General features: G+C 61.4%; 45 protein-coding genes and 1 pseudogene (2 of these 46 running past the window's edge). 20 read left to right on the top strand and 26 right to left on the bottom strand.

The genetic code is table 11. The features are described 5' to 3' along the window. Together AB6N07_RS23850 and AB6N07_RS23845 are read right to left on the bottom strand one after the other, a co-directional pair. Positions 1-432, bottom strand: the 5' portion of a protein-coding gene (locus AB6N07_RS23850) for a hypothetical protein (protein ID WP_370675524.1). It extends 147 nt beyond the left edge of the window; the window shows 432 of its 579 coding nt (coding positions 1-432); its start codon is at positions 430-432; its stop codon lies off the left edge, out of view. A gap of 91 nt (positions 433-523) precedes the next feature. Beyond that, positions 524-901, bottom strand: a complete 378-nt coding sequence (locus tag AB6N07_RS23845; RefSeq protein WP_370675523.1) for a PepSY domain-containing protein — start codon at positions 899-901, stop codon at positions 524-526. Between the two features lie 403 nt (positions 902-1,304). On the opposite strand from AB6N07_RS23845, the gene AB6N07_RS23840 reads away from it, so the two are divergent. The 3 genes from AB6N07_RS23840 to AB6N07_RS23830 all read left to right on the top strand — a co-directional run bounded on the left by AB6N07_RS23840 (position 1,305) and on the right by AB6N07_RS23830 (position 2,771). Next, complete coding sequence (locus tag AB6N07_RS23840) at positions 1,305-1,781, top strand: sigma-70 family RNA polymerase sigma factor (RefSeq protein WP_370675522.1); 477 nt, start codon at positions 1,305-1,307, stop codon at positions 1,779-1,781. A gap of 217 nt (positions 1,782-1,998) precedes the next feature. Further along, entirely contained in the window at positions 1,999-2,505 is a 507-nt protein-coding gene (locus AB6N07_RS23835; RefSeq protein WP_370675521.1) for a ferritin-like domain-containing protein, read from the top strand. 11 nt (positions 2,506-2,516) lie between these two features. Further along, positions 2,517-2,771: a hypothetical protein gene (locus AB6N07_RS23830; protein WP_370675520.1), complete on the top strand. Its 255-nt coding sequence runs from the start codon at positions 2,517-2,519 to the stop codon at positions 2,769-2,771. A gap of 618 nt (positions 2,772-3,389) precedes the next feature. Here the strand turns inward: AB6N07_RS23830 and AB6N07_RS23825 are convergent. Beyond that, positions 3,390-4,277: an SDR family oxidoreductase gene (locus AB6N07_RS23825; protein ID WP_370675519.1), complete on the bottom strand. Its 888-nt coding sequence runs from the start codon at positions 4,275-4,277 to the stop codon at positions 3,390-3,392. 334 nt (positions 4,278-4,611) lie between these two features. Between AB6N07_RS23825 and AB6N07_RS23820 the strand changes: the two genes are divergently transcribed. The 5 genes and pseudogenes from AB6N07_RS23820 (at position 4,612) to AB6N07_RS23800 (ending at position 10,472) form a co-directional block, all read left to right on the top strand. Beyond that, complete coding sequence (locus tag AB6N07_RS23820) at positions 4,612-5,109, top strand: ferritin-like domain-containing protein (RefSeq protein WP_370675518.1); 498 nt, start codon at positions 4,612-4,614, stop codon at positions 5,107-5,109. A 231-nt stretch (positions 5,110-5,340) separates the two neighbouring features. Next, the gene (locus AB6N07_RS23815) at positions 5,341-6,888 is read left to right on the top strand and encodes a putative bifunctional diguanylate cyclase/phosphodiesterase (RefSeq protein ID WP_370675517.1); all 1,548 of its coding nucleotides are present in this window, start codon (positions 5,341-5,343) and stop codon (positions 6,886-6,888) included. A gap of 191 nt (positions 6,889-7,079) precedes the next feature. Next, on the top strand, positions 7,080-7,691 hold the full coding sequence (locus tag AB6N07_RS23810) for a glutathione S-transferase (RefSeq protein WP_370675516.1): 612 nt from the start codon (positions 7,080-7,082) through the stop codon (positions 7,689-7,691). Positions 7,692-7,808: 117 nt separating this feature from the next. Further along, complete coding sequence (locus tag AB6N07_RS23805) at positions 7,809-8,678, top strand: SMP-30/gluconolactonase/LRE family protein (protein ID WP_370675515.1); 870 nt, start codon at positions 7,809-7,811, stop codon at positions 8,676-8,678. Further along, positions 8,632-10,472, top strand: a pseudogene (locus AB6N07_RS23800) (IlvD/Edd family dehydratase). Before AB6N07_RS23805 ends, AB6N07_RS23800 begins: the two are co-directional and overlap by 47 nt. A gap of 24 nt (positions 10,473-10,496) precedes the next feature. On the opposite strand, the gene AB6N07_RS23795 reads toward AB6N07_RS23800, so the two are convergent. Next, on the bottom strand, positions 10,497-11,201 hold the full coding sequence (locus tag AB6N07_RS23795; RefSeq protein ID WP_370675514.1) for a FadR/GntR family transcriptional regulator: 705 nt from the start codon (positions 11,199-11,201) through the stop codon (positions 10,497-10,499). Positions 11,202-11,417: 216 nt separating this feature from the next. Between AB6N07_RS23795 and AB6N07_RS23790 the strand changes: the two genes are divergently transcribed. Then, positions 11,418-12,380, top strand: a complete 963-nt coding sequence (locus AB6N07_RS23790) for an aldose epimerase family protein (protein ID WP_370675513.1) — start codon at positions 11,418-11,420, stop codon at positions 12,378-12,380. A gap of 87 nt (positions 12,381-12,467) precedes the next feature. Here the strand turns inward: AB6N07_RS23790 and AB6N07_RS23785 are convergent, their stop codons facing one another. The 8 genes from AB6N07_RS23785 to glmU all read right to left on the bottom strand — a co-directional run bounded on the left by AB6N07_RS23785 (position 12,468) and on the right by glmU (position 21,452). Beyond that, a complete protein-coding gene (locus AB6N07_RS23785; RefSeq protein WP_370675512.1) occupies positions 12,468-13,040 on the bottom strand; it encodes a YceI family protein in 573 nt (190 codons plus the stop codon). A gap of 27 nt (positions 13,041-13,067) precedes the next feature. Further along, entirely contained in the window at positions 13,068-14,267 is a 1,200-nt protein-coding gene (locus AB6N07_RS23780; protein ID WP_370675511.1) for an IS256 family transposase, read from the bottom strand. Between the two features lie 78 nt (positions 14,268-14,345). Further along, positions 14,346-14,468: a hypothetical protein gene (locus tag AB6N07_RS23775; RefSeq protein WP_370675510.1), complete on the bottom strand. Its 123-nt coding sequence runs from the start codon at positions 14,466-14,468 to the stop codon at positions 14,346-14,348. A gap of 190 nt (positions 14,469-14,658) precedes the next feature. After that, entirely contained in the window at positions 14,659-15,870 is a 1,212-nt protein-coding gene (gene mmsB / locus AB6N07_RS23770) for a multiple monosaccharide ABC transporter permease (protein WP_370675509.1), read from the bottom strand. Then, positions 15,870-17,384 (bottom strand): multiple monosaccharide ABC transporter ATP-binding protein, encoded by a 1,515-nt coding sequence (mmsA, locus tag AB6N07_RS23765; RefSeq protein ID WP_370678312.1) that lies wholly within the window; start codon positions 17,382-17,384, stop codon positions 15,870-15,872. The genes mmsB and mmsA overlap by 1 nt, the downstream gene beginning before the upstream one ends. 188 nt (positions 17,385-17,572) lie before the next feature. Further along, positions 17,573-18,586, bottom strand: coding sequence for a multiple monosaccharide ABC transporter substrate-binding protein (gene chvE, locus AB6N07_RS23760; RefSeq protein WP_370678311.1), 1,014 nt, complete (start codon positions 18,584-18,586; stop codon positions 17,573-17,575). 159 nt (positions 18,587-18,745) lie between these two features. Then, the gene (locus AB6N07_RS23755; protein ID WP_370675508.1) at positions 18,746-19,318 is read right to left on the bottom strand and encodes a hypothetical protein; all 573 of its coding nucleotides are present in this window, start codon (positions 19,316-19,318) and stop codon (positions 18,746-18,748) included. A 766-nt stretch (positions 19,319-20,084) separates the two neighbouring features. Then, positions 20,085-21,452, bottom strand: coding sequence for a bifunctional UDP-N-acetylglucosamine diphosphorylase/glucosamine-1-phosphate N-acetyltransferase GlmU (gene glmU, locus AB6N07_RS23750; RefSeq protein WP_370675507.1), 1,368 nt, complete (start codon positions 21,450-21,452; stop codon positions 20,085-20,087). Between the two features lie 225 nt (positions 21,453-21,677). On the opposite strand from glmU, the gene AB6N07_RS23745 reads away from it, so the two are divergent. Further along, complete coding sequence (locus AB6N07_RS23745) at positions 21,678-22,286, top strand: NUDIX domain-containing protein (RefSeq protein ID WP_370675506.1); 609 nt, start codon at positions 21,678-21,680, stop codon at positions 22,284-22,286. 14 nt (positions 22,287-22,300) lie between these two features. Here AB6N07_RS23745 and AB6N07_RS23740 read toward each other — a convergent pair whose 3' ends face one another. Continuing rightward, a complete protein-coding gene (locus AB6N07_RS23740; RefSeq protein ID WP_370675505.1) occupies positions 22,301-23,320 on the bottom strand; it encodes a substrate-binding domain-containing protein in 1,020 nt (339 codons plus the stop codon). A 454-nt stretch (positions 23,321-23,774) separates the two neighbouring features. Between AB6N07_RS23740 and AB6N07_RS23735 the strand changes: the two genes are divergently transcribed. Next, positions 23,775-25,064: an ROK family protein gene (locus AB6N07_RS23735; RefSeq protein WP_370675504.1), complete on the top strand. Its 1,290-nt coding sequence runs from the start codon at positions 23,775-23,777 to the stop codon at positions 25,062-25,064. 5 nt (positions 25,065-25,069) lie between these two features. On the opposite strand, the gene AB6N07_RS23730 is transcribed toward AB6N07_RS23735, so the two are convergent. Continuing rightward, on the bottom strand, positions 25,070-28,222 hold the full coding sequence (locus tag AB6N07_RS23730) for an efflux RND transporter permease subunit (protein WP_370675503.1): 3,153 nt from the start codon (positions 28,220-28,222) through the stop codon (positions 25,070-25,072). After that, entirely contained in the window at positions 28,219-29,436 is a 1,218-nt protein-coding gene (locus AB6N07_RS23725) for an efflux RND transporter periplasmic adaptor subunit (protein ID WP_370675502.1), read from the bottom strand. Before AB6N07_RS23725 ends, AB6N07_RS23730 begins: the two co-directional genes overlap by 4 nt. Before the next feature lie 1,093 nt (positions 29,437-30,529). On the opposite strand from AB6N07_RS23725, the gene AB6N07_RS23720 reads away from it, so the two are divergent. Beyond that, positions 30,530-31,786 (top strand): carbohydrate porin, encoded by a 1,257-nt coding sequence (locus AB6N07_RS23720; RefSeq protein ID WP_370675501.1) that lies wholly within the window; start codon positions 30,530-30,532, stop codon positions 31,784-31,786. A 243-nt stretch (positions 31,787-32,029) separates the two neighbouring features. Further along, complete coding sequence (locus AB6N07_RS23715) at positions 32,030-33,724, top strand: methyl-accepting chemotaxis protein (RefSeq protein WP_370675500.1); 1,695 nt, start codon at positions 32,030-32,032, stop codon at positions 33,722-33,724. A 37-nt stretch (positions 33,725-33,761) separates the two neighbouring features. Here the strand turns inward: AB6N07_RS23715 and AB6N07_RS23710 are convergent, their stop codons facing one another. The 7 genes from AB6N07_RS23710 to AB6N07_RS23680 all read right to left on the bottom strand — a co-directional run bounded on the left by AB6N07_RS23710 (position 33,762) and on the right by AB6N07_RS23680 (position 41,617). Next, on the bottom strand, positions 33,762-34,307 hold the full coding sequence (locus AB6N07_RS23710; protein WP_370675499.1) for a DUF934 domain-containing protein: 546 nt from the start codon (positions 34,305-34,307) through the stop codon (positions 33,762-33,764). 3 nt (positions 34,308-34,310) lie between these two features. After that, positions 34,311-35,063 (bottom strand): phosphoadenylyl-sulfate reductase, encoded by a 753-nt coding sequence (locus AB6N07_RS23705; protein ID WP_370675498.1) that lies wholly within the window; start codon positions 35,061-35,063, stop codon positions 34,311-34,313. Further along, positions 35,053-36,708, bottom strand: a complete 1,656-nt coding sequence (locus AB6N07_RS23700) for a nitrite/sulfite reductase (RefSeq protein ID WP_370675497.1) — start codon at positions 36,706-36,708, stop codon at positions 35,053-35,055. Before AB6N07_RS23700 ends, AB6N07_RS23705 begins: the two co-directional genes overlap by 11 nt. A gap of 14 nt (positions 36,709-36,722) precedes the next feature. Further along, complete coding sequence (locus AB6N07_RS23695; protein ID WP_370675496.1) at positions 36,723-37,088, bottom strand: DUF2849 domain-containing protein; 366 nt, start codon at positions 37,086-37,088, stop codon at positions 36,723-36,725. 110 nt (positions 37,089-37,198) lie between these two features. Continuing rightward, positions 37,199-38,494: an NAD(P)/FAD-dependent oxidoreductase gene (locus tag AB6N07_RS23690; RefSeq protein ID WP_370675495.1), complete on the bottom strand. Its 1,296-nt coding sequence runs from the start codon at positions 38,492-38,494 to the stop codon at positions 37,199-37,201. A gap of 201 nt (positions 38,495-38,695) precedes the next feature. After that, positions 38,696-40,081 (bottom strand): aspartate aminotransferase family protein, encoded by a 1,386-nt coding sequence (locus AB6N07_RS23685; RefSeq protein ID WP_370675494.1) that lies wholly within the window; start codon positions 40,079-40,081, stop codon positions 38,696-38,698. A gap of 120 nt (positions 40,082-40,201) precedes the next feature. Next, positions 40,202-41,617, bottom strand: coding sequence for a glutamine synthetase family protein (locus AB6N07_RS23680; RefSeq protein WP_370675493.1), 1,416 nt, complete (start codon positions 41,615-41,617; stop codon positions 40,202-40,204). 370 nt (positions 41,618-41,987) lie between these two features. On the opposite strand from AB6N07_RS23680, the gene AB6N07_RS23675 reads away from it, so the two are divergent. The 5 genes from AB6N07_RS23675 to bfr all read left to right on the top strand — a co-directional run bounded on the left by AB6N07_RS23675 (position 41,988) and on the right by bfr (position 46,801). Next, on the top strand, positions 41,988-43,079 hold the full coding sequence (locus AB6N07_RS23675) for a polyamine ABC transporter substrate-binding protein (RefSeq protein ID WP_370675492.1): 1,092 nt from the start codon (positions 41,988-41,990) through the stop codon (positions 43,077-43,079). A 109-nt stretch (positions 43,080-43,188) separates the two neighbouring features. Continuing rightward, positions 43,189-44,340, top strand: coding sequence for an ABC transporter ATP-binding protein (locus AB6N07_RS23670; protein WP_370675491.1), 1,152 nt, complete (start codon positions 43,189-43,191; stop codon positions 44,338-44,340). Between the two features lie 35 nt (positions 44,341-44,375). After that, complete coding sequence (locus AB6N07_RS23665) at positions 44,376-45,260, top strand: ABC transporter permease subunit (RefSeq protein ID WP_370675490.1); 885 nt, start codon at positions 44,376-44,378, stop codon at positions 45,258-45,260. A gap of 4 nt (positions 45,261-45,264) precedes the next feature. Continuing rightward, positions 45,265-46,086, top strand: coding sequence for an ABC transporter permease (locus tag AB6N07_RS23660; RefSeq protein ID WP_370675489.1), 822 nt, complete (start codon positions 45,265-45,267; stop codon positions 46,084-46,086). 229 nt (positions 46,087-46,315) lie between these two features. Beyond that, on the top strand, positions 46,316-46,801 hold the full coding sequence (gene bfr / locus AB6N07_RS23655; RefSeq protein WP_370675488.1) for a bacterioferritin: 486 nt from the start codon (positions 46,316-46,318) through the stop codon (positions 46,799-46,801). Positions 46,802-46,956: 155 nt separating this feature from the next. Here bfr and AB6N07_RS23650 read toward each other — a convergent pair whose 3' ends face one another. Both AB6N07_RS23650 and AB6N07_RS23645 read right to left on the bottom strand, forming a co-directional pair. Further along, the gene (locus AB6N07_RS23650) at positions 46,957-47,250 is read right to left on the bottom strand and encodes a bacterioferritin-associated ferredoxin (protein WP_370675487.1); all 294 of its coding nucleotides are present in this window, start codon (positions 47,248-47,250) and stop codon (positions 46,957-46,959) included. A 355-nt stretch (positions 47,251-47,605) separates the two neighbouring features. Beyond that, a complete protein-coding gene (locus AB6N07_RS23645) occupies positions 47,606-51,502 on the bottom strand; it encodes an ATP-binding protein (RefSeq protein WP_370675486.1) in 3,897 nt (1,298 codons plus the stop codon). 498 nt (positions 51,503-52,000) lie between these two features. Here AB6N07_RS23645 and AB6N07_RS23640 point away from each other — a divergent pair, with 498 nt between their 5' ends. Together AB6N07_RS23640 and deoC are read left to right on the top strand one after the other, a co-directional pair. Then, entirely contained in the window at positions 52,001-54,292 is a 2,292-nt protein-coding gene (locus AB6N07_RS23640) for a PTS sugar transporter subunit IIC/EAL domain-containing protein (RefSeq protein ID WP_370675485.1), read from the top strand. 379 nt (positions 54,293-54,671) lie between these two features. Continuing rightward, a complete protein-coding gene (deoC, locus tag AB6N07_RS23635) occupies positions 54,672-55,349 on the top strand; it encodes a deoxyribose-phosphate aldolase (RefSeq protein WP_370675484.1) in 678 nt (225 codons plus the stop codon). Between the two features lie 65 nt (positions 55,350-55,414). Here deoC and AB6N07_RS23630 read toward each other — a convergent pair whose 3' ends face one another. Together AB6N07_RS23630 and AB6N07_RS23625 are read right to left on the bottom strand one after the other, a co-directional pair. Continuing rightward, a complete protein-coding gene (locus tag AB6N07_RS23630; protein WP_370675483.1) occupies positions 55,415-56,365 on the bottom strand; it encodes an aldo/keto reductase in 951 nt (316 codons plus the stop codon). Positions 56,366-56,490: 125 nt separating this feature from the next. Then, a protein-coding gene (locus AB6N07_RS23625) for a hypothetical protein (protein WP_370675482.1) crosses the window boundary here: on the bottom strand, positions 56,491-57,671 show its 3' portion. Its footprint extends 508 nt past the window's final position; the window shows 1,181 of its 1,689 coding nt (coding positions 509-1,689); its start codon lies beyond the right edge, outside the window; its stop codon occupies positions 56,491-56,493.

The raw sequence follows: 57,671 nt of genomic DNA, 5'->3' as shown, positions 1-57,671 counted from the left end.
GTCCTGGCTGTCTTCGGCGCGGACGGTGATCATCGTGCCGCCGCGACGGATGGCTTCGGCATAGACCTCTGCCTCTTCCGACGACAGGCCTGAGCTGGTGAGCGCATCGACGATGCCGCCCGCCACGCCACCGGCAACCGCGCCAGCGGCGAGCCCGGCCAGCGTCGAAACGAACCAGCCGGTGGCCACGATGGGACCAAGGCCCGGTATGGCCAGTAGGCCGACACCGGCGAGCGCGCCGGCACCACCGCCCAGCACCGCGCCGATGCCGGAACCGGCAGCCGTGGCTTCAGCGCCGTCGCTGACGCGGTTATCTTCGCTCTCCGGCGAAATCACGGAGATATCGTCGTTGGAAATCTGGGCTGCGCGCAGTCGTTCCACCACGACCATGGCTTCGGACCAGTTATCGTAAAGTCGAGTGTGAGTGCTCATGATGCTATCTTCCCAGTTGGTTGGCTAGTTGGTTGGCCAGTTGGTTGGATTGAATACAGGATGAGGTTCCGTCCGGTCTGGAGGCGCTGCCTCAATCCGTGCTGATGGTGCCCTTGTAGTCGACGCCAACGCTGACCGTTGTGCCGTTACGGCGGCCATGGCCGCGCCAGATGCCATCCTCGGCCTGGACAAGTCCGGTCACATCAGTGTAGCCGGCGTCTTCGAGCCAGGAGCGAGCCTGCGCTTCAGTGAAGCTGTTGGCGCCCGGCTTCAGGTCACCGCTGTTGGGGGTGGTCTGTGCCGGTGACGTGTTCGGCGCCGTGGGAGCAGCCGGATCGGGAGCGGGCGTTGCTGGTTCGCTGGGCGTCATCGGAGCGGCCGGATCGGAAGGGGCCGGCGTGGACGTCTGGGCGAAAGCGCTGCCGCTGAAAGCGAGAACCGTGGCCATACAAAGTGTGGCGAGCTTCATGGGAATCTCCTCGGACGTTGGGGTCACTGCCGGTAAAACGGAGCCGGGAGACGGCAACCGGCCGGCGACTTTGGAGAATGCGGAGACTGTGTTTTCCACGTCTCGGCACCGCCTATTCAACGTCTCCAGGCGGCAATAGTTCCATCATCGGTCTTGCCGCTGCGGCAGGTCCATTGCCGGTCTCGGGGCGCCTCGCGCGCGTAGGGAGATCAACTTTATGCGGGCCGATGGGCTACCCGATCTGCGTCGCCACCGATGAGGAAAATTGGCCCAAACGACGCGGGAGACGGAACCGTTTCGTATCTGCGGCATTCAGTCGGGGGTGTTTCGTCCAATCAAGCTGGGCGGCCGACCTCTGAACCGCTCGCCTGGTTCCATATAGGCTCGAAACTCAAAGCGCATCATGATGTCCGATGATATTCTTACCTATTTGCCCGCCATGCGTGCTTTTGCACGCTCCCTCTGCGGTAATGCAACAGATGCCGATGATCTTGTTCAAGAAACCCTGGTGAGGGCGATCGAAAATATCTCCAGCTATACGCCAGGAACCAATCTGCGGGCCTGGTTATTCACTATCATGCGCAACCGTTTCTACTCAAATTGCATCAAGAAGGCGAGAGAGCGGACAGGTGATGAGGATTGTGCGTCCCAGCAGCCCACGGTATCGGCGCAGCAGGAATGGCAGGTTCGCATCAAGGAATTGGAGACCGCCCTGGAGGAATTACCCGTCCACTACCGGGAAGCGATCGTGCTGGTGGTGGTGCTCGAGGAGAGTTACGCGCACGCTGCCGAAATTCTCGGTTGCGACATCGGAACGATCAAAAGCCGCATCAATCGTGGCCGCAAAATGCTGCGTGCCGCCATGGGCGAGGAAATCTAGTCGCACCCTGTCGGCGCGCCGTTTTTCACTGGCGATGCCCCGAGAATGGAACCACTCGCGCCTTTGTCGGTTGGATTCCTCACATGCCGCAAGGATGCGGGAGCGTCAGCCGCAACAGCGTGGTTAAGCGCCGACAGCGGAAAGAGAGCTGGCTCTTTTTCCTCCCCCCGAGACGCATGACGAAGAGTTTGTCGCCATATCCCAGGAGGGTAAACCCATGGACGATATCCGTGAACACTATTTGGCGTGGCTCCGTGATGCCCATGCCATGGAAGAGCAGGCCCTCACGATGATGGGTGGCATGCTGTCGCGTCTGGAAAATTATCCGGTGCTCTGCGCGCGAATGGAACAGCATGTGAAGGAAACCGAGCGGCAGGTCGCGTCGCTTCGACAACTGCTGCAGGGACGCGATAGCGGTGCCTCAATGGTGAAAGACACGCTTGGCAAGGCGACTGCCTTTGGACAAGCGCTGAGCGGTATGTTCGCCGACGATGAGGTCGTCAAAGGCACGATGGCCAGCTACACGTTCGAGCAGATGGAAGTCGCTGCCTATAAAGTGCTCATCTCGACGGCCTCAGTGCTTGAGGACACCACGGCGATCCCGATCTTCGAGCAGAACCTCGCTGAGGAGCAGGATATGGCCGATTGGCTGTTCGATCATCTGGATCAGACGACGCGGATCTTCCTTGCCCGCGATGAAGCCGGTCTCCCGGCTCGCCGATAAGGCGGATTCGGATGAGTACAAAAACCAAGCCGCCGCGCATCGTGCGGCGGTTTGTCATCGAGATTATGGTGTCTGGCTATTCGGACGGCTCAGCCGATGCCGGGGAATCTTTTGTGTTCTCCCGTTGGCAATCGATCGCTCTGCCGAGCTCGATTGCCAGTTCCCGTAGCCGATCCGGCACGGGCTCCGCAGCAATGGCATCGATCAAGCGCCTAGCAGCCGTTTTCAATCCGGAGAGGTCATCCTCTGACGGTTGTGCGGCGTGAGGGTCATCGGAGTCGGGATAATTCGAGCACATGATGGCTTCAGCATAGGCACATCGTCTGAAAATCACATTACCCGACGAAGCGCCAACCCCACAATTTTTCATAAAAGTTCCGGTGTGACGTTCCTGCAAGTCCTTCCAGCTGGTACCCGACCGCCCGTGCGATCAGGAATTGGCTCGAGTAGGGCTCAAAGGTCGGTCGTCTTGCCCTTGTCGGCGAATCCGGCTTCCGAGCTTGTTGGACTCGATCCGGTCACCGCTGTCGCGCGAGCGCGAAGGTTATTCTGGACATGAAGGACCCCAGCGCACTGCTCGGAACAATCCTCGGCGGTATGCTTGGCCCGGCGGGAGGCTACCTAACCGGAAAGTGTCACTTCGCCAGCGGAAACCTCCACTGTAAGCAAAGTCGTGATCGTCTCTTCCGTGTGCCATTGTCCGGTCTCCTCTGTCGATTGTCCCGCCCAAAGTGGCTGCTTCGATTGACAACAAGCAGGGCGACGGATTGTTCCGGCGTGCCGCGGCAGAGACGCCTTCCAGACTATTCAAGAAAAAGGCCCGCCCCCAAAAGTTTAGCTGCAAGGGGGCGAGCCAGACGATTGTGGAAAGGGCGTGCTTCGCGTCAGATCAGCGGCTTGCCGCCAGTAACCGCGATAGTGGCGCCGGACACGTAGCTCGACATCGGCTCCGCCAGCATAACGTAAGTCGACGCAAGCTCCACCGGCTGAGCCGGCCGCTTCAAGGGATAATTGGCCCCGAATTTGGAGGTCTTCTCGCCAGACATGCTGGCTGGGATGAGCGGCGTCCACACAGGGCCAGGGGCGACGCAGTTGACGCGTATACCCTTCTCGGCAAGCAGTTGTGCCAGGCCGCCGGTAAAATTCTGGATCGCTCCCTTGGTTGTCGCATAAGCCAGAAGCCCGGGATTGGGTGCGTCGGCGTTGATCGAAGCGGTATTGATGATCGACGAACCTGGTTTCATGTGAGGCACGGCGGCCTTCGCAAGATAGAACATGGCATGAATATTCACCGCGAAGGTGCGCTGCCACTCCTCGTCTGGAATGTCATCCAGCGTTTCGAACGTGTCCTGGTGGGCGGCGTTGTTCACCAAGATGTCGATCCGCCCAAACTCTTTCACCACCTGCTCAATCATCTGACGGCAACGGTCGGGGTCGGCAATGTCGCCGGGAATCTGCAAGCAACGGCGGCCGCTTTCGGTGATGAGGCGAGCGGTGTCCGCGGCATCTTCCTGCTCCGTGAGGAAGGAAATGGCGACATCGGCGCCTTCACGGGCAAAGGCAATGGCGACAGCCCGGCCGATACCGCTATCGCCGCCGGTGATTAGCGCCACCATGCCCTCGAGCCGACCGGCGCCACGCCAGCTCTGCTCGCCATGATCGGGTTTGGGATCCATCAGCTTGAAGCTGCCGGGCAGCTCCTGGGTCTGCTCCGGAAAGGGTGGCTTCGGATAGTCGGGATAGTGTGGACGTGCTTCAGTGGATTTGTTCATGGGTCATCTCCGTGTTGGACGGGGCCGATCGCAAGTGCCGGGTGAAGGGGCGGCTTAGCCGGTCAGGTGCCGTTCGGTGATAGGAAGGGCTGCATCAGACGCGAGGGCTCGACCGTAGATATCGGCAATGCAACGGCCGTGTTGGTTGGGTCGAGAAAGTCGAGCGGCGCATGTTTGGCCTCCAGAAGGTGGAGGTCATGAAAGTCTCAAAGGCGGCGATTGTTCCCGATCGGGGACGATATGTCGCCCCGATGAGCCGCGTTCCCGCTGGGAACAATTCGCCTCGCTGCCAGTTTCAGCCACGCAAACTTTCTTCTAGCGTAGAGGTGAAGCCATGAAGACCAAGTCGCTTGACGATCTTTTTCAGGACATGCTCAAGGATGTCTACTACGCCGAACGCAAGATCCTCAAGGCGTTGCCGAAAATGGCCCGGGGCGCCCAGTCGCCCGAATTGAAGGCTGCCTTCGAAAAGCATCGCGAGGAAACCGAAGTTCAGATCGAGCGCCTGCAACAGGTGTTCGAACTTATTGGCAAGCCGGTTCGCGGCAAGACCTGTCCGGCCATCGAAGGCATCATCGAGGAAGGCGAGGATGTTCTTGAATCCTTTGCCGGCTCAGAAGCCCTCGACGCAGGCCTGATCGCCACCGCCCAGGCGGTAGAGCATTATGAAATTGCCCGCTACGGCACCCTGAGCCGTTGGGCGGAACTGATCGGACAGAAGCAGGCCTCGAAGCTTCTGAGGGAAACCCTCGCCGAGGAAGAGGCAACCGACCTCAACCTGACGAAGCTTGCCGATGGCTCGGTCAATCAGGCTGCCCTCAGGGCGGCCTGACGTGACGATCCAAATTACATAGGACGCGCCGGCTTCCTTGTGGAAGCGACGTTCCACGGCACGGACGGCCCCATCCGGTGGTGGGGCCGTCCTGTTTTTATGACTGCCGACCTGTCATGCGAAGCCTGGAAATTAAAACCTCTTTTTGCTCTGTCATTTCAAAAACTCGCCTCAGAATTTGCGAAAAATTCATAAGAAGGGAGTAAATCTGCCTAGGCATAAAGGTGAAGGATGGCGCTCGGAAAACAACTTCAGACCGCACTGAGCGTCAGTCGGCGCGTTTCGTTGCTTGTCGGTACACTTGCTGCATCCTGCCTCGCCATAGCGCTGGCATTGATGTTCATTCGCCACGGTGCGCTGCCACTTGCTTGGCAATCTGGCTTATTGGCAGGTCTCGTTTCCGAAACGCTGCTCCTTCAGTTGATCGTCGTGATCGGCTTCCTGTTGGTGCAAAAGAGCCTCGCCTTGATGCAAGGCGAAGAGCATACCAAAAGCTCGGCTCGGATCGATCCCGTCACTTCAGCGCTGACACGTGCTGATTTTCTTGATGAGCTGCGTCGACGTGTCCAGATCGCCGGGGATCGAAGGTCCGCCTACGTGATGCTGGATCTCGACCACCTCAAGGCTCTCAACGATACTTTCGGGCACGCCGCCGGCGACGAGGCGCTTGCCCAGTTGGTTCGCATCTGCCACGACGAGTTGCCAGGGGCCGTTATCGGCCGGCTCGGAGGCGATGAGTTCGCCCTGCTCCTCACCGATTGCGCCTCGCGTGGCGAGGTCGTTCAAGCGGTGAAGGCTCTTCTCGAGCGGCTGCGCCATCCGGTGCAGATCAATGGCCGTACCATGCGCCTGTCGGCGACGGCTGGCATTGCCATGGCGCCTGACGACACGCACATCGCTCTTGAGCTGGTCAACCTCGCCGACCTCGCCCTCTACAAGGCAAAGCAGGCGCGGGGTACGGTGTTGTCTTACAACGCTCGCATGCTGGTGGATGACCGCTATACCCGGTTGCTCACCCGGGAACTGCGCGCTGCCATCTATCTCAACCAGCTCGACATGCACTATCAGCCGATTGTTGCCGCTGACGGGGTCGAGCAGACGGCTTTCGAGGCACTGATCCGCTGGCACCATCCGTTGCGCGGCACAATCCCACCAGCGGAATTCATTTCGGTCGCTGAACAGTCGACGCTGATCGAGGAAGTGGGGGAGTGGGTGATCCGCCGCGTCATCCGCGACGCCGTTCGGTACGGACAGTACCAGTTCGGCATCAACGTGTCGGCTATTCAGCTGAAGCAGTCCGGCTTCGCGGCCTTCGTGATTGGCGAACTGCTCTCGGCGGGGCTGCCGGCCAGTCGTCTGGTGCTGGAAATCACCGAGACAGTCTTCCTTGATTTTGGCTCGGTGGAGCGGGCCAACCTCGAAGGATTGAGAGCGGCTGGCGTAATGATCGTCCTTGACGACTTCGGCTCGGGCTTCGCCTCCTTGCAATACTTGCGGAAATTCCGCTTCGACTGCCTGAAAATCGACAAGAGTTATGTTCACGCCGCCGGATCGAGCGATGTCGACATGACCTTCGTCACCGCCATAACCGAACTTGCCCGCGCGCTCGGCACGCGCGTTCTGGCCGAAGGCGTCGAGACGGAGGAGCAGTATCTTCTGATGAAGGCTGCGGGCTGCCAGACCTTCCAGGGATATTATTTCGGCCGACCTGCCTCATTGCCGGAGGCTGTTGCTTCACCGACATTGCCGGTGCGGGAGTGGCAAGCCGCGGGTGCCTGATCCCAAGTACCAGCCGGCCTGGCCGGAAAATCTGGCCGGCAAATAAAACTCTGGTGCTTTTCGCGAGCACGCCTCAAACCATCCCTCAATATACCGCGGCTCCGCGTACCCGCTTCGAACCGGCGTGCTTTTGCGGTAGTCTGGTCTGGTACTGGCGCGGATCACGATCCGCTTCGCTTCTGGGGTTTGCCATGCGCCTGATCGGCATGCTTGATTCGCCTTATGTCCGCCGCACCGCGTTGACGCTGGCTGCGCTTGATATTCCCTTTGCCCACGAGTCGCTGTCGGTTTTCCGCCAATATGGCGAATTCGCCGCGATCAATCCGGTGGTCAAGGCGCCGACAGCGGTCACCGACGAAGGGGTGGTGCTGCTCGATTCCACGCTGATCATCGATTACGCATTGAAGACGCTCGCTGGCAGCAAAAGGCTGGGACCGGCCGATCCAAGGCAGATCGCTCTTGATGTCCGCCTTACTGGACTCGGTCTTGCTGCCTGCGAGAAGGCGGTCCAGAGCGTTTATGAGCGGCAGCTCCGCCCGGCCGAGAAGCAGCATCAGCCCTGGCTCGACCGGGTCGCCGGTCAGCTCAAGGCCGCCCTTTTCGCCATTGAAACTGACATCCTAGGTGCCGACTGGTTGTTGGCCACGCCCTTGAGCGAGGCCGGCATTACGCTCGCTGTGGCAGGGACTTTCATTGCCGAGATGATCCCGGACGTGGTGGCGCTATCCGATTATCCACGCCATGCGGCATTGACCGCCGCGGCCGAGGCGACCGATTTGTTCCGAGCTTGGCCCTACGAGTAGGGTAGAGATTTGGGTAATTAGTATGACTTATACCGCCTCGGGCTGGCCAGGCCGGAGCTGAGAAGCTAGTGTCGCATCCGTTGGCACGCGGAGAGCGCTACTGACCAGGAGGAGCGTATGTCGAAGGTTTCCGTCTTCTCCGACCATGCTTGCCATCTTGGTGAGGGGCCAAGCTGGCACCCTGGGCGAGCCACGGCGTTCTGGTTCGACATCCTCGAGCGCAAGCTGTTGGAGATGGGGCTCGATGATGCACCACTCCGCGTCCATGACCTTCCGTTCCACGCCACAGTCGCCGCTCGCGTCGATGACGACCGACATTTGATCGCCAGCGATGCCGGGTTGTACCTCAGGTCGATCGACACCGGTGCGTTGATCGAGCATCGTCCCTTTTGGGACGATCGCCCTGGTACCCGCAGTAATGACGGTGCCGTACACCCATCCGGTGCGCTCTGGATTTCCACCATGGGATGGCGCTTCGAGCCGGGGCTCGGACGCATCTGGTGGTACCGCGCTGGCGAACTCAGGCCGATCATAGAGGGGCTCACCATTCCCAACGCGATTGCATTCTCTCCTGACGGTCGCACCGCCTATTTCTCCGACACCTTGGAACACGTCATTTACCGGCAGGCCGTCGATCCGGCGACGGGTCTGCCATCGGGCGATCGGCGTGTGTTCTTTCACGTGAGCGGCGGCGGTCCCGATGGTGCCACCGTCGACGCCGACGGTTTGCTGTGGAACGCGCGCTGGGGTGGTTACGCCGTGGACGCCTACGATCCCGACGGCCATATTGTCAGAACCATTTCGCTGCCAGCCCGGCAAGTGAGCTGCCCGGCTTTTGTCGGCCCCGACCTTGACCGCCTCATCGTCACCTCAGCTTTCGAGGGCTACGACGCGGAAAGACGCGCCGCCGAGCCCGAGGCGGGCTTGACCTATCTAATCGATGGTCCGTTCCGGGGATTGCCGGAACCGGCCGTTCTCATTGGTTGAACGCATCGCATTGACGGGAGGAAGCCAGATGTCCAAGCCGCGCCGCCACAAGCTCTGGTTCGACAATCCCGATAACCCGTCGATGACGGCACTCTATCTAGAGCGCTATCTTAATTACGGCCTGACGATCGAGGAGCTGCGGTCCGATCGGCCGATTATCGGCATCGCTCAGACCGGCTCCGATCTGTCGCCGTGCAACCGAGTCCATCTGCGTCTCGCCGAGCGGGTGCGTGAGGGCATTCGTGCGGCCGGTGGTATCGCCTTCGAATTTCCGGTGCATCCGATCCAGGAGACTGGCCGGCGGCCGACGGCGGCGCTCGATCGCAATCTCGCCTATCTCGGTCTGGTCGAGATCCTGCATGGTTATCCGCTTGACGGCGTGGTGCTGACCACGGGGTGTGACAAGACGACGCCGGCACTGATCATGGCCGCCGCCACCGTGGATTTGCCGGCCATCGTGCTATCGGGGGGCCGATGCTCGATGGCTGGTACCAGGGAAAGCTTGCCGGCTCAGGCACCATCATCTGGGAAAAGCGCCTGCAGCTTGCCACCGGCGAGATCGACTACGAGCAATTCATCGAGGCGGCGGCGGCTTCGGCGCCGTCCGATGGCTATTGCAATACCATGGGCACCGCTTCCACTATGAACTGCCTCGCCGAGGCGCTGGGCATGAGCCTGCCTGGCAATGCCGCTATTCCGGCGCCCTATCGAGAACGCGGGCAGATGGCCTATCGCACGGGCGAGCGCATCGTTGCCATGGTCGAGGAAGATCTGAAGCCGTCTAAGATTCTAACGCGGCAGGCCATCGAAAATGCCATCGTCGTCAACTCGGCGATCGGCGGGTCCACCAACGCCCAGCCGCATATCGTCGCCATCGCCCGTCATGCCGACGTGCCTATCCAACCGATGGATTGGCAGACGGTGGGTTACGATGTGCCATTGATGGTCAACATGCAGCCGGCCGGCAGCTATCTCTCTGAAGGCTTCCATCGGGCCGGCGGCCTGCCGGTGGTGATGAAGGCGCTTCTCGACAACGGCCGCCTTCACGGTGGTACGCTGACAGTGACCGGCCGGACGCTGGCCGAAAACCTGGCACCCTACCCAGCGCCCGATGGCGAGGTGATCAAGCCCTACGACGCGCCAATCAAGGAAAAGGCTGGGTTTGTTGTGTTGAAGGGCAACCTCTTCGATGCCGCCATCATGAAGACGTCGGTGATTTCCGATGAATTTCGCTCTCGCTATCTGTCGAGGCCTGGATCGGAAAATGTATTCGAAGGGCCGGTCGTCGTGTTCGATGGGTCGGAAGACTATCACCATCGCATCGAGGATCCGACGCTCGGCATTACGCCGGACACGATCCTGGTGATCCGCTATGCCGGACCAGTTGGCTGGCCGGGCTCCGCCGAGGTGGTCAACATGCAGCCGCCGGCAACCCTCATCGAGCGGGGAATCACTACGCTGCCTTGTATGGGCGACGGTCGGCAATCCGGCACCTCCGGCTCGCCCTCCATTCTCAATGCCTCGCCCGAGGCGGCGGTGGGGGGCGGGCTTGGCCTGCTCAAGACCGGCGATCGCATTCGGGTCGATCTCAACACCGGCACAGCTGACGCTCTCGTCGACGCCGAGGAGTGGGAGCATCGCCGCGCGGCTTTCAAGCCGGTTTATCCCGACAGCCAGACACCCTGGCAGGAACTCTATCGGGCGACTGTCGGCCAGCTCGCCGATGGCGCCGTCATGGAAATGGCGGTGAAATACCAGAAGGTGGCGGACAGCCCCCCGCGCGACAGCCACTGATCTCTGCCCTTACCAAAATCGCCATCAGCGACGGGCCACGGCCGCTACCCGCGCTGCACCGGAGCGGATTGTTTCGACGATGGCTGCCGCTGCCGCTTCGCCATCCCCGGCGGCAATGGCCGTCACAATACGGCGGTGGGCGGCGCAGGAAGCTGCTTTGGCTTCGGGGTTATTCACCGGGGTGGTGATGGCAAAGGTGGCGGCCAACGCAACCTCGATCAAAGCCGATGCTTTGTAGAAAAACGGGTTGCCGCTGAGGCGGGCAATGGTGAGATGAAAGTCGAGATCGGCGGCGGCGAAGACTTCCGGTGAAGCATCGGGTGCCGCCATGCGATCGACGATGGCATCCAGCGCGATAACGTCGGTCTTGCCCCGCCGCTGGGCGGCGAGCGAAGCCGCTACCGGCTCGAGAGCGAGGCGAACGTCGGAGAGGTGGGAAAGCAGCTCGAGACCGATGCCGCAATCGAGGTGCCAGCGCAGCATGTCCGGATCGAACAGATTCCAGTTCGATCGCTCGACGACGCGGGTGCCGACGCGGGTCTTTGGTTGGATAAGGCCCTTGGCGGCCAGCGTCTTCAGCGTTTCCCGGAGAACTGTCCGCGATACGCCAAAGCGGGCCATCAGTTCGGCATCGGACGGAAGAAGGCTACCTTCCGGCCGACGGCCACCGACAATTTCATGGGCCAGCTCGCGCACGATCTCTTCTTGGCGCGAACGTTTCACTGCCATCCGTTGTGTCATGAAACCCCCACAGAACGGCTACCCACCCTCCGCGAATCACAATTTAACAACGTTTGCGGAAGACTGGTGCGACTATGCCACAACCCGATAGGCATGGAAGTCGGCCGAAAGACCAACGCTGAAAAAACCTTTTGTTTTTCTGGAACTTGAGCGAGATTGATCAATATCGAAAAGACCGCTCCAGGAGAGCGTGGGGAGAGAGACATGACACATCCGGTTGATGACTTCATCACGCTTGACGGCGGCGATGGCCTCAAGGCCATTTTCAGCCCTGCCGGTGCGCAATTGGTTGCGCTTTATGTTCCAACGAGTTCCGGCGGGCCGGTGCAGACGGTGATCGGTTCATCCGGTCGCCTCAATGCCCCCGATGGCGATGGCTGGGCTGGAACCATCTGTGGCCGCTACGCCAATCGCATCGCCGGTGCCAGCTTCACCCTCGACGGTGTCACCTATCGCCTGCCGGCCAACGAAGGCGCCAAGCAGTTGCACGGCGGCGCGAACGGCTTCGGGCATCTGGTCTGGAAAGCTGAGAAGGCAGCCAAGCAGGTGGTCTTCCATCTCGACTCGCCAGATAGCGACATGGGCTATCCGGGCGCGCTCGCGGTGACGGCGGCTTACGGACTTGACGGCCATACACTGTATCTGGACATGACAGCTACCACGACCAAGCCGACGGTGATCAACCTCACGCACCACGTCTATTGGAATCTTCTCGGCAAGGGCGACATTCTCGGCCATCTGATGCAGATCCCTGCGAGCCGCTACACGCCGGTGAACGCTGATCTCATTCCTGTCGGACCTCTGGCCGAGGTGGTGGGCACCCGCTTCGACTTCCGGGAGAAGAGACCGATCGCCGGGCCCTACGATCACAACTTCGCTCTCGACGCCGGCCGTGGTGAACTGCACCTTGGCGCCCGCGCCTTCGAGGCGGTAACCGGCCGCGCGTTGGAAGTCTGGACCACTGAGCCGGGCATGCAGCTCTACACGGGCGAGCATTTCACGCCTGCGATCAAGGCGCCTTTTTCGGAGCAACTGAAGAACGCCGGCTTTGCGCTTGAACCGCAGACCTTCCCGAATGCGCCGAACGAGCCAAGCTATCCGAGCTCGGTCCTGCGTCCGGGCGAGACCTATCACCATCGCATCGAGTGGCGTTTCTCGGGCTTCTGAGCCGCACCCCTTGCATCGTTAAGAAGGCCGCGTCCCGCGAGGGCGCGGCCTTTTGCATCAGGGGCGAGAGCCGCGGCCGCATTTCCGTCAGCCGGCGGCGCGCAGGGGGCGGCCGTCGATGGCGAGGTCGAACACCACGTCGTTCGAATAGAGCGGCCGGCCGATGCTCATCCCGAAGGCCGAACGCGCCACGCGCCCAACGACGTGAAATTCCGGCCGTCCGTCGCTGTGGCTAGTCAGCGTCACAGTGAAATGCTCGGCCAGCGTCTGCCCCTTCAGCGTCAGAAGGCCGTCCATCTCGGCCGTGGTCTCCGATGTTCGGCGCACGGCCGACGATGTGAAGCGGATGTCCGGATGGTCTGCTGCATCGAACACCGCCGATGATCGAAGCAAGCTGTCAAGCGGGGCGATGCCGGTGGTGACCGAGCCCGAGGCGAGCGAGAAGGTCGCCGACGATCGCTCGGCATGCACGGGGTCGAGGTGGAAGGTTCCCGAGAAGCTGCGGAAGCTGCCATGCACGGTCGGGACGAGCGTACCCGAGATCGAGAAGGTGACACTCGATCGATCCCCGACGGCGTAGCGGCCGGCGAGGTCGTCGAAACTGGCGGCTCCCGCCGGGATCGTGTCCCTTGGCGTGGTGTAGCTGGCGCTGCTGGTCACCGTTAAGTTCGGCTCGGGCCTGCTTGATCAGTTTGTCACTGCCGGCAAGCTGACGAAGGGATCATTGCCCATCTGCGCGATGGTTTCCAGCGTCATGTATCTAGCGCGTAGGACGGCCCATTCGTCGTTTTGTTCCAGCAGCAAGGCCCCGACGAGACGAACGATCGCTTCGTCATTTGGGAAGATGCCAACCACTTCGGTGCGTCGCTTGATCTCGCCGTTTAGCCGCTCGATCGGGTTGGTGCTATGCAGCTTCGCCCGGTGTTCTTTCGGAAAGGTCATGTAGGCCAGCACATCCTCTTCGGCGTCATCCATGATCGTGGCCAGTTTCGGGACTTTGGGACGGATCTGGTCGGCAACGGCACGCCATTGGGTACTGGCGGCCTCGGCGGTCTCCTGAGCAAAGGCCGTGGCGATGAAGGCAGAGACGACGCGGCGACCGCTCCTGCCGGCATGGGCCAGCACGTTGCGCATGAAGTGGACTCGGCAGCGTTGCCAGGTGGCGCTGAGCACCTTGGAGACGGCCGCCTTGATGCCTTCGTGGGCGTCGGAGATGACCAGCTTGACGCCCCGCAATCCACGTCGGGTCAGCTTGCGCAGGAACTCGGTCCAGATCGGTTCTGCCTCGGAAGTGCCGATCTCCAGCCCCAGAACCTCGCGCCGGCCATCGGTGTTAACGCCGATGGCGATGATGACGGCCACCGAGACGATACGCCCACCTCGGCGAACCTTGAGGTAGGTGGCGTCGATCCACAGGTAAGGCCAGTCGCCTTCAATCGGTCGATCGAGGAAGGCCTTCACCTTGTCGTCGATCTCTTCGCACAATCTCGACACCTGGCTCTTGGAGATGCCGGACATGCCCATGGCCTTGACCAGATCATCGACCGAGCGTGTAGAGATCCCCTGAATGTAGGCTTCCTGGATGACGGCCGTCAGCGCCTTCTCAGCCATGCGGCGAGGTTCGAGAAAGCCTGGGAAATAGCTGCCTTTGCGCAGCTTGGGGATACGGAGCTCGACCGTGCCAGCCCTCGTCTCCCAATCACGCTCGCGGTAGCCGTTGCGCTGGACGCGGCGTGACGGATCCTTCTCTCCATAGCCGGCGCCCGTCACGGTGCCGACCTCCAACTCCATCAGCCGTTCGGCGGCAAAGCCTATCATCTCGCGCAGAATGTCGGCGTCAGGGGCTTGTTCCACGAGGTCGCGGAAGTTCATCATGTCCTTGGTCATCGGTGGTCTCTTCGGTCTGGAGTTGGAGTTAGCAACCAGACCCTACCGAACATTGCCGGTGACCACCTCACTCAGGACCTACACCACGACTATGGACGGCATCCCCGCCGGCGCGGCGCCGAGCAGGAACGGCAGCAAGGAGAGGATGGTCAGGCGCCGTCGGAAATAGTTTGGGGCGTGATGGGGCAGGGCGTGTCGCATCGGCTTTACTCCGGGGCGGCATGCCCCTGCCTCTACAACACATCGCCGTGGCGTTTATTCCCGCCGCTTGGAAACTCCCTATCAGATCGCCCCCGGCGCCGCCGCCGGGGTTGGCAGGTTCTCGGCCGGCAACGAAAAAAGCCGGGGCCATAGGGCCCCGGCTCGATCAGACAACAGAAGTTTGTGGCGCTTAGCCCTTCTGTTTGTTGTAGAGGTCGAACACCACGGCGGCGAGCAGCACGAGGCCCTTGACCATCTGCTGGAAGTCGATGCCGAGGCCCATGATCGACATGCCGTTGTTGAGCACGCCCATGATGAAAGCGCCAACCACCGCGCCGGTGATCTTGCCGACACCACCGGTCGTCGAGGCACCACCGATGAAGCAGGCGGCGATAACGTCGAGCTCGAAGCCGTTACCGGCCTTCGGGGTCGAGGAGTTGAGGCGGGCGGCGACGATCAGGCCGGCAAAGCCCGCGAGAACGCCCATGTTGATGAAGGTGTAGAAGCTGAGGCGCTCGGTGTTGATGCCGGAGAGCCGCGTTGCCTTCTCATTGCCGCCGAGCGCGTAGACACGGCGGCCAATGGTCGTCCGGGTGGTGACGAAGGTGTAGAAGACGATCAGCACACCCATGATCACCAGGATATTCGGGAATCCCTTGTAGGTGCTGAGCTGATAGCCAAGGTAGAGCATCACGGCGACAAGCACGGCATTCTGCGCGACGAAGAAGGCGAAGGGCTCGACCTCAATGCCGTGTGACTCGTTGACCTTGCGGCTGCGCCAGGACAGGAAGACCAACAGCGCGGGAATGGCGAGGGTCAGGATGATCGAGGTAGAGTGCAAGGCGCCCAGCAGGGGCAGTTCCGGCAAGGGGAACAGATCGGGCAGGAAACCCGTGGAGAGCTTCTGGAACTCCACTGGGAACGGGCCGATGTTCATGCCGCCCAGGAGCCACAGGGTCAGGCCGCGGAACACCAGCATGCCGGCCAGCGTGACGATGAAGGCGGGGATGTGGTGATAGGCCACCCAATAACCCTGCGCCGCGCCGATGGCGCCGCCGAGGATCAGGCAGACGAGCGACGTCGTCCACGGGTCTATCTTGTAATTCACCATCATGACCGCCGCCACCGCGCCGATGATGGCGACGATGGAGCCGACCGAGAGGTCGATATGTCCGGCGACGATGACCAGCAGCATGCCGAGCGCCATGATGACGACGAAGGAGTTCTGCAGCACCAGGTTGGTCAGGTTGACCGGCCGGAAGAGCACGCCGCCAGTGATGATCTGGAAAAATACCATGATCACCACGAGCGCGATCAGGATGCCATATTCGCGCATGTTCTGCCGGAGGAAGACGGCAAGCGACGGCGAGGCCGTCTGGGTGGCTTCGTTAGGCGTATTCATCAAACCTTCTCCCCCGAGCGCATGATGGCGCCCATGATGTTTTCCTGGCTGGCCTCGGCAACGGGCATTTCGGCGACGATCGCGCCTTCGTTCATGACGTAGATGCGGTCGCAGGTGCCGAGCAGTTCCGGCATTTCCGAGGAGATGAAGATGACCGCCTTGCCGGCGGCAACGAGGTCGTTGACGATGGTGTAGATCTCGTATTTGGCGCCGACGTCGATGCCGCGCGTCGGCTCGTCAAGGATCAGCACGTCCGGGTTGGTGAACAGCCACTTGGCCAGGACGACCTTCTGCTGGTTGCCGCCCGACAGGTTGACGACGTCCTGATAGATGCTGGGCGTGCGGATCCTGAGCTTCTGGCGATATTCGTTGGCCGCCTTGCGCTCGACATGCTCGTTGATGACGAAGTTCTTCGAGATGCCCTTGTGGTTGGCCAGCGTGGTGTTGTGCATCACATTGTTGATCAGCACCAAGCCGAGCTGCTTGCGATCCTCAGTGACGTAGGCGAGGCCCGACTTGATCGCCCGCTCGACAGTGGAGACGTCGGCCGGCTCGCCCTTGATCAGCACCTCGCCGGAGATATTCCGGCCGTAGGCGCGGCCGAACACGCTCATGGCGAATTCGGTACGGCCGGCGCCCATCAGGCCGGCGATGCCTACCACCTCACCGCGCTTGACGTTGAGGTTGATGGCGTTGGAAATCTTCCGGTCGGCGTGAAGCGGATGGTAGGCCGTCCAGTTGCGCACCTCGAAGATGGTCTCGCCGATCTTCGGTACGCGCTTGGGGAAGCGGTCGGAGAGTTCGCGACCGACCATGCCGCGGATGATGCGCGCCTCGGAGATCTTCTCGGCGTGGCAGTCCAGCGTCTCGACCGTGGCGCCGTCGCGCAACACGGTGATCTTGTCGGCGACGCGGGAGATCTCGTTGAGCTTGTGCGAGATGATGATCGAGGTCAGCCCCTGCTTCTTGAATTCGAGAAGCAGCTCGAGCAGCGCATTGGAATCGCTCTCGTTGAGCGAGGCGGTGGGCTCGTCGAGGATGAGCAGCTTGACCTTCTTGGACAGCGCCTTGGCGATCTCCACCAGCTGCTGCTTGCCGACGCCGATGTGGGTGATCAGCGTCGAGGGGTTTTCCTTGAGGCCGACCTTGGCCAGAAGCTCCGATGTCCGGCGCGTTGCTTCGGCCCAGTCGATGACGCCGCCCTTGGCGACCTCGTTGCCCAGGAAGATGTTCTCGGCGATCGACAGCAACGGGATCAGCGCGAGTTCCTGGTGGATGATGATGATACCTTCTTCCTCGGTATCCTTGATCGAGCCGAACTTTTTGAGCTCGCCGTTGTAGTAGATCTCGCCGTCGTAGGTGCCATGGGGATAGACGCCGCTCAGCACCTTCATCAGCGTCGACTTGCCGGCGCCGTTTTCACCGCAGAGCGCGTGGATTTCGCCTTCCTCTACCGAAAAGCTGACGTCGCTCAACGCCCGGACGCCTGGAAACGTCTTGGTGATGTTGCGCATCTCGAGGATCACGTTCGTGCTCACGCGAGGCTCCTTTGTCCGCCGATCTCCGATGAGCGACAGGCAGAACATTCTTGTTGTTAGTGTGTTGCCGCCTGGGCACCCGGAGGATGCACCGATCCGCGCAGCGGGCATATTTAAAGACCGCGCGGGGACATGCCCCGCGCGGAATAGTTGTTAGCTGAATATTACTTCAGCTGATCTTCCTTGTAGTAACCAGACTTGATCACTACGTCCATGTAGTTGTCCTTTGTCACCAGGACCGGCTTCAGCAGGAAGGACGGAACAACCTTCACGCCGTTGTCGTAGGTCTTGGTGTCGTTGACTTCCACTTCCTTGCCCTCGAGAGCCTGCGAGACCATCTTCACAGTCTGCTTGGCGAGCTCGCGGGTGTCCTTGAAGATCGTCGAATACTGCTCGCCGGCGACAATCGCCTTGACGGACGGCAGCTCGGCGTCCTGGCCGGAGACATACGGCATCGGCGTGCCTTCGGTGCCATAACCGACGCCCTTGAGCGACGAGATGATACCGATCGAGATGCCGTCATAAGGCGACAGCACGGCGTCGACATGCTTGTCGGTGTAATTGGCCGACAGGATGTTGTCCATGCGGGCCTGGGCAGTAGCGCCATCCCAACGCATCGTGGCAACCTGAGCGAAGCCCGTCTGGCCCGACTGGACAACGACCTTGCCGCTGTCGATGTAGGGCTTCAGGACGCTCATGGCGCCATTGAAGAAGAAGGTGGCGTTGTTGTCGTCGGGCGAGCCGGCGAACAGTTCGACGTTGAACGGGCCCTTGCCGTCCTTCAGGCCGAGCGGGGTCTCAAGCGACGAAGCCTGGAGCACGCCAACCTGGAAGTTGTCGAAGGTCGAATAGTAGTCGACGTTCGGCGAGTTGCGGATCAGGCGGTCATAGGCGAACACCTTGACGCCGGCTTCATGGGCCTTGGCGAGGATGTCGGTCAGCGTCGTGCCGTCGATCGAGGCGACAACGAGGACGTTGACGCCCTTGGTCACCATGTTCTCGATCTGGTTCAACTGGTTCGGGATATCGTCTTCAGCGTACTGAAGGTCGGTCTCGAAGCCAGCGGCCTTGAACTGCTCGACCATGCTGTGGCCGTCGGAAATCCAACGCGACGAGGACTGCGTCGGCATGGCAATGCCAACCTTGCCCTTGTCGGCGGCGTAAGACGCGGTAGCCATGGCGGAAACGCCAAGCACGAGCGTGGCAGCCAGAATCTTGGTAAGCTTCATTCTCTCCCCCTTCAATCCCGCAAGGGTTGGCGATTTGCCATTCCTCTTAGGGAATTCCGTGTGAGTTGGTGACCAATTTCGCCAGGCGCTTGAAAGCTCCTGACGTCCTCATAAAGCAGATTGTTTCTGCCTTATTCCCAGTTGGGCTCGGCGGATTGCCACCGAAGCCACTCCTTCCACCCACGCCGGCTGATGCCGGATAGGGGGAAGGACCTCCTTGACGCCAAGGGTGATCGCACGACCACCATCGCGATACCGCCCGGAAAGGGCAGCAAACCAATTGCTCCGGAACCTGACCGGAAATTTACAGGCCCCGCCGGCCCGGCGTGCGACGCACACGCCCTGTTTTCCCACCGGCAGTTTCACCGAAACCACGCCGCTGTCCAGACCTTGGCCGTACCGACCATCGACTAACGAGACAGCACTTGCCGGATACCGACCGTCATTCGCCAGTGGGGTACCGACGTCGGAATTGATCCCGATGAAGCTGGATGAGGAGGAAAATCCTCCAGCCATCGCAGCTGCCGGGTAGCCTTCGGTGACATCTTTGTCCGTGGACGAAATGCCTTGCCGAGTAAGGCCTGATTCTGTCGTGTCGAGACGATGCACCGCAAACAGCTGGGCTGCATCGGTCGCTGACCGCGCACTGCCGCAGGCGTCACGCTCGCAACTGCCTGTCATCCCTGATTTTTCCCCCAAATCAGCCGCAATCTCCGGTCCTCTTCCCAGGCGCCGGATCGACTTTATGTAATAGTTTAGCCAAGCGCTCCTCGCTCTGCAAGCCCCGCCTTTATCCGTGCAATCCCTTGCATTTTGGCTGTAGGGGAATACGGTGCTCACCTAACATGCCGTAACTAAAAGGGAAAAGTCGACTTTAGGAGAATTTTGAGCGGTTTTCACAGAACTTGCAATTATAAATTCGATTATCGAACAAAATTTTTATAGGTAATATACAAAAATTCAATCTATAGAAGAAAAATACCAATTATTAAAAACTAGAAGATGCATCGTACCCTCCCAGGCCGCGTCATCTGTGAGGCCTCTCGGCTCACTTTTCCACGGAGGGTTAGCTTGGGAAGACGCTTCGATACAACGTCTGTCGACAGAATTGTCCATGTTTTGATGAACGTTTCGGTCGGCTCCTGAACATGAAAACGTTAGCAATTGTTTGCGGGAGATACGCCCTGGCTGCGAAAAGCGCCTTTTGAGCGTTTTGGTTGTATGTGATCGCGCTTTTGCTGTCTCGTCGCGAATGCTGTACCGGGCCGGGGTTCCCTACCGAGGATTGTCTATGCTCGTTATGAGCTTGCGACCGCGGCGTGATCAGGCCCGGCATTTCCACCATGGCAAATGAGGCAAAAGGGAATGAGTCCGCCCCGTCATTGGCGGTTCGCGGGCTTGCAATCACCATCCGGCATGCCAAAACTGGGAATGTGAGGTCCTCTGGTCAGCCAGTGGACTTCGCGGCGGCCTTTTTGGCAGCAAGTGCTGCCTTCTTCGCCGCGCCCATGCCTTCCCTCACCTCCTGCCGCGCGCGGCCGAAGGCCATGGCGCCGTCGGGTACATCGGCTGTGATCACCGATCCCGCGGCGGTCAAAGCGTTGTCACCGATCGTGACCGGCGCCACCATGACAGTGTTGGAGCCGACAAAGACGTCGGCGCCGATGACCGTCTTGTGCTTGAAGACGCCGTCATAGTTGCAAGTGATGGTGCCGGCGCCAACGTTGGTCCGAGCACCGATCTCTGCGTCGCCGATATAGGTGAGGTGGTTGACCTTGGCGCCTTGATCGACGCGTGCGTTCTTGATCTCGACGAAATTGCCAACGTGGACATTCTCGGCCAGATCGGCCCCCGGCCTGAGGCGCGCGTAAGGACCGACCACCGCGCCGCTCGCAACTTTGGCGCCTTCGAGATGACTGAAGGCGCGGATTAGCGTGCCCGAGGCCACTTCAACCCCTGGGGCGAACACGACATTGGGCTCAACGACAACGTCGCGGCCGAGGCGGGTGTCAAAGGAGAAAAATACAGTGTCCGGCGCGACCAGCGTCACGCCAGCCGCCATGGCCTCCGTGCGTGCCCGCTGCTGGAAGATCGCCTCCGCGGCGGCCAACTGGGCACGGTCGTTGATGCCCACGAATTCGCTTTCGTCATGACCGATAACCGCCTCGGCGCGGAGGCCACGCGCCGTTCCAACGGCGACGGCGTCGGTCAGATAATATTCGCCCTTGGAGTTGGCGTTGCCGATCGCGTCGAGCAACTCCGGTAACAACCCAGGCCTGAACGCCATGATGCCCGAATTGCACAGACGGATCGCCTTCGTTGCCGGATCGGCATCCTTTTCCTCGACAATCGCGACGAGCCGATTGTCTTCGACGATCAGCCTCCCGTAACCGGTCGGCGTATCTGTCGTAAAGCCGAGCAGGGCAATGTCGGCACCGGCCGAAAGCCGTTCAATGAGGGCGGCAATGGTCGCGGGCCGGACGAGCGGAGTATCGCCGAACAGCACCAAGACCGGTCCCATGTGATCGGCAAGCGCCTCCCGGGCCGCCAGCGCCGCGTGGGCTGTGCCGAGCCGTTCGCGCTGCTCGAAGATCTGGGCATCGGCGGCGGTTTTTACCAGATGGGCGCGAACCTTGTCGGCGCCGGCTCCGATCACAACGGCCAGTCGCCCCGCTCCGCCGGCGCGGGCATTTTCCAGAACGGCGTCTATGAGGGACCGGCCACCGACCGTGTGCAGCACCTTCGGTAGATCGGATTTCATACGCGTGCCTTCCCCGGCCGCGAGGACGACGGCGAGACAGGACGGATGGTTCATGCTGGGCTCCCAAACGATGGCTGCCGCATTTGGCCGAGGTAAGGGGCGGTGGTCAAGCTCCGACGTGTCTTCGCGGCTGCGTCGTGCGGAGCGCTGACTGTGGCCGACGGGCGACAGCGGCTGAGGAGCTGCGCCAGCGATTTTCGCCGTCTGCTCCGCGATGCTGGCGGGGGCGAGGGCTGGCGGTTATCAAAGTGTGCACCAACCGCGACAGGGGATTTCAATATGGCGGACCCAATTACCGATAACCGCTTGCCTCCCGTATCGGTCAAAGAACGCCGGGTCGTCTATGATGGCTGGTTGACTTTGGAAGTCGCGGTTCTCGAGACGACTGTTCACGGCGAGCCCCGATTGGTGCGGCGCGAGGTGCACGATCATGGCGATGGCGCCGCGGTCCTGATCTACGATTCAGCCCACCGCACGGCTATTCTGGTGCGCCAGGTGCGTGCCGCGGCACTGCTGGCTGACGGCCACGGCATCACCCTCGAGGCGATCGCCGGCATCGTCGACGATGGCGAGGATGGCGAGACGGCGGTGCGCCGCGAGGCTTGGGAAGAAGCGGGCTGTGTCGTCGGTAAGCTCGAATTCCTTGGTCGTCCCTATGCTTCGCCGGGCTCGCTCACGGAGCGAGTCTGGCTCTATCTGGGCGAGATCGACGCGGCCGCGCCGCGTGGCAAAGGCGGCGGCCTCGCCGATGAGAATGAAGAGATCGAGGTGGTCGAGCTGCCGTTGTCGGTGCTGGCCGATCTCGCCGACGGCGGCGATGCGCTTGATCTCAAGACGCGGCTGCTGGTCGAGGCATTGCGTCGGCGCCGGCCCGAACTCTTCGCCTGATTCGCTTCGTTGTTTCAGGGACAGTCGGCGATATGGCCGACAGGCACGTCCTGACAGAGGCGTGGGATATCGATCCAGTGGGTCGTCAGAGCAAGGCCCAGCGCATCGGCGGTGATGGTGAAGGGTTGGAGATAGAGTTCGTAAGTCGTTCCTTGTTCGTCATCGGTCGGTTTGGCGACCCCGAGTTCGCGCGGCGAACGGCCTTCGGCCAGCTTCAAGGCGACTTCTCCGGCCTTTTGAGCCAATGCAACGTGATCTTCCCAAATAGTCGCCGCCTGCAATCCTCGCGCGATGCGGTTGAGAGTTGCTGGGTCGCCGCCCTGGCCAACGACGGCGACCTTGTTGGCAAGGCCCCGTGCTTCCAACACCGAAATGGCCTCGCCGGCACTGGCGTCATCCGGCGTTAGCACGGCATCGACGGCGTTGCGGGTATTGTCGAGAATATTGCCGAAGGCCCTTCGCGCGTTGAGCGACAAGCCGCCGGGTGTGTAAGCTTCGCCGGCGATCCGGATCAGCCCGGCGTTGATGGAGTCCTTCAAGACGCCGATCTGGCCGGCGTAGAGGCGTGCCGTCTGAGGATCGTCGAAATCGCCTTTGAGCAGGACCCATTCACCGCGCGGCCGCGCTGCGTAAAGAGCCAGCGCTTGCAACCGCCCGACGTCGATCTGGTTGAAGCCTATCGAGATCACACCGTCGAGACTAATGGGGCGATCGTAACCGATGACCGGAATGCCAGCCGCGACAGCCGCTCGGATTGTCGATTCCAGTGCCCTCGGGTCGACGGCGGCGACGATCAAAACGTCGACGTGCGCATCGATGAGACTTTTGACATCGAGGATCTGTTTGGCGGCTGACAGCCGAGCATCGGTTTCAATCACCGCGCCCGAGTCGACCGACACCGCCTTGCGGATGGTTTCCGAATCGGCCTTCCACAGATGTGCGGTATCGCCCGGCCAACTGACGCCAATCACCGGCGACGCCATCGCCGCCTGACAGAGTAGCCCAAGAGCAATGGCGGGAAGCACCCTCCGCATGTCGAAGACGTCCCCCCGAATGTCGTTCCCATGAGGCGCGAACGATACGCGCCGAGCCGGCCGTTGTGAAGCCGAGCCGCGAGCCAAGTCGACCCAATGATTATCTTTGAAGCCCAAAAAAAGCATGGACCGGGGCGGATCGCGATGTCAATATTCGGATCGATGGGGGCCGCCGCCGCGGGGGAGGTGGACGGACGGCTCGGCAGCGGGCGGGGCGGTGGATTTTCCACGCTCCCGATACGCGGCATTGGGAGTGGGGGCACGAAGGATCCGAACGGACTTAGCCGACAGCGAGCGCCGACTTGATTGAGTGATCTGGTCGATGGCGAGTGCTGTAGCCTGATGTATAGAACACGCGCCGAGCGGACTCGTTCAGCCTGATCGACAGATGTTCTATTGGGATAAAGCGGACGCCAGAGAGGGGAGACCCCCGGCGGGGAGGACAGGCATCATCATGACCGTGCGTGGAGATGGATCGCGGCGCGTTCCGGTTGGTAAGGCTGACAGCGATCACGTCCGGCGGCAGAATCGTTCACTGGTGTTATCGGCGCTCCGGCGGCGGGAGCCGATCGCCCGTGTCGACCTCGGTACCGAGACGCGCCTCTCGCCGGCGACGATTACCGCCATCACGGCTGATCTGATCGCCGAGGGATTGGTCGAAGCGCGCGACGACGAAGCGGAGGGCATTGAGGCGCAGGCCGAACCGGCGCGGCGTGGTCGGCCCCGGGTCATGCTGCGCCTCGATCCGACGGCCGGCTATGTGCTGGCGGCCAAGATCTCGCGCGACAGCGTCGTCCTGCAGCTTGCCGATTTCGACGGACGGACCATTGACCACAAGGAGGTCATCGTACCGACCTATGAGGAGACGCGCGATAGCTTCCCTGTAAAGCTCGCCAATCTCCTCGGCGGTATCGTCGCCGAAAACGGCATCGATTTCCGCCAAGTGGCCGAGATCGCCATCGGCGCGCAGGGCTTCGTCGATACCAACACCGGTTCGGTTATGTGGTCGCCGGCCTTCAGGGTCCGCGACATGCGCCTCGTCGAGCCGCTCAGAGTTCTGACCGGCCACAATTGCATCCTCTCCAACGACGCCAACATGATTGCCCAGGCTCTGCACGAGGCGAACCCGGACGTCTACAGCGGCACTTTCGCGGTGATCTTTGTCGACCAGGGCGTTGGAGCGGGACTGTTCGTCGGCGACCGCCTTCACCACGGTGCCGCTGGCTCGGCGGCTGAATTCGGCCACATGAACCATCTGCCCAACGGCGCTCTTTGCCAATGTGGCCGGCGGGGGTGCCTCGAGGCCTATATCGCCGACTACGCCATCCACCGCCAGGCGCTCGGCTTGCCGGAAGACGCGCCGCCACTCAGCGTGCGGCCGACCCAAGGCGAGCTGATCGCTCACGAGGCGGCCGCCTATGCCGGAGACGAAGCGACGCTCGCAATCTACCATCAGGCAGGAGAAGCCCTGGGGTATGGACTTGCGCGGCTTATGGCCCTGATCAACCCCAGCCGGATCGTGTTGACGGGTGGCTCGGTGCGCGCCTATCCGCTGTTCGAGCCCGGACTGAAGGCGGCGATCGAGGCGGCGCTGGTCGAGGACCTGAGCCGATCAACGGTGATCGAGACGCTTCCTTGGCAAACCGATATGATCATGACCGGTCTTATCTCGTACATGCTGACGCGCCTGGATCGCGAGGTTTTCGCCAACCCGGCCGAGGCCCGGCGGTTCCGCATCAGCTGATCTGTCTATTCGGCTGCGAGCTTTGGCTCCGGGCGGGACGTCGTGGCTTCGGTGAGACCAATCGCTTCGGCGGCGGTGAGTTCGCCCGACAGAAGGCGCTCGACGTGACCGCGCGGCTTGGCGAAGCCGGCGAGCATCAGGTAGGCAACCGGTGTCAGGAACAGGGTGAAGATCGTCGCAAATCCCAAGCCGCCCACCAGCACCCAGCCGAGGGCGACACGCGCCTCCGCTCCGGCGCCGAAGGCCAGCACCAGCGGCACCGCGCCGACGATGGTGGCAATCATGGTCATCACCACCGGTCTCAGGCGAATGCGGGCGGCCGCCTCGATCGCCTCGCGCACGCTCCGGCCGTCGTCACGCAACTGATTGGCGAACTCGACGATCAGGATGCCATTCTTGGCCATGATGCCGACCACCATGACGAGGCCTATCTGGCTGTAGATGTTGAGCGTGCCGCCGGTGAAGCGGATAGCGAACACGGCAGCGGCGAGGCCGAAGGGCACGGTGGCGATGATGATCACCGCCGCCACGAAGCTCTCGAACTGAGCGGCGAGCACCAAGAGCACCACGATCAGCGCGAAGCCGAAAGTCGTTGTAAGGCCCGCCGAGGTTTGGGCAAGTGCCGCCGCCTCGCCAGCCTGCTTGATGCCATAGCCAGCCGGCAGCACAGAGGCCGCCACCTCCTCGGCCACGGCCATTGTCTGCCTGAGGGCTACGCCGGGCGCGGGATCGATGGAGATAGGCACTGCCCGCTGCTGGCCGTCGCGCGACAGGCCGGGTGCCGTCGATCCTTCGACAAGCGTGGCGATGGCGCTCATTGGCACCATTCGCTTGTCGGCGGTGCGTACGAAGACGTTGCCAAGGTCGGTCGGGTCGTCGATCGGGGTGGCGGTAGACATCAGTTTGATCGGAATGATCCGGTCGCCCAGCGACACTTCGGCGACCTCCCGGCCATCGAGAACTGCCTGCAGTGCCTGCGCGAAGCCAGCTACCGGGATGCCGAGGTCCTGTGCCCGGTCCCGGTCGATATGGACGGAGAGCTGCGGCTGTGTCGGTTGGTAGTCGAGACTGGCGTCGCTCACCTCCGGCCGGGATTCCAGCGCCTTGATGAAGATGTCGCCAACCTTGGAAAGCCCCTCGAAATCGGGCCCGACCAGGGACAGGCGAAGGCCTTGGCCGCCGCCACGAATGCCGAGCGAATTGGAGCCGCCTGCCCGTGCCTGGATCGAGGGAATGGCGGCGAGCTTGCTGTTGATCTCGGCGGTGATCGCGGCTTGCCCGCGCGATCGCTCTTCCCAAGGGGCGAGCGTCACCATCATGAAGCCGGAATTGGCCTCGCCGCCACGTCCGGCGATGGCAAAGCCGGCTGTCGCCTCGCCGCTGTCGAGATAAGGCTGGACCACGGCGGCTACCTTGTCCATCTGCCGCCCCATATTGTCGATGGAAATACCCGGAGGCGCGGTAATCATCAGCATCACCGTGCCCCGGTCCTCGCGCGGCGTCAGCTCGCTCGGCAAACTCTGGAAGACGCCCCAGGCGACGGCGGCGAAGGCCAGAGATAGCGCGACGACCACCAGCGGCGCGGCGAGCGCGGCATCGAGCAAGCGGCCATACAGCGAAGCGAGTGGTCGGCCGATGGCGCCGAGCAGACGCGGCATGATCGCTCGCTTCTGTTCTTCCTCGGCCGGTAGAATGGTCGCGGCGAGCATGGGCGCAAAGGTCAGCGCCGTGAACCCGGAGATGGTCACGGCGATGGCCAGCACGAAACCGAATTCTCGGAACAGGCTGCCCGCGGTGCCGGGCAGGAAGGAGATCGGCACGAACACGGCGGCGAGCGTCACCGTCGTGGCCAGCACGGCAAAGAACACTTCGTGAGTGCCGAGCACCGCCGCGGCGCGCGGCCGCATGCCCATGTGCCGTCGCCGGACGATATTCTCAAGCACCACGATGGCGTCGTCGACCACGAGACCGGTGGCGAGCACCAGCGCCAATAAGGTGACGATGTTGATCGAGAAGCCCGTCAGCCACATGGCTGCCAGGGTGCCGATCAGAGACACCGGGATGGTAATGGCCGGGATCAGCGTTGCCCGCCAGTTGGCCAGGAAGAGATAGATGACGGCAACGACGATGAGGACGCCGAGGCCGAGTGCCAGGATCACTTCGTGCAGGGCGCCATTGATAAAGCGCGCCTCGTCGGAGGTAATTGCTAGCTCGACACTGTCTGGCAATGTCGGCTTCAGGCTTGCAACCACACGGGCAATATCGGTCGAGATCTGGATCGAGTTGGAGCGAGCGGCGCGGACAATGCCCATGCCGATGCCGGTCTTGCCGTTTATCTTGAGCTGAGAGGTCCCGGTATCGGGAGCGAGTGTCACGGTCGCAACGTCGCCGAGCCGCGTGTGGGTATCGATCAGCAGGCGGGCCATTCCGGCTACGTCGGTAACGCGTGCGTCGGCCCTTACCACCAGGCTGAGATTACGATTGGCGAGCGAGCCGGCCGGGCTGTCCATCGACACGGTCGATAGCGTCTGGGTGAGATCGGCGACGGTAAGGCCACGCGCCGCCAGCGCCGTCTGGTCGACGTCGACCCGGAACACCGGTTTCTGGTCGCCAAACACCTGCACGTCGGCGACACCGTTGACCGCGGCGAGCGTGTCGGCGATGCGGTCGTTGACGAGGCTAGTCAGATCTTCGAGCGATACGCGATCGGAGGTGACGGCGAGGCGGATGATGGCATCGCCATCGGCGTCGGCCTTGACGATTTGTGGTTCGTCGACGCGGTCGGGCAATTGATTGCGAATGCGGCTGACCACGTCGCGGGTGTCATTGGCGGCGACGTTGAGGTCGGTGCTCTCGGAGAATTCAATGGTGACGCGCGATCGCCCGAAGCTTGATCGGCCCGAGATCGACGTGACGCCGGCAACGCGCGATACGGCCGACTCGACGCGGGCCGTAATGTCGGTGTCGATGGTCTCCGGCGAGGCGCCATCATAGCCGACGGTCACTGTTACCACGGGGCGGTCAACGTCCGGGAGCTCGCGCACTTCCACATTGCGATAAGCGGCGAGGCCCGCGACGACGATCAGCGCGTTGACCACCAGCGCCAACACCGGCCGGCGGACGAACAGAGCAGTAAGGGCATGGCTGCGACCACTCATGGCTTTGCCCCGGCACTCCGGTCGTCCATTTGCTCCGGCTCGCCTGCTGTCCGGACAGTCGAACCGGCATGCACCGACTGAATACCTTCGACGACCACCGGCTGGCCGGCCACCAGCTCGCCGCTGACCAGAACCGTATCCTCATTTCGCTCGACGATACCGACGCCGACCCGCTTTGCCTTGCCCTCGCTGACGACCCAGACATAAGCGCCGTCGCGGTCCCACTGCACGGACGACGCGGGGACGGCGGTCTTCAGGATGCCGGGAAAGCGAACGGTTACGGCAAAGGACATGCCGGGCCTGAGGACGTCGGCGGTATTTTGTACCGTCGCCTGCGCGACAAGCGTACGGCTGTCGGATTCGATGCGACTGCCAAGAGCTGTGATCTTGCCGGCAAAGAGGGTGCCGGGTTGCGATGGCGTCGCGACCTCGATCGGCTGTCCGATGGCCAGACGGGCGGCGAAAGCCTCCGGCACCCGGAACTCGACCTTAATGGCGGAGCGGTCGTCGATGATGACGATCTCGGAGGATGTCGACACCATGTCTCCCACCTCGACAGAGGTGAGACCAACCACCCCGGCAAACGGCGCGGAGATGGTGCGGCGGCTGAGATTGAGTTCGGCTTGTTGAAGGAAGAGGCGTGCCTTCGACAACTCAAAGCGGGCCGTGTCGCGCTCGGCGGCGGAGATCGCCTTGGTGTCGGCCAGCCGATCATTGCGCGATGCGCGGGCATCGGCATCGGCGAGAGCGGCCTTCGCTTGCTCGACGGCGATCCTCTCGCTGTCCTCATCAAGGCGAATGAGCGTGGCGCCAGCTGCCACACGCTGTCCGGACCTGAAGGCTATTTCCGTCACCATGCCGGTGGCGCGCGGAAAGATGGCGACGGTGCGAGCCGCCTCGGCGGTGCCTATGGCGCTGACGCGATCGGCGGTTTCCACCATGGCAACCGGAGTCGTCACGACCAGCACCGCCCTGCCGCTGTCCGGATGGCTGCCTTTGGCGCTCCCAGCCTCATTTCCGCCGCGGCGGCGCTCCTCCGACGTCAACCCCACGGCACTGTCGGTCTGGGCGCGGAAAGCCCACGCCGGTAGCAATATTTCGGGAACGCCAGCGCCGACCAGTTGCGGGCGCGCTGCCGGGTCGAACGTACCCCAGCCAACGATCCCCACCAGCCCCAACAGCAGGGCGAGCGCCAGTTGTTTCCATAACGCCATGTCCGGCTCCGTTTCGGCGTGTAGCTTAATGGATAAACCGGAAAAACTAGAGATAAGAAAGCGGCTAAAATGTATGCAAATGTAACTATCAAGTATAATTCCCGTGCGTGCAACTTTATCGAGAGCTTACATTCCTCAGAATAGGTCGTCTGTGTCAGGTTGCTCGTGGGCGAAGCCAGGGGCGCGTACCGGTGGGGGGCTTTTGGGAGGTGCTTGGCTGGTGTTGAAGGTCGGGCGAGGGATGCATGTCCCTCAAAAAGATAGCGGCGAATCGTTTCACTCCTGATCTCGAAGGGAGGAATTGACGCGGCGCATGAAAGGGATCTCGTCGAAAAGCCAGGAACGGATCGGTGCCGAGCTGCACGGCCTGCGCCCATAGTCCGGGCTTCAACCTGATGGAAATGGCCTTCTCCAAGCTGAATGCAGTCCTGCGCGTAAGGCAGAACGAATCGCCAGCTCGCTCTGGGATGCCGTCAGAGCCGCCATCCGGCTCCTCAGTCCCGAAGAGTGTACAAACTACCTCGCAGCGCGAGATAAAGCCCGGATTAAGCTGGACGTGCTCAAGAAAGATCCGGCGAAAGACCTACGCTGGTGGAAAGTCTTTGGGCAACATTCATCTCTGGCACCCACCGCTGGCGAGATGGAGCATAGCGTTGGACACCCCGCGCCGGTCCATTGCCCCACGTAGCCGACCGATCGCTTTTTAGCAAAAAGGGTACCACCACTCCCCGGTCCTATCGGAGAGGTCACTCGCTTATGACGTGTCGTTTGCGCTGAGTCGCAATCGAATAAATATGACAATAGTATATGTCCGTAGATATTTCCAATAACAGTATTAATGTCTAGTTAAACATATCAATGTCGCCAATTAATTTCGGAATTAAAAACACTGCAGGAACATGAAAGCACTGTTGAAATTAGGATTTATTTTAGTTTGGATAGAATTAGGCGCGAAAAGTCGAGATAATTTAAATTTAACACATTATTAACCCTGGGTTATACTATCAACAAACGGATTTTTTCTCGCTTTACAATGGGTACAAGTTGAAACAGTCCTAGATGTAGGGATACAAATACTCGGGACAAAATGATCATGAATAAGGTGGCTACATCCTGCGGAAAATGGTCATTCCTGTTTGGAGGGCTGCTCGTTTCGCCGGCTCTGGCAGCGGATATGCCGTCACCGAGCCAGGCGGCGTCGACAGCCAGTCCGGCGGAAGCCGCGGAGTCCGGCGCGTTCGACCTTAGCTTGCAGCACGTCAGCGAGGCATGGCAGAACTATGGCGGCATCGAAACCGGCTCGGACTACATGGGCAGTATCGATGCCTCTCTCGGCGTCGATCTTCAAAAATTACTAGGCATCCAAGACGCCAAGATCTTCATTGAAGGTTACTATGTTGGCGGTAAGTCGCTCGATTTCAACTATACGGGCGCCCTTGCGTTGCCAAGCGCGACCGATGGGCTGGTGGCGATGCGACAGCTCAAGCTTTATCAGGCCTATTACCAGCAGAAATTCGGAAACCTCGACGTCCTGTTGGGCAAATACGACATACAGCAGCAGTTCGCCACGACGCCTCCCATGGAGCTGTTTGGAAATCGGTCCTTGGGTCTTTCCGAGACGATCGTCCTCTCAGGTCCGAATGGAGTAGGCACGTCGACATATCCGAATACCGCGGTCGGTACACGCGTCAAGTACAAGTTGAACGATCAATGGACTGTCAAGTTCGGTATGCTCGACGGTGTGGCGGATAATCCGGACGACTCGAGCACTGATTTTATATTCTCAAGCAAATACGGCGTTATGGGTATCGGCGAGGTCGACTATACGCCGATAGCGCGTACAAAGTTGATGGTGGGCGGTTGGGGTTATACCGGCAAGTTCGACAAGACTGGCGAATTCAATCCCGACGGTACGACGCAGCAAACCTACGGAAACAGCGGCGTGTACGTCGGTGGAACGACTCGCGTCTATACCATCGCTGGCTCCCGGGGCGTCGATGCATTCTTCACGGCGGGCTATTCTGATCCTGCAATCAACCTAGTCAGCGAGGCTGCCTCTGCCGGCATAACGGTCACGGGGCTACTGGAGTCTCGTCCGTCCGACAAATTCGGCGCTGCCGTCGCCGTGAACCGTACCTCGGAGGGATTCAGGCGGCTTGCCGCCCTCGGCGGCGGGCACCTTCCCGAGCAAGAGATCGCATTTGAAGTTACTTACCGCGCAAGGCTGAATGATTGGCTCGTCCTTCAGCCGGAGGTTGACTATATCATGAATCCTGCACTTGCAGGAAACAAGAAGGAAGCTTTCGTCTTCGGCCTGCATCTCGAGCTTAGTAAACTCTACAATTTCTGACGCTCAAGTTGCTGACTGAATCTCAACGAGGTGAACCATGCGAAATATTCTTTCTTTGTTTATCGTACTGATAGTGGTGCTTAATCAGGGAATCGTTGCAGCGGAAGCGCGCGGCGGCAGATCGAGCGACGCTTGTCCCGTCGGCTCGAAGGACCCGGATTGTCAATAGCGGGTCTAGACCTCGGCGGCAGGCCGCATCGCGGCCAATCGTCGTCCGAGCCATGTCGATCGAGGGAGCTCAAAATGCGCCTGCGGATTACGATTCTATCGAAAATCATGCTTCTGATGGTCCCGCTCGCGCTCGTCACGCTCGGCGCCGCAGTTTATTCCAGCATGCAAATGCGCTTTATCGACGAGACCTACACCGGTCTTTTGGACGGTCCCGTGACGGCCAATCTCGCGATCGCCCGCGCCAACCGCAATATGGTCTACGTCGATCGCTCGATCTATCGGTTGGTAACGGAAGAATCCAAGGAGGGCATTCAGCAGGCCCTGCAGGAGATTACCGACTACACCGACTACTTCAACAAGCAGATCAAGGTCGCCAATACAGCCATGCCGGCCAAGGCAACGGAAATCGGCGACATCGCGAACGCATTCGACTTAGTTATGAAAAACGATTGCGGCGAGACCATCGCGCTCGCGCAATCGGTGGACCCGGCGGACAAAAAGGCTGCGGTGAGTTCGTTGCGCGCGAATTGCGATGCGGCCATCAACAAGACGATGTTCGATATCAGCGCGCTGATGAACCGCATTCTCAAAATCAACGACGAAGCGTCGAATTCCGCGGCCAACGTGACCGACTCGACGATTCGCGGGACCTATATGCTGGTGTTGGGAGGGTTGGCCGTTGTCCTGGTCATGGTGGCCGCGGGGGTTCTCAAGGGCATATCTGGCCCACTGCACGCGCTGACCGCCTGCATGAACCGGCTTGCCGGAGGAGACGATGCGGTAGAGATCGTCGGCCGCGATCGGCTTGACGAGATCGGCTCCATCGCCAATGCAGTCGAAACCTTCCGACAGAATGCGATACGCAAGCGCGAATTGGAGGTGAAGGAAACGCAAGCCCGGGTCGGAAGCGCAGAGGCACGTCAGGCAGATCTGCAGACGCTGACGGCCGAATTTGAAAGCGCAGTGCGGGGCGTCATAGAAGCGGTCGGCATCTCAGTGTCTCAGCTTGAGAGCGCGTCGGTTGCCTTGACCAACACCTCGAGCTCGACAAATCAGCTGTCGGAGGCGGTCGCTTCGGCTTCGAAGCATGCATCGACGAATGTCCAGTCGGTCGCTTCAGCCACGGAGGAGGTCCTGAGTTCGGTCAACGAAATTTCCGGCCAGGCATTGTTGGCCAAGCAAATTGCCGAGCGCGCGGTTCAGCAGGCGGGTTCGACGGACTCGAGAATGAGTGAGCTCAAACAGGCGTCGGTTTGTATCGGCGAGGCGCTCAAGATCATCGCCGTTATCGCGGAGCAAACCAATCTGCTTGCTTTGAATGCGACCATCGAAGCGTCGCGCGCCGGAGTTGCCGGTCGAGGTTTTGCTGTCGTTGCGTCCGAGGTCAAGGCGCTCGCGTCGCAGACGTCAAAGGCCACCGAAGATATCGGCAATCAAATCTCCGAAATTCAGCGCGCTACGACTGAGGCAGTGAGTTCGATCGATGTCATTGGATCGACCATCGCCAGAATGTTCGAGATCGCAAGCGCCATCTCTTCGACGGCGGGGGATCAGGAAGCTGCGACACTCGAGATATCGAGAAAAATCCATGACACCGCCCATGAGGCTGGGATCGTCGCTTTGAACATCGAGAAAGTCAGCGAAGGGGCACGCCACACGGGCACAGCGTCCGGACAGGTGCTGACAGCGGCTCAGTCACTGGCCAAAGAGAGCGGACGCTTGCGGTCGGAAGTCGCGTCGTTCCTGGCGAAGGTACGGGCATCCTGATATTGCCGCCGCGTTTTGTCCAACCGGCGGGGCCCGATCAGGTCGGGTGGCGCCGGAGCCAGGGACGGGTGCCGGCCGGAGGCTCTGGCATGGCACCTGGTTGATAGTGAAGGCTGGGAGATGGATCGCGACCTTCGGCAAGATAGCGGCGAGTCGTCTCGTTCCGAACCTCGAAAGCGGTGAATCCGACGCGACGCATGAAGGGGATCTCGTCGATCAGCACGTCGCCCACCGCTCGAATCTCGCCTCCGAAGCCGGCGCGCACGAGGCGGGCGGCATGGCTGAAGCCGCGACCGTCGGCAAATTTCGGGAAATCGACCGCGATGACGGTGATCCGGCCGAGGAGGGGCAATACATCCTCAAGGCGATCGGCTGGCGAAAACAGCAAGCCGAGCCTGCGGTTGCCAATGCCATCACCCTCGAGAGCTGCTCGCAGCGCGGCAAGCGGCAGGATCAGGCCGTCCCCGCCATTGTCCTCGGCTGCGACGGCAAAGTCGTTCGGCTCGAAGCGGCCAGCGCGGTAGACGTCCGGCGTCGAAGTACTGGTGGCGGCGCCTTGCGGCACGATCGCGGTGGCTACCATGGTTCAGATCCCCGGAATGACAGCGCCAGACGGGCTGCCCAGATGAATGCCGCATTCGGTCTTCGGCTTGCCCCGCCAGCGGCCAGCGCGTTCGTCCTCGCCCGGCCTCACCTTGTCGGTGCACGGCAGGCAGCCGATCGAGGGATAACCTTCGGCGACCAGCGGATGCGGCGGCAGATGGCGCGCCTCGCGATAGGCTTCGATGCGCGCCCGGTCCCAGCCGAGCAGAGGGTTGACCTTGATCCGACCACTGGCAACTTCAAACAGCGGCAGGTTCGCCCGCGTCTCTGCCTGGTAACGCTTGCGACCGGAAATCCACGCGGCAAACGGACGGAGCGCGGCGGCCAGTGGTTTGACCTTGCGTGTGTCGCAGCAGGCGTCGGTGTCGGTCATCCAAAGTGCGCCGGCCGGATCGGCCGCGGCGAGGTCGTCCGTGTCGGGGCTGTGGGTGATTATGCCGGTGAGGCCGAGCGCGCTCACCAGCGTGTCGCGATAGGCAATGGTCGCCGGGAACAGCTTGCCGGTATCGAGAAAGATCACCGGCAGGGAACGATCGATGTCGGCCACCATGGCGAGCAGCACGGCGCTATCGGCGCCGAAGCTCGACACCAGCGCGATCTTGCCGTCGTAAAGATCGAGCGCGGCGGCGACGATGGCCTCCGCCGCCTCGCCCTCGTGGCGGACGGAGAGGAGACGCGCCTCAGCGGCGAGTCCCTGGTCGGGGTCGATGGCGAGGCTAATGGCGTCAAGCACCATAGAGCGCCTCCTTGAACGGCGCCTCGCCGAGACGGCGGTAGGCGACGAGGAAGGTTTCCTCCGGCGAGGAGCGGAGCTTGAGATAAGTGTCGACGACGGTTTCGACCGCATCGACAATGCCGTCGGCAAAAAAGCCCGGTCCAATGATTTCGCCGATCGAGGCGCTTTCGTCCGGGTTGCCGCCGAGGCTGATCTGGTAGAACTCCTCGCCCTTGCGGTCGACGCCGAGAATGCCGATGTGGCCGACATGGTGATGGCCGCAAGCGTTGATGCAGCCGGAGATCTTGATCGACAGCGGCCCAATCTGGTCCTGCCGTGCCGGCGCGCCGAAGCGCTCTGACAGCTCCGAGGCGATCGGGATCGACCGGGCGTTGGCCAGCGCACAATAATCAAGGCCAGGGCAGGCGATGATATCGGTAATGGACCCGGCGTTGGCCGTGGCGAGGCCGGCCACGGCAAGCGCTTCGTAGACCTCCGGCACATCGTCGAGGGCCAGATGGGGCAGAATGAGGTTCTGCTCGTGGCTGACGCGGAGTTCCGAGAAGGCCCATTTCTCGGCGATGTCGGCGACGGCATCCATCTGGTCGGCTGAAGCATCGCCGGGAATCCCGCCGATTGGCTTCAACGAGATGGTCAGCGAGGTATAGCCTGGCGTCTTGTGGCGGTGGAGATTCTGGCGGGCGAAGCGGTCGAGCGCCGGGTCGCCGGCGCGGGCAGCGTCCAGCTTTACCGATACGGTCGGCCGATCTTCGAAGCGAGGCGGCGCAAAATAGGCGCGGATGCGCTCAACTTCCTCGGCCGGCAGACCGAGAACGCCGCCACGGATTTGCGCGAACTCTTCTTCCACCAGTCGCCGCAGCTCGTCGATGCCGGTCTCGTGGACCAGAATCTTGATACGCGCCTTGTATTTGTTGTCGCGGCGGCCAAACAGATTGTAGACGCGGAGGATCGCATCGACATAGGCGAGAATATCTGCCTCCGGAACGAAGGCATTGATCTCACGCGCGAGCATCGGCGTGCGCCCCTGACCGCCGCCGACGTGGACGGCAAAGCCAATGCCGCCATCGTCGCCGCGCTTCACTTCAAGGCCGATATCGTGCAGGCGGATAGCCGCCCGGTCGTGGGCGGCGCCGGTCACCGCGATCTTGAACTTCCGTGGCAGGAACGAGAACTCAGGATGCAGCGACGACCATTGGCGCAGGATCTCCGCGTAGGGGCGAGGGTCATCGGCCTCGTCTAAGGCGGCGCCGGCGAAATGGTCGGCGGTGACGTTGCGGATGCAGTTGCCGGAGGTCTGGATGGCGTGCATCTCCACCTCGGCCAGCTCGGCGAGAATGGCCGGAACGTCCTTCAGCGCCGGCCAGTTGAACTGCACGTTCTGTCGGGTGGTGAAGTGGCCAAAGCCCTTGTCATAGGTGCGGGCGATATGGGCAAGGCGGCGCATCTGCACTGACGACAGCGTGCCATAGGGAATGGCGATGCGCAGCATGTAGGCGTGAAGCTGCAGATAGACGCCATTCATCAGCCGATGCGGCTTGAATTCGTCTTCGGTGATCTCGCCCTTGAGCCGTCGTTCCACTTGGTCGGTGAACTGGGCGACGCGCTCGCGCACAAAGGTGGCGTCGAATTCGTCGTAGCGATACATGGCGACCTCCCTCCTCAGATGGCACCGGGCCGGTGGTCGGATTTGACGGTGGGGCCGAAGGCGCGGATTCGCTCGCGGAGCCTTTTGGGAACGATGTGGCCGTCCGTCACCTCGACCGCGATTGTCGCGACATCCAGCACCTTGGCCGCCTTGACGTCAGCCTGCGCGGCGGCCTCGGCAACGGCAAGCCGCGCGGCGCCATCGATCAGCTCGGCGGCGTCGACATCGGCGACCCAGTCGCCGGGGGCTGTGCGGTAGACGACGTCGCCGTCGGAAAGTCGGTTGGCGGTCAGAATATCGGGCATGGGCGTTGGGGCGTCCGAAAGGTGGCGATACTGACTGAACACATAGTCGATCGCCCTGTCGAGGGCCTGCGCCATCGTTTCAAAAAGCACGGCGACAGAGGAAAAAATAACTCGCTGTCGCCGATTTATTGAAAGCCTACAAAGGATATAGCCTATTTTCTACGAAAATAGGGCATCTGGCGACGTCAGATACTATCCAGCAGCTTGAACCACGTCATGGCGGCGACCAGAGTCGGCCAGCGCAACAACGGGCCGCCGGGGAAGGGCATCACCGGCACTTTGGCGAACATATCGAACCGCCCCATGGCGCCGCCAACGGCTTCGGCGATCACATGGCCAACGAAGGGCGCCAGCATGACGCCTTGTCCGGAATAGCCAGCCGCTATGTAGACGTTGGGCTTTGGCCGACGGATGAACGGCATGCGGTTGAAAGTAATGCCGAGCGTACCACCCCAGGCGTGGCTGACTTGCACCTTGGCGAGCTTCGGATAGACGCGGGCAAGATGCGGCCGTACGAAAGCTGCGATGTCCTCAGGGAAGGCGTGGCTGTAGGTCTCACCACCACCGAATACCAGCCGTCGGTCGGGCGTCTGGTGCCAGTAATAGACGACGAAGCGGCTGTCGCTCACAGCCTCTTCGCCGGGGATCAGCACCTCGTCGAGCGGCTCGGTCGCCACGACAAAATTGTTGATCGGCAGCACGCGGGCATCGGTCTCGGCGTCGAGGCCGCCGAGATAGCCGTTACCGGCGATGATCACCGTGTCGACCATCGCCTCGCCATCGGCGGTGACGACGATGGGCTTGGACGTATGGCGGATTTCTGTAACTCGGCTATCCTCGTAAAGCGTCGCGCCGGCGGCAACCGCCGCCTTGGCGATACCGAGCGCAAATTTCAACGGATGCAGCTTGCCGCCCAGCGGGTCGAAACTGCCGGCGTGATAGACATCGGTGCCGATCCGCCTTGCCGTCTCGTTCCGGTCAAGGAACTGGCGCTCGATGCCCCACTTGGTGCGCAGGTGGTCGACGTGGCGCTTCTCCGCTTCCACCCAGCGCGGCTTGTGGACGGTATGGATGAGGCCGGGCCGGAAGTCGCAATCGATCGCGTTCTCGGTAATCAGCCGGTCGAGATGGGCGCGCGCCTCGTCGGCGAGCCGCAGAAGGTCGTGCGTCGGGCCATCGCCGATCCGCGATGCCAGCCAGTCGGGATCCTGTCGCTGCCCGGGATGTATCTGGCCACCGTTGCGGCCCGAGGCGCCCCAGCCGATCTTGTTGGCCTCGAACACGACCACCTTATAGCCGGCCTTCGATAGCGACAGCGCGGCGGAAAGGCCGGTGTAACCACCACCGACGATGGCGATATCGGCGCGGCAATGGCCCTTAAGAGCCGGATAGGTCGGAATATCCCCGGCCGAGGCGGCGTACCAGGAGGCGACGTGCGGGGCTTTCCCCTCGGCGGGCATGAAAGTTGGCGCGGAGAACATGCTGTTCGGTCCCAAAGCTGTCCCTGCCTGAAACCCAGGTCGGACATTGGTAGAAGGTCGGTCAACCTGCGCCACGGGGCCGTCCTCCCGGTCGCTTCAGCGTCGTCCGCGTCTTGTCGGTCGCACCCTATCTGAAACAATCGGGACTGCGTAATCTGAAAGTTGGGCAGGGCGGCTGTCGCCGCCCGACCGGTGGCCTGTTCAACCCATGAGGCCGTCGCGCTTCAGATCGGCGTACGTCATGTCGAGCGTCAGCGTGGCGAGACGTATCAACTCGTCCGCTTCTTCATGGGTGAGGACGAAGGGCGGTGCGATGACCATGCTGTCGTGCACATGGCGCATGACAAGCCCGTTCTTGAACGAGTGTTCGCGGCAGCGAAGGCCGATGCTGCCGTCGCCGGCAAAACGTCGGCGTGACGGTTTCGCCGGAACCAGTTCCAGCGCACCCATCAGGCCGGTCATGCGGGCTTCGCCGACCAGGGGATGGTCGGCAAACTTCAGCCAGCGCTCGCGGAGATAGGGGCCGATATCATCGCGGACGCGTTCCACCAGCTTTTCGTCGCGCAGGATCTTGAGGTTGGCAATAGCCGCCGCCGCGCAGACCGGATGGGCCGAATAGGTGAAGCCATGGTTGAACTCGCCAGTGTCCTCGATCACTCCCGCGACTTTGTCGGAGACCAGCACGCCGCCGATCGGCAGGTAGCCCGACGAGAGACCCTTGGCGATCGGCATCAGGTCGGGCTTCATGCCGAAGTGTTCCGAGCCGAACCATGTGCCGAGCCGACCGAAGCCGCAGATCACTTCGTCGGAGACGAACAGAATATCGCGCTCGCGGCAGATGCGGGCGACCTCCGGCCAGTAGGTTTCCGGCGGGATGATGACGCCGCCAGCGCCCTGGATCGGCTCGGCGATGAAGGCGGCCACCTTACCTTCGCCGATTGCGTCGATTGCCGTTTCAAGCTCGCGCGCCGTCTTGAGGCCGAATTCGGCCGGCGTGAGGTCGCCGCCCTCGTCGAACCAATAAGGCTGGCCGATGTGGTGGATGCCGGGGATGGGCAACCCACCTTGGGCATGCATCGCCTTCATGCCGCCGAGCGAGGCACCAGCCACCGTCGAGCCATGATAGGCGTTTTTGCGAGCGATGATCACCTGCTTGTCCGGCTTGCCGAGCGTCGCCCAATAGGTCCGCGCCATCCGGAGCATGGTGTCGTTGGCCTCCGACCCCGAACCGCAGAAGAACACGCGGCTGAAGCCCTCGGGCGTCACTTCGGCGATCAGGGCGGCCAGCTCGACCGCTGGCGGATGCGTCGTCTTGAAGAAGGTGTTGTAATAGGAAATCTCGGCCATTTGCCTCTGTACGGCCTCGGCGATCTCCGGTCGGCCGTGGCCGATATTGACGCACCACAGGCCCGACATGCCGTCGAGGATGCGGTTGCCATCGCTGTCGGTCAGCCAGACACCTTCGCCCTTGACGATGACGCGGACGCCACTGGCATTGAGCGAGCGCGTGTCCGAGAAAGGATGCAGGTGATGCGCCGCGTCGAGCGCGCGGTAATGGTCGGTCGGATAGGTATTGTGGATGAGCATGGAAGCCTCGGAATGAAGGCGGCCGCTCAGGGGCGGCGGACCATTAAGAGCGGTGCCGGCGTCCTTGTTCAGAACGCCGGCGCCGATATCGCGTACGCTCTCCGTACGCCGGCAATATCCTCACACCGCCAGCAGGAGGTGCTGTCTTTCCCAGCTGGAGATGACGTTCATGAAGGTCTCGTATTCCTGCTGCTTGATCGCGCGATAGGTCGCCATGAAGCGCGGGCCGAAAACTTCTGAGAGGTCGCCGCTATCCTCGAACAGTGCCAGCGCTTCCAGGAGACCGCGCGGTAACCCGAAGGGGAGATCGCGGGCCGACCCGGAGATCGGCTCCTCGGGCGAGAGACGCTGCTGCATGCCGAGAAGGCCACAGGCAAGCGAGGCCGCGAGGGCAAGATAGGGGTTGGCATCTGAGGATGGCACCCGATTCTCGACGCGCCGCGAGCCCGGTCCCGAATTGGGAACACGGATGCCGACGGTACGATTGTCGTAGCCCCAATGAACGTTGATCGGCGCCGCCGTGCCCCGTGTCAATCGGCGGAAGGAATTGACGTAAGGAGCAAGGATGCACATCACCGCCGGCAGATATTTCTGAAGTCCGGCGATGAAGGAGAAGAAGGCGGGGGTAGGGTTGCCCTCGTCGTCCGAGAAGATGTTGCGGCCGGTCTCGATGTCCACCACCGACTGATGAATGTGCATGGCCGAGCCCGGCTCGCGGCTCATCGGTTTGGCCATGAAGGTGGCGTACATTTTATGCCGGAGCGCTGCCTCGCGGATCGTCCGCTTGAAGGTGAACACCTGGTCGGCGAGGGCGAGCGGATCGCCATGACGGAGGTTAATCTCCATCTGCGCGGCGCCTTCCTCGTGGATCAGCGTGTCGATCTCCAGGCCCTGCTTCTCGGAGAACTCATAGATGTCATCGAACAGGTCGTCGAATTCGTTGACGTGCTGGATCGAATAGGACTGCCGGCTCGCCTCGGCTCGACCGGAACGGCCGATGGGGGGTTCGAGCGGGTAATCCGGATCCAGGTTCTGTTTGACAAGGTAGAACTCGATCTCCGGCGCCACCACAGCCCGAAGGCCCTCGCGCTCGTAAAGACCAACGACCCGTCTCAGGATCTGGCGCGGCCCGAGGTCATAGGGCCGGCCGTCGCGATGAAAGGCATCGTGGATGATCTGAGCGGTCGGCTCCGACGCCCAAGGCACGGCGGTCAGCGTCGAAAAGTCCGGCTTCAAGAACACGTCGCCATCAGACGGATCGTGCTGAAACGCGTCATCCTCTTCGGGATACTCGCCGGTGATCGTCGTGGTGAACACCGACGACGGCATCGACATGACGGTCGAGGAGAAGAATTTGTCGGCCGGCATCAGCTTGCCGCGGGCAACACCCGCAAGATCCGGCGTGATGCATTCGATGTCCTCGATGCCCCGCTCCTTGAGCCAGGCTTTGGCCTCGGCGAGCGTATCGACGCCCCGCTCCGGCTTGTGTTCGCCGACCCTCGGCGCGTCCTTGGGCTCGGTCGAAATCAGACTCATGATTGCTTTCTTTCGTTGCTGGCGCGCGAAGGCGGGAGCCTCTTCCATCCCGCCCGTCCGAACGCACGCCTTTGTGTTTCGGAAAATGCAGACCCCTTAGTTGTGATGACATTTTTCGGCCGGTGCAATTGCATTTTAGCCGGGAGCGACAGGAAGGGTGGTGAGAAAATGCCACGCGCCAGAAAATAGGCAGCGACCAGTTGTCGTCCCTCCGCCGCTGTGCATAAATGCGCCCGACCGCCGTGTGCGTAGAACGCCGGATTTCCTGGTTGCTCTGCGAAAAGAGCGCCGGAGCCTGGACTGACCCGCCGGCTTCGCGTTTTGCGGAGACCAGGGGCGGCCGTGACAGGGAACAGGGAGCATGACGAAAATGGTGAGACAGCGTCTTCTGGGTGCCGCCGCGCTGACGGTCGCGCTCGCGACGGGTGCCGTGGCTGAGGACAAGGTCGTCAACGTCTACAACTGGTCAGACTATATCGACGAATCCGTGCTGCAGGAGTTCACCAAGGAGACCGGCATCAAGGTCGTCTACGACGTGTTCGATAATCAGGACATCGTCGAGACCAAGATGCTGGCTGGCGGCTCGGGCTACGACGTGGTCGTTGTCACCGGACCGTTCCTTTCCCGCCAGATCGCGGCCGGTGTCTACCAGACGCTCGATAAGTCCAAGTTACCTAATCTTTCCAACATGTGGCCGGAGGTGATGAGCCGCGTTGCCCAATACGATGCAGGCAATCAGTACGGCATCGACTACATGTGGGGCACAACCGGCATCGGTTACAACGTCGACAAGATCAAGGCGATCATGCCCGACGCGCCCGTCAACAGCTGGGATATGGTGTTCAAGCCGGAGATCATCTCCAAGTTCAAGGACTGTGGCGTTCAGTTCCTCGACGCGTCCGAGGAGTTGATCCCGGCGGCCCTCAAATATCTCGGCAAGAACCCTGATTCCAAGAATGCCGCCGACATGGAAGAGGCCGGCAAGCTGCTCGCGTCGGTCAAGCCTTACGTTCAGAAGTTCCATTCGTCGGAATACATCAATGCGCTCGCCAACGGCGATATCTGTCTCGCCGTCGGTTATTCGGGTGACATCCTTCAGGCACGCAATCGGGCAAAAGACGCTAAAAATGGCGTCACCATCAATTATGTCATCCCCAAGGAAGGCGCCAACATGTGGTTCGACATCATGGCGATCCCCAAGGATGCGCCCAACCCGGACGCTGCTCACGCTTTCATGAACTTCATGATGAAGCCGGACGTCATCGCCAAGTCGACCAACTATGTCGCCTATGCAAACGGCAACCTCGCCTCGCAGAAGTTCGTCGACCCTGCGATTCTGTCGGACTCCGCGATCTATCCCGACAAGGATACGCTGGCCAATCTGTTCTCGACCACGCCTTATGATGCCAAAGCCCAGCGCGTGTTGACCCGCGTCTGGACCTCGGTCAAGACGGGTATGTAGAGACGGGCGCACAAGGAACTGTCGAAAAGCGCCCGGCCATCTGGCCGGGTGCTTGCATGTGACGGGTTGCAGTGGCACGTCAGGCGTGGTGGAAACGAGGGTTCCGAAGATGATCGAGGCGGTTGGGCCGATCAAACGCAAGTTTGCTCCCTGGGACGATCCGACGCTCAAGCCGTTCATCCGCTTTGAGAACGTCACCAAGCGCTTCGGCGACTTCACCGCCGTCGACAATCTGACGCTCGACATCTACGAGCGCGAATTTTTCGCCCTTTTGGGCCCCTCGGGCTGTGGCAAGACGACGCTGATGCGCATGCTCGCCGGCTTCGAGCAGCCGACCGAGGGACGTATCCTGCTCGATGGTAAGGATTTGTCCGGCATTCCGCCCTATAAGCGGCCGGCCAACATGATGTTCCAGTCCTACGCTCTGTTTCCGCACATGACGGTAGAAGGCAACGTCGCCTTCGGCCTGAAGCAGGAGGGTATGGATACCTCCTCCATCAACACTCGCGTTGCCGAAATGCTGGAGCTGGTCAAGCTCGAGAAGTTCGCCAAGCGCAAGCCGCATCAGCTTTCGGGTGGTCAGCGGCAACGCGTGGCGCTCGCCCGCTCGCTCGCCAAGCGCCCGAAGGTGCTGTTGCTCGACGAGCCGCTCGGCGCGCTCGACAAGAAGCTGCGCGAGGAGACCCAGTTCGAGCTGATGGACATTCAGATGGAGCTCGGCATGACCTTCCTGATCGTCACGCACGATCAGGAAGAAGCGATGACGGTCTCCGATCGCATCGCGGTCATGAACCACGGCGTCATCGCCCAGATCGGCACGGCCTCGGAAATCTACGAGCAGCCGGCTTCGCGCTACGTCGCCGATTTCGTCGGTGATATCAATCTGATCGACGGTACGGTATCGGCGTTGGAAGACGGCGTCGCCACACTCCGTTGCGCTGGTGTCGATGCCACCCTCGTCGCGGAGACTGGGGCGGGCGCGGTCGCCGTCGGGGATAAGGCCGACTTCGCCATCCGGCCTGAAAAGGTTCAGATTTCGCTGGAGGCGCCACCGGCTGGTACACCCAACGTGCTCTCCGGAGAAGTGTGGGATATCGGTTATCTCGGCGATATTTCCGTCTACCGCGTGCGCCTTGCTGGGGGCTCCATCGTCAAGGCGACCGTTGCCAACCTGACGCGCATCGTCGAGCGACCGATCACCTGGGAAGACAAGGTGTTCCTGACCTGGCCGGCCGATGCCGGTATCATCCTGTTGAAATGAGGGACCGGGCCATGGCGGAGCGCTGGACGCAAGGAATGAGACCCTTTCTCGCCAAATGGGCGTTGGTCGCGGTTCCCTATCTGTGGAGCTTTTTGTTCTTTCTGGCGCCGTTTCTGATCATCTTCAAGATTTCGCTGTCGCAGACGGCGATCGCCATGCCGCCCTACACGCCGGTGATCAATGGTCTCGGCGAGCTCTGGTCGAAGCTGTCGGACTTCTCTTTCGACAACTATGTGTTTCTGACCGAGGATCCGCTTTATTATTCGGCCTATCTGTCCAGCCTCAGGATCGCGTTGGTGTCGACGGTGCTGCTGCTGATCGTCGGCTACCCGATTGCCTACGGCATGGCGCGCGCGCCCAAAAGCGTACGCAACGCTCTGGTCATGGCGGTCATCCTGCCGTTCTGGACGAGCTTCCTCATCCGCGTCTACGCCTGGATCGGTATTCTGAAGCCGGAAGGCCTGATCACCATTGCCCTTCAGGGGCTTGGTATCCTTGGCCCGGATCAGCAGATCCACATCTACAATACCGAGACCGCCGTATTTATCGGCATCGTCTATTCCTACCTGCCATTCATGGTGCTGCCGCTCTACGCGGCCCTTGAGAAACTCGACACGACGCTGCTCGAAGCGGCCGCCGACCTCGGCTGTCCGCCGATGAAATCCTTCTGGGTGATCACTTTCCCGCTGTCGCTGCCCGGTGTCATTGCCGGCTGCTTCCTGTGCTTCATTCCGATCGTCGGTGAGTTTGTCATCCCCGATCTGCTCGGTGGCTCCGAAACGCTGATGATCGGCAAGACGCTGTGGGCGGAGTTCTTCAACAACCGCGACTGGCCCGTTTCCTCGGCGGTGGCGGTGGTGTTGCTCATCATCCTGGTGGTACCGATCGTCATCTTCCAGAACCAGCAGAAGAAGGCTTGAGGCCATGAACAAGTCGACGAGCTGGTTCAACGTTACCTCTCTGGTGGTTGGCTTCGCCTTCCTTTACGTGCCGATCCTCATTCTGGTGGTCTATTCCTTCAATGCCTCCAAGCTGGTCACGGTCTGGGGTGGGTTGTCGACGCGCTGGTATGTCGAACTGGTGCATGATCAGGCAATCATCGATGCGGCCTGGGTGACCATCCGCGTCGGCATACTCTCGGCCTCGTTTGCCACCGTCCTCGGCACCATGGCCGCCCTGGTGCTCGACCGCTACCTGAAGTTCCACGGCCGCGCCTTGTTCTCGGGCATGGTCTACGCGCCGCTGGTCATGCCGGAGGTCATCACCGGCCTGTCGCTGCTCCTGCTGTTCGTCGCCATCGGCTTTAATCGCGGCTTCTGGTCGGTTGTGATCGCTCACACGACGCTCACCATGTGCTTCGTCGCCGTGGTGGTGCAATCGCGCCTCGTCACGCTCGATCGCAGCCTGGAGGAAGCGGCGCTCGACCTCGGCTGTCCGCCGGTGAAGACGTTCTTCCTGATCACCCTGCCGCTGATTCTGCCCGGCGTTGTCGCCGGCTGGATGCTGGCCTTCACCCTGTCGCTTGACGATCTGGTCATCGCGTCTTTCAACACCGGCCCCGGTGCCACCACGCTGCCCATCAAGATCTACTCGATGGTCCGCCTTGGTGTGACGCCTGAAATCAACGCCATCTCGACCATTTTGATTTCGGTCATCGCCGTTGGCGTCATCGTGGCGTCAGTTGTGTCGCACCGCTCGCAGGTGGAAAAAGAGAAGGCCGAGCGCGCGGTATTCCTCGGCACTTGAGCCTTAGTGCCAGATATTGCCATCTGAGCATGGGGTTTGGGCAAGTTCAGACGAGGCGGATTCTCGCGCGACGGGCGGAAAAGACACCGACCTCGGGTCAATTGCCACCGCTAGCCATTTGCTTCTAGATTGATTTCCGGGTGAGCCGGCGGGGGGCGCCCACGTGAAGACAGCTTGCATTTCTTTCGGCTTGCCATAAGTTAGAAGAATTCTAACCAAGGAGGTTTTCATGCGTGGGAATGAGAAGGTTATCGAGCGGCTCAATGAGGCCCTGTTCCTTGAGCTTGGCGCCGTCAACCAGTATTGGCTCCACTATCGTCTCCTTGAGGATATGGGTGTCACCAAGTTTGCCAAGAAGGAGCGCGAAGAGTCGATCGAGGAAATGCAGCATGCTGACAAGCTGATTTCCCGTATCATCTTCCTGGAAGGCCATCCCAACCTTCAGACCATTCCACCGCTCCGCATCGGCCAGACGGTTCGTGAAATTCTCGAGGCTGACCTCGCCGGCGAGATCGACGCGCGCAACTCCTATCGCGCTTCGCGGCTCCTGTGCGCCGAGGAAGGCGACTACGTATCGATGGAGTTGTTCACGGAATTGCTGAAGGACGAGGAAGGTCATATCGATTTCCTCGAGACGCAGATCTCCCTCTACGACAAGATCGGCGAGGCGGCCTACATCCAGCTCAATGCTGCCAGCACCGACAAGGCCGAATGACGACGACCTCTAGGGCAATTCCAGCAAAAGTGGACACCGGTTTTGCGTCCGGAATTGCGTCTTAACAAGGAACTAGAGCCTATCCGGCGAACCTGAGTTCGCCGGATAGGCTCTAGTTTAGCCGGATGACAACCTGCTGATCTGACCGCCGATGCTCAGGCGTCGGCGGCGACACGGCGACGGTTCGGCATATTTTCGCGATAAGCGCGTTGCTGCTCGACGATCTGTTGCCGGCGCTCGGCCAGATCGTCGGCGGCGAGACGCTGCTCGATATGCGAGTTGATGACGTCAATGGCCAGCGGGAAGCATCCGCAGCAGCGGCCACGCGTGCCAAGGCGTCGGTAGACGAGGCCAGGCGTAATGACGCGGAGGGGCATCTCGGTCAGTAATTCGTCGACGGCTCCCTGAATGTCTTCGACGGTCAGGACGTTGCAGTGACAGACGATCATTGATGAACTCCGGGGGCGCCATTGACGGCGCCCGTAGCTCTCCGCGTTTCCGCTCAGGCGAGTGAGGAAACGCCCCAGCCCGCATGTCTTAGTTGATAATCATTATCAATTTCATTTTCAAGCACGTGTAAACGCGAGGTCGTCGGCGCAGGCCAGCCGGCCGTTCGACGCGGGGCTCGCGCAGTTCCGGCGAAGCTGTGTCGAGGCTCACGTCGGAAGCTGCTCAAAAACAAGCAGATAGAGATTTTCGGGGGGCGGAAAGCCGCGCCTGCCGATGGTTCCAAGCAGCTGCGTCAACAAAACACCCGGCGGAAATCTCCGCCGGGTGCCGCATTTTCACAGCTGGGCAATGTCGCTATTCGGCGAGAACGCGCGTCGAGGGAAACGTGATCTGGATCATCGTTCCCTGGCCGGGCGCCGAGTCGATCTGGAAAGCGGCACGATTGGCTTCCACCAGTGCCTTGGTGAGCGGCAAACCGAGGCCGGTTCCACCACCTGTCCGCGACGTCGACAGCTGACGGAACGGCTCCATCGCCTTGACGATGTCGCCCTCGCTCATCCCCTGGCCGGTGTCTCGCACCCTCAGCACGACCTCGCCGGACTCCTCGTAGAGCGTCGAGACGATCACCTGCCCGCCAGCCGAATTGAACTTCACGGCGTTGGACAACAGGTTCAGGGTTATCTGCCGAAGACTGCGGTTGTCGGCCACCACCGGCGGCAGGCTGGATGACAGCGAGGTACGGATGATGATCCGCTCGCGGTTGGCCTGCGGCTGCATCAGCGCCGCGCATTCCCGGACCACATCGTTGAGTCCGACCGCCTCGAAGGTCAGCTCGAGCTTGCCGGCCTCGATCTTGGAGAGATCGAGGAGGTCATTGACCAAGCTCATGATGTGGGTGCCCGACACGTGGATGTCGCGCAGGTATTCCTTGTAGCGGTCGTTGCCCACCGAGCCGAAGCGCTCTTCCATCATGACTTCGGAGAAGCCGATGATGGCGTTGAGCGGCGTGCGGATCTCATGGCTCATCTTGGCCAGGAAGTCGGACTTCTGCGACGAGGCATTCTCCGCCGCTTTCTTGGCTGACGTCAGTTCTTCCTCCGCCCGCTTCCACTGTGTGATGTCCCGGAGCACGGCGCAGAACTTGGTCGTCGACACGCGGCCGACGGTCATGAACAGCGGCACCAGGCCACCGCCGGCAACGCGGCCTATAACTTCCCGCCCGTCATTGAGCACGCTGGAGAGCGCGTTGCGGCTGAGACCGTCTAGGTAGTCTAGGGCGGAGCGGTGGCTTTCCGGTGCCAGAAGGTCGACGAAGGCCATGCCGATCATATGGGACCGCTCGTTGCCGAACAGCGCTTCGGCCGATTTGTTGGCGCCGATGACCAGTCCCTTATGATCGAGCACCAGCACACCGTCGGTAGCGGTGTCGAGGATGGCTTCCATATCCTCCGCCCGCTGCTCGGCTGTGGCGAGGCGGTCGCGGCTGGTGGTGGCGACAGTTTCCTGCACAACCAGCAGCGAGGCGATGCCTCCCTCCAACGGCATCGAATGCAGCCGCGCAGACACCGGAATTTCGACGCCATCGCGCCGCCGTATGGCTGGATTGGCTGCGTCGCGGTTGAGGGCGGATCCTTCGAATACCTGGGCAAAACCGCCGTCGGCATCGATCGCGGCAACATCCGAATATCCGCAGAGCTCAAGAAAGGCTCGATTGGCATGGATGATGTCACCACCCCTGAGGATGGCGAGCGCCACCGGCAGTTTGTCGAGCAGAGCAATGTCGACGGACGCACCGATGTCGGCCGACCCCTCCGTCTTGCGGGCGATGACCGGCACCTGAGGAGCAACGGTTCGGTCCGTCTGCTCGGCGAGCAGACGTGGGCCGAAAGCGTCGGCCAGTGCCTCGGCGATCTTGTCGAAGGCGTCGCGCTCGGGTTTGGAAAGCGCCCGCGCCTTGTCGCCCGTCAGGCTGGCAAACGTTCGGTGTGTTGTCGACGGCGACGACACGACTTCGGCAACCGACGGAACGGGCGGCTCTGATTCGGCCACGTCCGCCATGTCGCTTTCCGGTGGCGGCGTCACGAGCGGCAGCGGTTCGGGCAATTCGTCTGCCTCGGCAGGCTCCTCCTCGGCAACAACCGGCTCGTCTTCAACGCCACCAGCCGACGGGGAAAGAGCGCTTTCCGGCACAGTCTCGGCCGGTTCGTCCTCTGTGGGCGCCGGCTCTTCCGAGGTAAGGTGTTCGATGGAAACCGGCGGTTCGGAGACAATAGCCTCGGGAACGACTTCCTCGGTTTCATCAGATGCATCAACGCTCGGTTCTTCCGACTCCACGGCGTCGTTCGCGTTGAGTGGGTCGAGGTGCTCGGTTGCCGCAATGATCTCTGCCGGAGCATCCGGCAGCTCGGTCGTCTCTACGGCCGTGTCTTCGAGGGCGTAGGCCGGTTCGATGTCGCTGGGCTCTTCCCGCGGCTCGGCTGTGAGGTTCTGTTTCTCAACAGCCTGGTCAATCGCAACCGAGATCACTTCATCGGACGCGGCTTCGCCTGCCATCGGCAGGTCATTGATGATCTCTGGCACTAAAGCTGGCGTCTGGTCACCGGAGACGGCGTCCATTTCAATGGGTGTCGCCGGTTCAGTCTGCTCAGTGACGGTGCTCGCCGTTTCGCTCCCTTGAACGGGCGGAAGCACGACGGACTCGTCAGGCTCGGAAAGAGCGATGGGTTCTGCAGGGACCGGGGCTTCGAAGGCGGCTCCCGTCTTTAGCACGCCGAATCCGCGATAGCCTCGGAACGACCGCTCGCGCCCGAACACCGGCATGCCCGCTAGATCGGCCGGTACACGCAGGTTCTCTCCTTCCACCGGCCAGTCCACGGTCAGGCCGGTAAAGGTATCGCGACGGCCGAGCGCCTCGGCGATCCGCCCCACGGGGTCGAATTCGAGACGACCGGCGACGTCCGTCCAGCTACGGCCAAGAATGTCCGCCATGCCGGGACCAACCGTCTGGGCCAGATCGGCGGAAACGAAAGTGAACGCGAGTTGCGGATTCAATTCGAAGACAAAGCGCACGGCCCGGCCATGAGCCGGGAAGATGAACGCCGGTTCTGTCGTCGCTTGCAGCACCTCGACAGTTTCAGGCGCTGCTTCTTCGACGGGAGTCTCGCCCTCTTCGCCCAGCTCGGGTGAGGCTTCCTCAGCTATCGCCGCGGCGGCCTCGACAGTCTCCGGCAGAGCTTCCTTTATGGTGGTCTCTACCGGATCGGCTGGAGCTTCCTCTGTACCGGCCTCGACAGCCTCGGGCAGCGCTTCCTCGATGGTGGTCTCTACCGGATCGGCCGGAGCTTCCTCTGCAACGGCCTCAACAGCCTCGGGCAGCGCCTCCTTTATGGTGGTCTCTACCGGATCGGCCGGAGCTTCCTCTGCAACGGCCTCGACAGCTTCGGGCAGCGCTTCCTCGATGGTGGTCTCTACCGGCTCGGCTGGAGCTTCCTCTGTAACAGCCTCGACAGCCTCGGATGCGATCTCCTCGGCATTGGCGGAGATACTTGCGATGGGAGCGAAGGAGATTTCCGTCTCAATGATTTCGTCAGCCGTGGGGGGCACTTCCTCCGAGGCGCTGCCGATAACATCCGCAGCCTCCGACGGAACTGTCTCTGCAATGGTCTCGCCGCTTTCCGCTACGGGCTCAATTGCGGCTTCCTCGGGTGCGGCTTCGATCGGTTCGGCCACGCCTGTTCCGGCCAGATTGTCGACAGCCGTCTTGGCCTCCGGTACGATTTCCTCGGCGACGGCTTCCAGGTCTTTGGCGGGCTCGGGAGCGGCTTCGGGCAGGGAGGTCGCGGCCAGCGCAGCGAAAGCGGCAGCCGGATCGCTGGGAAGAGAGCCTGTCCCATCGACAATGGTCAGAAGGATAGCCTTGATCCCGTCTGCCAATACGCGGCTTGCTTTGCAGACCGTGGGGCGCGGCAACAAGCCGCGCTGCAGCGGCAGGCGTTCTATCCGGTCCTGACCGCTCGCCAAAGTGTTGTCCAGCATGGCGATACGACGGGCGAAGGGCGAGGCAGCCGAGAAGCGCAACGCCGTCAGCTTTTCTACCGTTGCAACGCCGAAGAAAGCTGCGCCGGCGGCATTGGCCCACAGGAGCCGACCACCGGTCCGGTCCACCACGACGGCAGGTCGCGTATCGGCGATGAGGGCCACAACGTTTTCCGCGTGGCTCAAGACTTTGAACAGATCTGCTCCGCCGGACATGTCGCGTCTCCACTTTCCCGACACCGGGGCGTCACGACCGGTAGCGTCGGCGCCCAATCCGCCGTATCCGACCAATCGCCCGAGCTGAATAACTAAAAGCCGGCCCGTACAGCTTCCTCAATCAACCATACGTTAATAATATGGCGTCCGCGCGAGCGCCACAGTCGATTTCAAGGCTAGGCCGGCAACCTCTCAATAACCTTAACTTCAAGATCTCATCAAAATCGTCAGCATCAAGATTGTCGTTGATCGGCTTACGCCTACCGGTGAAACATCGTTTCGCGTCAAAGAGATGGGCGGACAATGTCGCGTCGCAACGTAAAATCGCCGTCTAAATGGCCGAATTCTCCGGAAAACGACGGTCTTGCTTCCAAGTGTCGTTTCGGTCTGGGGCGCTGGTCCGACGCCAACGCCCGAATGCTCGTTTTCGTTGAACAATAACGGCCTTCGTCTACCTATTCAGTATTTCGGCAACGATTTTGGTCAAGGATGCCGCCCATGCGGCTGTCGAAGGAGAGCGGCGGCAGCAGTTTCAAGGGGCGGGCGATAGCCATGACAGATCAGCCGGTCGCAGGCGAGAAACAGGCACGATCAGCGGAGGTGCGACCGAACACGGTATCGGCGTCAGTTGTTCCAGAACGAGACAATACTCGGTGGCTCCATAGCCAATCCTTGCCGATCGTCGAGATGATGGGACGCTTTGCTGCTTGGCCGCTGATGACCGCCCTGCGGCGCTCCCTGCTGCTCTCGCTGCCGCTGGTGCTTGTTGGCGCCTTTGCTCACTTCATCACCGCATTGGTCTCATTTCCATTTGCCAGCGCGTTTCCCGCCGAGATGATCGAGGCGGTTCGTACTGGCTGTGGCGCCATTGCCGAGGGTACCTTTGGCCTCGTTGCGCTCGTGGTGGTGATTGGCTTTCCTTATTCGTTCGCCAGCCTGAAGGTTGCGCCCGCTGACCGTCATTCGGTCAATCCGGTAAGCGCTTCCATAGTTGCACTTTCTTGCTTCTTTATCCTGGTGGCTCCCGATACGCTCGACCACTGGAAGGATGCTCTGTCATCGACGAGGGGATTGCCAGCGGCACTGGTCGTAGCCTTGAGCGCAAGCTGCTTGTTTCTGTTTCTCGCCCGGCATCGGCGATTCCGCTTCAGACTGTGCGGATTCGGCGCAGACCCGCTGGTTGGTGATCTTCTCTCGGTGCTGCCGGCCGCCATGGCCACCATCGTTGTGTTTGCCATCATACGACAGGTTCAGGTTGGACTCGGAGGGCCAGACCTGACGACCGCTCTGTCGACCGCTATTTCGGCACCCTTCCATGATGCCCAACCATCGGCGCTGCTCGTTGCCGTTTACGCCCTGATGAGGCAGATAATTTGGTTCTTAGGCGGGCACGGGGCCAACATGATGGGGCCGGTGCTGGAGCAAGTCGTGGCCTCGGCGGGTGGTACTGGCTTCAACGCCGGTGAGCCGGTCCATGTCGTCACATGGAGTTTCTTTGCAATCTATACGGGGCTTGGAGGCACCGGCTCAACGCTCTGCCTGATCATTGCTCTGCTATTTGCCGATCCTGAACCCTCGGCCCGCCGCCTCGCTTGGCTGTCACTTTTGCCGGCGCTGATCAACGTCAACGAACCGCTGGTCTTCGGCCTGCCGTTGATCCTGAACCCGGTCTACGCCATTCCCTTCATCCTCACGCCCGTCGTGCTGTCGTTGCTAGGCTATTTCGCTACGATAATCGGCTTTGTGCCCGTGGCTAGCCATACGGTTCCCTGGACGATGCCGCCACTTTTAAGTGGCTACCTGGCAACAGGCTCTCCAGCTGGCACCATGGTGCAGATCGTGGCGCTAGCCCTTGGAACCTTTCTCTATTTGCCCTTTGTCCGCATTGCCGCGCAGCTGCGGTTCGCCGCCAATGCCCGGGCGATGCAGACGTTGCTTGCTGCTTCAGAGCGCGCTGATGGGGTGCAGGGGCATCGGCTCATCGATTTGCCTGATACAGCGGGGCGCTTCGCCAGCGCACTGGCTATTGATCTCCGCGAAGCGCTCGGATCGGCTGACAGGATCTATCTTCAGTATCAACCGCAGGTGTGCATAGACGAGCGGCGCGTGTTTGGCGTCGAGGCGCTGCTGCGCTGGGAGCATGAGGTCTATGGCCTCATCCCACCGTCGGTGACGGTCGCCCTGGCCGAGGACATAGGCATCATCAACCGCCTTGGCGAGCATGTGCTGCGTCTTGCCTGTCGGCAGCGGGCGGCCTGGGGCGAAGCGGTGGCTGCCGATCTCATCGTCTCTGTCAACGTGTCACCACGCCAGTTACAAGAGTCCGACTTCGACCGAACGGTCTTGCGGATTCTTGCCGAGGAGGGACTCAAGCCCAGCCTTCTCGAACTTGAGATCACGGAATCGACGTCGCTTACGCCGGCCGTCCAGGCGCTTGGAGCATTGCTCCGGCTGCGCAAGGCTGGCGTTCGCATCGCGCTTGACGATTTCGGCATGGGCCACACCTCGCTGCACTACCTGCGCGAACTGCCGCTTGATACGCTGAAGATTGACCGCTCTCTTACCTTCACCAGCCAAGGCGATCTCAACGAACACGTCATCCGATCGATCGTCGCGCTCAGCCATACGCTCGGCCTCCGGGCGGTGGTGGAGGGCATCGAGCAACCCGAGCAACTGCCCAGGTTCATCGATCTTGGCTGTGGCCGTTTCCAGGGCTACCTTTTCTCACGACCGCTCGGGAGCGGGCCGTGCCTCGACTACATCCGCGCCAATGCTGGGGCCGCGGCCTGAACGCAATGACTGTGAGGACTGCGCTCTACCAGGATCGGGGCTGCGACACGGCCTCGTAATCCCCGCGCAAGGCATGTGCGCTAGCGGTTGCCGACGTCGTGAACGGCACCGGAATCAAATAGGTGCTAGTGGTTTGCTCAGATATTTGCATCCGCCAATACCAAGCTCAGCGCAAATGTCGCCGCCATGAGAACCGCTGGCAATCCTATGCTTTTAGGGGGCTTGTGAGTTTGACGTTCGCGCTGATGCCCTATTTCAGCCGGAACTCAACTGTCAAATCCGCTCCGTCCCTGAACTTTCGGCGCATTCCGTAGCGGGGCAACCTCAGTATAGTTCGAACGAGCGCGTCTTTGCGCCAGAGCATATGATGGGAGACATCATGTCCATCACTTCGTCGGCAGCGCTCGCCGCCATCATCGATCACACGATCCTGCGGCCGGATGCAACCGAGGCCGATGTCGAGCAGTTTTGTGCCGAAGCGTTGCAGTGGAACTTTGCCTCCGTCTGCGTCAACCCGCTCAATATCCCGCGCGTGGTGGCGGCCCTGCGCGGTTCGCCGGTCAAAACTTGCTCGGTGGTCGGCTTCCCACTTGGCGCCACCTCCACCGACCTCAAACGTCGCGAAGTGGAATGGGTGATCGCTGAAGGGGCCGCTGAGGTTGATATGGTGATCTCCATCGGCACCCTGAAGAGTGTCGGTGCCGGCCCGATTGGCGAAGAGGTGACGGCGCTGAAAGCCGCTTGCGGTCCCGCGCTGCTCAAGGTGATCTTAGAGACGGCACTTCTGACGGACGACGAGATCGTCGCTGCCTCGCTTGCCGCCAAGGCGGCTGGCGCCGATTTTGTCAAAACCTCTACCGGTTTCACCCAGAAGGGCGCGACCGTCGAAGCCGTGGCCCTGATGCGACATACGGTAGGGCCGGACGTCGGCGTCAAGGCGTCGGGCGGCATCCGGTCCTTTGCCGAGGCCATGGCGATGGTCGAGGCTGGGGCGAACCGCATTGGCACCAGCCGCGGCGTCGCACTGATGCGGGAAGCGCATTTCGGGGACTTATAAGGGAAGACGCCGTGACCGGGTCCCCTCGGGGAACAGTCACGGCTTTTCTTCCGGCCGACTTGATGTCAGGCGCTTGCCTTGTCCAGCAGATCGATTTCGGCCGGCGCCAGATGCAGCGTCGCCGCATGGGCGAAGCTCTCGACATGCGCCACCTTGGTCGCGCTGGCGATTGGCGCCGTGATGCCCGGGCGAGCCATCAGCCAGGCGAGCGCCACTTCCGCCGGCTTGGCATGGTGAGCTTCGGCCACCTGGTCGATTGCCGAGAGAATGCCGAAACCACGTGCGTTGATGTATTTCTCGACGCTGCCTGCCCGGCTGCTGCCTTTAAGGTCGTCAGCGGATCGATACTTGCCGGTCAGGAAGCCCGAGGCGAGGCTATAGTAGGGAATGACGCCGATATCCTCATGCATGCAGAGATCGCGCAACGCGCCGTCGAACTGCCCACGTTCGGCCAGACTATAGTTGGGCTGAAGCACCTGATAGGTCGGCAGATGCTGTTGCCGCGACACGGAAAGCGCCGCGCCGAGTTGTTCGGCGTTGACGTTTGACGCTCCGATCGCCCTGACCTTGCCGCCACGGATCAGCTTGTCATAGGCACCGAGTGTTTCCTCATAGGGTGTTTCGTCCGGCCAATGCGAGAAGTAGAGGTCGATCCGATCGATACCCAGACGGGCAAGCGACCGGTCGACCGCCTGTAGCACCCATTTCTCGCCGAGACCTTTCTCGCCAGGAAGGCCTAGATCGGAACCTACCTTGGTGAAGATCTTCACCTTGTCGCGGACACCCGGCCGGGCCTTCAGCCAACGGCCGATGATCGTCTCGGATTCGCCGCCCTGATTGCCGGGCTTCCAGCGGGAATAGACGTCGGCGGTGTCGATGGCATCGAAGCCGTGATCGACGAAGGCATCCAGCACGTCGAAGCTGGCCTTCTCGTCAATGGTCCAGCCGAAGACATTGCCACCGAACACCAGTGGCGCGATGTCGAAGCCGGTTTTCCCGAGCGGGCGCTTTTTCATTTTCCTCTCCGGTCGTGAGAAGCGATCCGCCTTGGTCCGCTTCTTTCTGAGAGGATTATAGGAGGGAGTGCGATGCCCGTCATGTCGGCGCTTCGGCCAATCGACGGCGGGCAATCCGAGTGGGATCAGAACAGAACGTCGTCGAACAGGTCTTCGCTCTCTTTTGCGACGACTGTCGGCGTCGGCGCGCCGTTCGATCCCAGAATGGCGCGGTGAATGTCGCGCTCGGCGGCCATCGTATAGACGGCAAAAAGGCGCTCGGAGAAGCCGGCATGCTCCTTGGCGTCCCGCGCCAGACTGAGATTGCCATCGCTGCCGAACAGCCGGCGGCAGGATTCCAGATGCTCGCCGAGATCTTTGGCAAAATTGATGTCACGGGCGATATGCCCGATACGCTCGGCTATGGCGTTGCCGCTGTCCGCCGCTTCCTGAAGATGCAGGCTGGTCCGTGCGCTGGCCTCGCGTAGGGTGGCGACGGCGCCATCGACCTCGCTGCCGATGTCGACCTTGCGGCCCTTGGCTTCGGCGTCGATGCCGGCCGCCGTCTCTCGCATGGTCGACAGTCGCCGCAGTATGTCCTCCGCTGCGACGCCGAGCCTTGCGGCATAGATATTCATTTCCGCGGCCACCACGCCGACGGCACGGCCCTTCGCCCCCAGGCGGTTGCTGCGGAGATAAGCGTTGATGGCAAGACACCGGATGTCGTCGCGAACGCTCCGGATATTGCCGATGTTGCCCATGTTGCTGAGCAGTTCGTTGGCAACTTGCTTGGTGGCGGCATAGGCGGCGGCAGCGAGCGCGCCTGATCGTTCAATGTCGCCCACCACGTTGCGGGTGAGGCTGACGCCTTCCTCGATCGCCTGCATAGTTTCGTTGCCGCCGCCGCCCGCCTTGCCGTTCAGCGCAAGGACTCGCTCCGCTTCGACCGCCAGCCCCTCGATGGAAGCGACAACCACACGCGTCTGCTCGGTGAAGTCCTTGATTAACGCGGAGGTCTGCGCGGCCAGCAGGCGAATGGCGACTTCCGTCAGCGCCTCGGCTTGTCGGTCTGTCTCGCACCGCTTGAGTTCGTCGAGAAGGATGGCGATGCCGGCCTGCACATGTTCGATCCGCTGACGGGCCACATCGCCGACTTGCAGCGCCGACAGCACTTTGCCGACCTTTTCCTGTACGGATCTTGCGACATCCGTCGTGCCGGCTGCGAGGCGTCTCAGGCCGGCGCGGCGGTGATGGACCGCATCGAGCGCTTCGGTCAATGTCGTGGCAACGGCTGATACCTGAGCCTCCAGGTTGGGGCCTTTCCCGC

The organism is Pleomorphomonas sp. PLEO (assembly GCF_041320595.1).
Lineage (GTDB): Bacteria > Pseudomonadota > Alphaproteobacteria > Rhizobiales > Pleomorphomonadaceae > Pleomorphomonas.
Note: the sequence above shows the minus strand (reverse complement) of the source record. Positions and strands in the feature narration are given on the sequence as shown.

Coding starts and splice junctions, on each gene's coding strand:
- AB6N07_RS23835 (WP_370675521.1), top strand. CDS start 1,999: ATGGACGATATCCGTGAACACTATTTGGCGTGGCTCCGTGATGCCCAT.
- AB6N07_RS23795 (WP_370675514.1), bottom strand. CDS start 11,201: ATGGCAGTGAAACGTTCGCGCCAAGAAGAGATCGTGCGCGAGCTGGCC.
- AB6N07_RS23805 (WP_370675515.1), top strand. CDS start 7,809: ATGTCGAAGGTTTCCGTCTTCTCCGACCATGCTTGCCATCTTGGTGAG.
- AB6N07_RS23710 (WP_370675499.1), bottom strand. CDS start 34,307: ATGGTAGCCACCGCGATCGTGCCGCAAGGCGCCGCCACCAGTACTTCG.
- AB6N07_RS23775 (WP_370675510.1), bottom strand. CDS start 14,468: ATGCGACACGCCCTGCCCCATCACGCCCCAAACTATTTCCGACGGCGC.
- AB6N07_RS23670 (WP_370675491.1), top strand. CDS start 43,189: ATGATCGAGGCGGTTGGGCCGATCAAACGCAAGTTTGCTCCCTGGGAC.
- AB6N07_RS23700 (WP_370675497.1), bottom strand. CDS start 36,708: ATGTATCGCTACGACGAATTCGACGCCACCTTTGTGCGCGAGCGCGTC.
- AB6N07_RS23825 (WP_370675519.1), bottom strand. CDS start 4,277: ATGAACAAATCCACTGAAGCACGTCCACACTATCCCGACTATCCGAAG.
- mmsB (WP_370675509.1), bottom strand. CDS start 15,870: ATGAATACGCCTAACGAAGCCACCCAGACGGCCTCGCCGTCGCTTGCC.
- AB6N07_RS23830 (WP_370675520.1), top strand. CDS start 2,517: ATGAGTACAAAAACCAAGCCGCCGCGCATCGTGCGGCGGTTTGTCATC.
- AB6N07_RS23695 (WP_370675496.1), bottom strand. CDS start 37,088: ATGGCGCAGGCCCTCGACAGGGCGATCGACTATGTGTTCAGTCAGTAT.
- AB6N07_RS23780 (WP_370675511.1), bottom strand. CDS start 14,267: ATGACCAAGGACATGATGAACTTCCGCGACCTCGTGGAACAAGCCCCT.
- AB6N07_RS23790 (WP_370675513.1), top strand. CDS start 11,418: ATGACACATCCGGTTGATGACTTCATCACGCTTGACGGCGGCGATGGC.
- AB6N07_RS23840 (WP_370675522.1), top strand. CDS start 1,305: ATGATGTCCGATGATATTCTTACCTATTTGCCCGCCATGCGTGCTTTT.
- AB6N07_RS23740 (WP_370675505.1), bottom strand. CDS start 23,320: ATGCGGAGGGTGCTTCCCGCCATTGCTCTTGGGCTACTCTGTCAGGCG.
- AB6N07_RS23845 (WP_370675523.1), bottom strand. CDS start 901: ATGAAGCTCGCCACACTTTGTATGGCCACGGTTCTCGCTTTCAGCGGC.
- chvE (WP_370678311.1), bottom strand. CDS start 18,586: ATGGCTACCGCGTCTTACGCCGCCGACAAGGGCAAGGTTGGCATTGCC.
- AB6N07_RS23640 (WP_370675485.1), top strand. CDS start 52,001: ATGCGGCTGTCGAAGGAGAGCGGCGGCAGCAGTTTCAAGGGGCGGGCG.
- AB6N07_RS23645 (WP_370675486.1), bottom strand. CDS start 51,502: ATGTCCGGCGGAGCAGATCTGTTCAAAGTCTTGAGCCACGCGGAAAAC.
- AB6N07_RS23675 (WP_370675492.1), top strand. CDS start 41,988: ATGGTGAGACAGCGTCTTCTGGGTGCCGCCGCGCTGACGGTCGCGCTC.
- AB6N07_RS23725 (WP_370675502.1), bottom strand. CDS start 29,436: ATGGCGTTATGGAAACAACTGGCGCTCGCCCTGCTGTTGGGGCTGGTG.
- AB6N07_RS23705 (WP_370675498.1), bottom strand. CDS start 35,063: ATGGTGCTTGACGCCATTAGCCTCGCCATCGACCCCGACCAGGGACTC.
- AB6N07_RS23660 (WP_370675489.1), top strand. CDS start 45,265: ATGAACAAGTCGACGAGCTGGTTCAACGTTACCTCTCTGGTGGTTGGC.
- AB6N07_RS23735 (WP_370675504.1), top strand. CDS start 23,775: ATGACCGTGCGTGGAGATGGATCGCGGCGCGTTCCGGTTGGTAAGGCT.
- deoC (WP_370675484.1), top strand. CDS start 54,672: ATGTCCATCACTTCGTCGGCAGCGCTCGCCGCCATCATCGATCACACG.
- bfr (WP_370675488.1), top strand. CDS start 46,316: ATGCGTGGGAATGAGAAGGTTATCGAGCGGCTCAATGAGGCCCTGTTC.
- glmU (WP_370675507.1), bottom strand. CDS start 21,452: ATGAACCATCCGTCCTGTCTCGCCGTCGTCCTCGCGGCCGGGGAAGGC.
- AB6N07_RS23685 (WP_370675494.1), bottom strand. CDS start 40,081: ATGCTCATCCACAATACCTATCCGACCGACCATTACCGCGCGCTCGAC.
- AB6N07_RS23715 (WP_370675500.1), top strand. CDS start 32,030: ATGCGCCTGCGGATTACGATTCTATCGAAAATCATGCTTCTGATGGTC.
- AB6N07_RS23810 (WP_370675516.1), top strand. CDS start 7,080: ATGCGCCTGATCGGCATGCTTGATTCGCCTTATGTCCGCCGCACCGCG.
- AB6N07_RS23630 (WP_370675483.1), bottom strand. CDS start 56,365: ATGAAAAAGCGCCCGCTCGGGAAAACCGGCTTCGACATCGCGCCACTG.
- mmsA (WP_370678312.1), bottom strand. CDS start 17,384: ATGCGCAACATCACCAAGACGTTTCCAGGCGTCCGGGCGTTGAGCGAC.
- AB6N07_RS23745 (WP_370675506.1), top strand. CDS start 21,678: ATGGCGGACCCAATTACCGATAACCGCTTGCCTCCCGTATCGGTCAAA.
- AB6N07_RS23690 (WP_370675495.1), bottom strand. CDS start 38,494: ATGTTCTCCGCGCCAACTTTCATGCCCGCCGAGGGGAAAGCCCCGCAC.
- AB6N07_RS23665 (WP_370675490.1), top strand. CDS start 44,376: ATGAGACCCTTTCTCGCCAAATGGGCGTTGGTCGCGGTTCCCTATCTG.
- AB6N07_RS23815 (WP_370675517.1), top strand. CDS start 5,341: ATGGCGCTCGGAAAACAACTTCAGACCGCACTGAGCGTCAGTCGGCGC.
- AB6N07_RS23680 (WP_370675493.1), bottom strand. CDS start 41,617: ATGAGTCTGATTTCGACCGAGCCCAAGGACGCGCCGAGGGTCGGCGAA.
- AB6N07_RS23650 (WP_370675487.1), bottom strand. CDS start 47,250: ATGATCGTCTGTCACTGCAACGTCCTGACCGTCGAAGACATTCAGGGA.
- AB6N07_RS23820 (WP_370675518.1), top strand. CDS start 4,612: ATGAAGACCAAGTCGCTTGACGATCTTTTTCAGGACATGCTCAAGGAT.
- AB6N07_RS23755 (WP_370675508.1), bottom strand. CDS start 19,318: ATGACAGGCAGTTGCGAGCGTGACGCCTGCGGCAGTGCGCGGTCAGCG.
- AB6N07_RS23730 (WP_370675503.1), bottom strand. CDS start 28,222: ATGAGTGGTCGCAGCCATGCCCTTACTGCTCTGTTCGTCCGCCGGCCG.
- AB6N07_RS23720 (WP_370675501.1), top strand. CDS start 30,530: ATGAATAAGGTGGCTACATCCTGCGGAAAATGGTCATTCCTGTTTGGA.